We start from the raw sequence: 57,671 nt of genomic DNA, 5'->3' as shown, positions 1-57,671 counted from the left end.
GGGATCGGCAGCGACCGTTACGATGGCTTCAGACAGGCGATGACCGATGCGGGTCTGCCGGTCCGCAATGACTGGGTTGTGGAGAGCGACCTGTCCGTGGACGATGGCAGGAACGCCATGCGGACCATCGCCGGGAGCGGTGAGCTGCCAAGCGCCATCTTCTGTTCGACGGACTGGATGGCCATCGGCGCGATGAATTACGCGATGGACCACGGCCTGCGGATACCGGAGGACCTCGCCGTATTCGGCTTTGACGGCAGCTATCTGTCGTCCGTCGTCCGGCCGAGGTTATCTACGGTCGAATACTCCGCCGCGGAAATCGGCATGACGTCAGCACGCAACCTGATCAAGCTTATCAAGGGGACGGCGGATATTCCCCAGCACTCCAATGTCACCCACTTCCTCTCGATTCGCGAGAGCACGAACTAAACAGCGGAAGCGCCCCAGCCCCCGGATTCGAGGCATAATGCCCCGAATCCGGGGGCTTTGTGTCGTTATCCCCGTCCAACAGCGTAGGCTTCCCCCGTCTAAGGTCGAGAATGCAAAACCGTCTGCAGGCCGTTTTGAGACCGCGCATAAGCCACTACAATAAAGACATAGATCAGCCGATCAAACACGGAAATCACGAAAGGAAGATAATAACCATGAGAAAATTATTCCGTTCCGAAAGAGACCGCAAGTTCACCGGACTGTGCGGCGGCCTCGCCGAATACTTCGGCATCGACTCCACCTTGATTCGTCTGATTGCCATCATTGTCGCCCTGGGAAGCGTCGGTACATTCCTCTTCGTCTACGTTATCGCGAGCCTGATTGTCCCGAGCGACCGCAGCGGCAGCTTCACGGACAGCAATCATTATAATTACTAAAATCTGACCATTTCATTTCACAATCCAAAGGAGAGATAACCATGAGTATACTGGACAGAATCGCAACCCTGACGAAAGCAGCTTTACATGAAGGCCTGAATCGGTTGGAGGACCCGGTCATGATGACCGGACAATATTTACGGGATTTGGACGATCAAATTGCGGACGCCGAGCGCCGGAGCAGAGATATGGAGACGGCGGCACGGCTGCTGGAACGCCGGCTGAAGGAATACCGGATGCTGGCCGAGCTGAGCGAAGGCGACGCCATCAAAGCGCTGGAGCATGGAGACGAAATGACCGCGAGAGCGGCCGTTGAGGCCAAGCTTCGCTATACAGCAAGCGCACAGGAATGCGAGGATGGCCTTGAGGAGACCCGGCAGGTTCTCGCCGGACTTGCGTACGAGATTGCGGCAGCCAAGGAAGAGCAAACCCGGCTGAAGGCCAAACGCGCCGAGCTGGCCGAACGTGCGCGCCGGGCAGCGGCAAGCCCCAAGCCCGCTTCATGGGCTTCGGCTTCCGCTTCGGCATACGGGCTGGACACCCGTCACGTCTCCCGCGGCTTTCAGCGGATGGAAGACAAAATCCGGGAATGGGAAGCCGGTACGGCGGTTCCGGAGCGCTACACGCCTGAAACTGCTGCCGCTCCTGAAGCGGCGGAGACCCCGACGACCGGCAGTGTTAGAGCCCGGGCGGCCGAGGAATTGCAGCGGCTGCGGGATCGCGTGAAGAATGTCGCAGCGCAGGACGCCAAAGCGAAGAACACCGACAGCAGCGCTGAGGAATAAGCCAAGCCTTCCTTATAGCAACAGCTATTTAATAAGAGCCTTCAGGGCCACTTAACGTGGTCCCGGAGGCTCTTTTGCCGTCTATTCAACCTTAACTGCTCATAGCACTGGTACGCATATTTCACACCATCCGTCTTCGAGCAGCTCTCCCTTGTATCTTTCGATAATCGGCTTATTATAGTCCAATTGAAGGCCGCTGGTGTGCAGGCTTTTAAAGATTTCAGTCCACGCCTGCCCGATCGCTTCCGCCGTATGACTGATTACACAGACTGCGTACTTACCGCCTGAAAAATGATCTTCATGAATTGAAGCATCACCGGCGGAATCGGCGATTGCATAATCTTCCGGAATTACGATGCACGCATCATATCTGCACTGTTCGGGAGGCGTAGTCTGCGGGTTATCCTGCGGAATACCAAACAGAACAGCGGAGCCATCAAGCAATTGCTGCCCTCTCGCCCATTCCTTCACCTTCTCCATAGCCACGGCGTTCGCAGAACCATACGGTCCCGTCTGTCTCACATAAGCAATGCGGCAAGGAGGCAGGGGCTCAACCTTCAGATTCATCATTCATCATTCCTTTCTTTTTCCATTATCAACACCTTTCGAATGCTATCATGATATAAAATGATTTACATCTAAATTTTTAAATAGAAATGTATGATAATTGGGACTGATGCATCATTCATCTTTATAGTAATATTGAGAATATTAGCCATTTCAATAGGACGTCTGGGGGATGTTATGAAGGAACTAAAAGACAGGCTCAGGTCACTGAAGAACCGTCAGGACATGTTGATGAAGGAATATCAGACCTTGATCTCCGAACTGTCGTCCGATGATCTGATGCTTGAGAACGAGCACATCAAACGAAGGCTAGGGGAACTTGAGCAGACGCTGGCTTCGCTCCAGGCGGAGTCCGATAAGCTGAAGTCGGAGAACCGCGACCTTCGGGAGGCGCTGACCGAGCAGATGATGAACGAGAAGCTGCGCATCGTCCGGGTATCGAGCGAGAAGCTTCATACCTATTTCGGCGCGCAGAGCAAGGCGTACCAGGACCGGCTGACCGTCTTTGAGGATATGACCAAGATCTCGGTGAACCGGATGCACCGGACGATGTCCAGGTATTTGGAAGAAGAAAAAACCGAAATTTCGGACAGGCTGGACCAACTAAAGGGCGAAATTGAGGAACGGATTGAAAGAAGCCGGAAGCTCTATGAGGAAGAAAGCAATAAGCTCTTGGGAGAGATGGACGGCAAGCTGAATGCTCTGGCCGCCGAACCTGTCAGCGAAGAGACGATCCGGCGCAGAAGAGAACAGAACCGCATCGAAATGAAGATCGGACAGGGCTGGATCAACCGTCTCGGAATTTTGCTGATTATTCTGGGCGTCGGCGCTGCCTTCAAGTATTCGTATTCGAACTGGTTCACAGGCTATATGAAGAGCGCAGCTTTCTTTCTGCTGGGGGCGCTGATGCTGGCCGGCGGAGAATGGCTGTTCCGCAAAGGCAAGGGAACTTTCGCACTCGGGCTGTTGGGCGGCGGAATTTCCGTGCTGTACGGCTCGGTCTTCTACAGCTATTTCCTGCTTGAGGTTATCGGACTCTACACAGGCCTCGTCCTGTCCGTCCTCATCACCCTTACCGGCGTGCTGCTGTCCATAAGGTATCAGTCGCGCACTATATGCTCCCTTGCCCTCGTTGGAGGATACTTGCCTGTCTACTCTTATATCGGCGCGTTCGGACTTGAGGGCAGTGCCGTATATGCGGCGATGGGATATCTTTTTCTGCTGAATCTCTCCATTCTGCTGATTTCCCTGCGCAAACGCTGGATTATTGTGAACTATATCAGCTTTGCGTTCAATACGCCTTCCATGCTACTGCTCATCTACCTGTCAGACAACTCATTCGCAAGCATGCTGTATGCGGCTGTCACGTTCGCCATGTACCTGACGATTACGCTCGCCTATCCGTTCAAGCATCGGGCCAGACTGTCCTGGTGGGATTTCTCGCTGCTCGGCGTTAATACGCTGGTGAGCTGCATCACGATGTACATGCTGTTCATCGACAGCGGACTTGGTGATTACAAGGGCGCTCTCGCCCTCCTGTTCTGCCTGATGTATTTCGGACTGGGAAGAATGCTGGAGAAGCTGATGCCCCGGGAAAAACACAGCATGGTGCTCTTCTATTCGGTCGCCCTTACCTTCGCAGTGCTGATGATTCCATTCCAGCTCGGACAGGTATGGTGGTCGATGGGCTGGCTGATTGAGGGGATCGCTCTGATCGTCTTCGCCGGCAGGCAGCAGATTAAGAATCTGGAACGGGCGGGCTGGGGGCTGCTGCTGCTCTGCCTGGGGTCCTTTTTTGGACTGAATGTGCCGCTTCAGCTCTTCCCGGGCTATGGCGACGACCTTTTTAACCTGAAATACACGTTCATTACGGCGGGCATGCTCGCTGTCGCATGGATATACGGGCTCCGCTACCGGGGCAAGGATTATTTGATTCATACCGGCTCTGCGGAGGTCCGGCTGACGTTCTGCTTCAAATATGTGGCGGTGCTAAACTTTTGGGCCTACCTGCTGTATGAGTCGGTACAATTGACTAACCTCGCGCTTCCACAGAATGATGTCCATTACCGGTTCTATCAAATGATGCTGTCCGCGGTGTTTACCTTCGGTATCGCCTATGTTCTTCCCAGACTGCCGCTGTTCTACGATTCCATTCTTCGCGTCTTCACCCTGTTCCTGCACGGAATCGGCAGTGCGATCGGACTTGGAATCATGATCGGCATTCCGGCCCTCCGTCCGGACCTCTCGGAGAATGGAGCCGCTGACTATATTGCACTTGCCTTGCTCGTTATTGTCAATGTGCTGATTATACTGAACGGACGGAACTTGCTGAAATCGGAGATTCAAAGGCGCTACGCGAGCCTGGAATTTTACCCGGTGGCGCTGGCTGTATATATGCTGGTCATCGTTACCGCGTTCCTGAGCGTACAGCTCCATCTGAACAATGGGGGATTGTCCTTCAGTATCATCTACCTGCTGCTGGCTCTGCTGTATATCATATATGGCTTCCGTTTCCGCTTCGTCTACATCCGCCGGTTTGGCCTTGGCCTGACGCTGCTCGCAACCGGCAAGCTGCTGTTGTATGACTTAAGCCTGCTGACTTCCGGCAGCAAGATCATTGCCTACTTCAGCTTTGGTGTCTGTCTGCTGGGCATTTCCTATATCTATCAAAAAGTCTCGGATAAATTGGGGGATCATCATGGAGAAAATGTCAGTGTGCAGAAGGATTAGCCTGCTTGCGGCCGCTCTGGGGCTGTGGGCCGGGATCATCCTGCCGCCGCAGGCGCAAGCTTCATCTGTTCCGCAGCCTTCAGAGGATGCCTGGACCTACAAGAGGCCGATCGAGACGAGTACATCCGGCGCTTACCTCAGCCTGTACCTCGACAACGAGATTTACGCCAAATCGGACAGCGGGCTGGCGGATCTGCGGATTGTCGATTCGGAGGGCAGATTCATTCCTTACTACATCGAGAGTGGAACCGTAGAGGCGGCGGAGCGTACGGTTACCTATACGGCGCAGCTGGTTCATACGGAACGGCAGCAGAAGTCCACGTCATTCGATTACGCAATTAATCCGCTTAAGCCGGGCACGGACATTCAGGGCAACCGCCTGCTGTTCACTTTGCCGGACGCATCCTTTTTGAAACATGTCGTATTGTATGGCAGCTATGACGGAATGGCGTGGGAGAAGGCGTTGCAGGATGATTTGTACCGTACAGGCCAAGTGGATAAAAGCTGGATTGATCTCGGGGCCGCACTCAAATACAGCTATTACCGTCTCACGGTGCTGGACAATGCCGAGAATCTTTCCTTCCCGGCTCCCCGGCTCGTCCATCAGTTAACCGAGGTGAAGAGCTTGGATTTCAGCCGGACCGGAGCGCCGCGTTACGAAATCAAGGAGGAAGACGGCGAGACCCGGATTGTCATCGACAATAGGGACCGGCTTAAGATCAAGCGGATCAAGCTTGAAAGCGAAGGAATCTTTCTCCGCCGGTATGATCTCCAAGATCGGGAAGGAAGCATCATCCCGGTTGAAGGAAGCGGCGAGCTGTACCGGATGGAATTCAAAGACACCCGAATCGCCGGAACCGACATTGTAACCATGAATCCGGTGAACAGCCCTGCCCTCACCCTGACCATCTACAACAAAGACGATGCGCCGCTTGCACTGACGGGCATAGAGACTGAGTATTTGGTGGACAAGCTGATTTTTGCCGATAACGGAAAAGGTCCCTACCACCTGCTGTACGGCAACCCGGATGCAGCTGCGCCGGAGTATGATATTGTGAACTTCAAGACGCAGATTTCGCAGGAGACGCTTGGGGACGCCAGTCTCGGAGATGAAATTCTGAAACAGACTGCACAGCCGGTTCCGGAGAACGGCCCTCCAGTGGGCAAGCTGATCTTCAACATTCTGATTGTGGTCGTATCCCTGCTGCTTGTCTTTATCCTGATCCGCAAGGCGAAGAAAGTCTGACATCAGCAAGGAGTCTTAGACTGCCTGCGGGAGAAGGTGTGCAATAGATACGCTTCGCTGAATACCTGCCTTGTCCAAACTTATTTGTCGAAAGGAATGCGACCCGAATGAGTTACGATATTCATATTACAAGAGCCTCTCACTGGATGAATTATGAGGAACTGCCCATTTCATTAGAGGAACTGAAGGAGTATTTTTCCAGCAAACCGGATTTTGAATATTCGAAGTTGCTCACCATTGCAACGGATCCGTTCACAATGACCATACAAGGCGACTTCTTTATCTGGAAATCGGAAGAAGGAGAGATTCCTTTCAGATTGACTAACGGAAACCTGGCCTTGTCGAACGGGGACGATGAATTCGTTATGGATAAAATGAAGGAAATTGCAGCCGATCTTCATGCGATCGTTCAGGGCGATGAGGGCGAAATCTACTAGAGAGTACTTAACCTTGTCTCAAAAAAACAGCGGTTGACCCGGCTGATACGCAGTCCCGGTTCACCGCTGTTTTCGTTTAGAAGCACCTTCCCTGCAACTGAAGCAGGGCAGATATGAATTAGGAATGAGTTCCTGAATCTCTTAGCCGGGTTATGACTCCAGCTTCGTCCGGTAAATCGCCTTGTTCTCCAGCCCCCGGATGAATGGGGTCCATTCCTCGCTCTCGGGCGTCGTGTCCAGCGCATCCTCCACCATCTGCAGCTTGGCGTCTAGCGTGTCGATCTGATGCAGCGCCACCGCTTCCGCCGTCTGCGGCTGCACGGGGCTGCCCCATTCGCCAAGATTATGATGGGATAGCACCAGATGCTGAAGCGCGATAATCTTGGGCGAATCGAGATCAATGTTCTCCATGATCGCCGCCTCCGTAATCCAGTTCGCCGCCATGGCGATATGCCCCAGCATCTTGCCCTTCAAGCTGTAATCCGAGACAATGCCGAGCTCGGCTGTCATTTCCTCCGGCTTCGCGATATCGTGAAGGATGATGCCCGCCCGGATGAGATCGGGATTCAGGAAAGGACGCTGCTTGCACAGAAAATCCCCGATTTCCAGCATTCGCGTCATATGATAGGCAAGCCCTGCAAAATAAGCGTGATGGTGGGTCTTGGCCGCCGGATAGTGCATCAGCTTCTCCTCCACCTTTTGCACACAGTAGGCGACAACCTTCCGGATTTCCCCGTCCTGGATAGCATTCATCGCCTGTTTGATCGCAAAGACCAGATCGACGGGCCGGATCGGCGCGGAACGGATAAAATCAGTCAGCGACACGCCGTCGCTGTCCTCGGCCAGACGCATTTTGGTAATCTTGATCTGCAGCTTCTCCCGGTACAAATGAGCCAAACCCTGCACCTTGACCAGTCCCATCGGAAAGAACTTCTCTTTATCCGAAGGCGATACGTCCCAGTACTTGGCCGACAGCTGGCCGGTGGAATCGCAGAGTACAATATCGAAATAATCCTTGGGCGGATTGCCGTTCGTCTGTTTGACCGTCAGCTCCCGCAGCAGAAAAAATCCGATGAATTCATCCTGCGGAGCCAATTGGTTGATCTGTTTCATCATGAGCCTCCCACATGGTTATCAAGCTATCCCCTACTTTACCTAACTTTGACGTTCAAAGTCCATATCTCTTTGCGTTTTTGGGTGGAGACAGCAATGGAGGTTCCTCCAATTGGACAAAAAAACCGCCAGCTACAAGGCAATCAGCGATTGCCCACAGCATGGCGGCTTTTCCAACAAGAGAGCCCGTCGTCCTATGGATGCATAACCGGCGTCTTTCACGCGGTCAGTTCTTTGTACTTCTTGGTCAGTTCTTCGAACCACTGCTTATCCTGCAGCGCCAGCGCGAAGTCGATCAGTTCGGCAATTTCATTCGGACCAAGCTCCGTCTGATCATTGAAGTTCACTTCCGCTACCGCAGCGGCTTCCACATGATCGCCTGATGAGAAATCGAAGGAGAACTTCAGGTCGATTTCACTCTCCAGATACTCATTGCGCAGGAAGTACAGCACTTCACACATCAATACCGGTCTGACCTGATTTTCGAACACACAATCCATTACCTTCGCCCAATAATGCCGATTAGTCAGATGAAGCTTGTCATCAACCAGAAGATTCTTCTCTCCCTGAAAATCATTGACAAATCTCAGCTCCAGCGGCTCCATCTTGAAAATGCTCGCAATCTGCTTCTTGGCGATGCTCACGATATCGTTCGTTTCCAATCTGATCATCTCTTATTCCCCCATCCTGCAAAAATGATGTTAGGCTGTATGGTTATAGCATATCTTTTGGATTATTAAAATCTATGATTATCCTTTAACAGTTATATCGTCCTTGGGCTGCCTGAAATTAATATTAGTTTAGCATTTTTCGAGCAGAAATGTTTCAACCCGCTCGTTTTTGGTTAATGATTTTACCCCAAAAATCTAAAATTTCATTTAAACTTCAAACTTTCGAATGACAAAGATTAGTAGTTACCCATATGTTGGAAAATTTATTGTAGTGAAGCCAAATAAACGCCATCCCGCAGGGGACGGCGTTTAAGATCGGTAATAGTTTGGTTTTACATTAGATCACCGGGTTAGACGGCGGCATTGACTCCCTCTCCACTGAATAGCGAGACAAGCTGGATGCCATCCTCCGGCGTGATCCGCACCAGTCCTTTATCGGACAGGCGCAGCGTCGGAATGACGGCCAGCGCCAGCAGCGACAGCGTCATGAACGCATAATTCAGCGTGCAGCCCGCGTCGTACAGAGCCTTGCTGACGGCGGCCGACTGGGCGGCGGCGACTTCAAACGGCTCTGCGGACATCAGTCCCGCGATCGCGAGCGGGAACAGCGTCGTGCCGGAGCCGGTGATCACGGCAACTCCGCCCTGCGCGTCGGCGACCGCGTTCGCGGCGAGAGCCATCATTTCGTCATTGCTGCCGATGACGAGGATGTTATGGCTATCGTGGGCAACGGTCATGGCGATGGCGGCAGGCTCTATGAAGCCTACACCGTCGACTACGCCGACTGACTTGTTGCCTGTGCCTTTGTGCCGTTCCAGGACGGCGATTTTGCAGAGGCCGTCACCGACCTGAAGCTTGCCGTTCTCAACAGGCAGGGTCAGAATGCGCTCCATCGTCTCGACGTGATTCTCAAGCACCTTGATGACACGGGTCTGGACGGAGCCCGATTCCACCGGAGCCTGAATAACGAAATCCTCCGCCGTCGGCCGCTTCGGCAGATGAACCGAAGCCAGCACCTCGGGAGGATAGGCATAAGGCGCAAGCTCCGCGGTCATTACGCCGTTCTCGGCGACGACCGATCCGGCGGCAATCGTCATCACGACGTTGACATCAACCAGATTGCCGTCCAGCAGGATGATGTCGGCGATGTTGCCAGGTGTAATCGAACCGATATCGCGGGCGACACCGAAGCGTTCAGCCGTATTGATTGTCGCCATCTGGAAGGCGATCACCGGTTTGACACCCTGGGCGATGGCATGACGGACGACGAAATCCATATGCCCCTCATCCCGCAGCGACTCCGAGCTGCGGTCATCGGTGACGAGCATCATCCGCCGGGTATCGATGCCGTACTCGGTATGCGCCGTAATCGTCTTGGCGACATCATGCCAGGCCGAGCCGCGGCGCATCTTCGCGTACATGCCAAGCCGTACGCGCTCGATCACATCCTCGGCGGTCACGCACTCATGATCGCCGGTAATGCCGGCTGCCGCATAGACGGGCAGCCGCCAGTCGTCGGACGGCCATGTGAAATGGCCGTCGGCGTATTTACCCGCGCGAAGTGTCGCCTGGATCTCGCCGATCATCTTCTCGTCGCCGTAGACGACGCCCGGGAAGTTCATCACTTCGCCAAGCGCTATCACATCGTCGCCCCAGGTGAACGCCTCGGCAACTTCCTTGGGACCGATGGAGGCGCCGGTCGTCTCAAATTCCGGCCCGGCCGAAGGCACGCAGGACGCAACCTGCATATACGCCGCGAGCGGCGTCTGCCGCATCTCCTCCAGCATCAGCTTGATGCCTCTGAGGCCAAAGACATTGGCGATTTCATGGGCATCGAAGAAGCCGCCCGTCGTGCCAAGCGGCAGCACAGCGCGCGCGAATTCGGTAACGGTAAGCTGTGTGCTCTCGATATGGCAGTGCCCGTCGAGCAGACCGGGAGCGATATATTTTCCCGCTGCGTCGATTATTTGGGTATGCTCGCCGATCATATGCGAGACATCCTTGCCGACATAGGCGATCCGTCCTTCCTGGATGCCAACGGACATGCCGTCCAGAATTTCCCCGGACACGACATTGACCAGCTTGCCGCCCGTGATGACGAGCGTAGCCGCCAAATCGCCGCGGGCTGTGGCCACCAGTGACGGAATACAATCAGCCAAAGGTTTTCTTGTAAACACCATTATGTTTCGCTCCCTTCTTGGATAATCTCCATTATGCTAAACCTGTTCGTAGACATCAAGCGCGGCCTGGACCGCAAGTCCCGCCGGCAGCTTGCAGCCCTGCCGCAGCAGCGCGGCTTCAAGACCTCCAAGCACCCGCAGCACATTATTCTTGCGGCAGCTGAAGCCCATCGTGCCGATTCTCCAGATCTGCCCCTTCAGCGGGCCGAACGAGCTCGCGATTTCAATGCCGAAATCGTCCAGCAGCATCGAGCGTACAGCTTCGCCGTCTACGCCTTCCGGAATGGTCACACAGGTGACCATCGGCATTTTGCAATCCGGATTGCCGTACAGCTTCATCTCCATGGCCTCAAGCCCCGCCACCAGCGCCTGCTCATGCAGCAGATGCCGGGCGAAGCGAGCCTCCAGCCCTTCCTCCAGCACAAGCCGCAGCCCCTCGCGAAGCGCATAGAGCATGGAAGTCATTTCCGTATGATGATTGAGGCGCAGCGGGCTCCAATAATCCTGAAGCATGCCGAGGTCAAAATAATTGCTCCGCACCGGCGACATGCCGCCGAATTTCGAGTCATCCGTCCGCAGGCCGCGCTCCACCTGTTTGCGTGAGAGCACCTTCGCCTCGGCCCGCTCGTTGTAGGTAATCGGCGACATGCCGGACGGCACGGACAGGCATTTCTGCGTTCCGCCGATGACGGCGTCCAGCTTCCAGGCATCCGTCTCGACGGGCACGCCGCCGATAGTCGCCACCGCATCGACGATCAGCAGAGCGTCCAGCTCGCGGCAGGCCTCCCCGATCCCCTCAAGCGGCTGCAAACGTCCGGTCGAGGTCTCGCCATGCACCATGGCGACGACCTGCGGCTTCACCCTGCGCATCTCCGCGATGATTTCCTCCTGCGCGAACACGCTGCCCCACGGCTTCTCGATTGTATGCACCTCGGCGCCGCAGCGCTCGGCGATTTCATGCAGCAGATGGCCGAAGCGGCCGTAGATCGGAATCAGCACCCGGTCTCCAGGCGCAATCAGGCTGACCATGGTCGCCTCGATGCCCGAACGGGACGTTCCATCCACCGGATAGGCCCACTGGTTGCCCGTGGCGAACAGCTCCCGCAGCATCACCATCGTCTCATTCATAATATTCGTAAACTCGGGATCAAATTGTCCCAGCACCGGAAAAGACATCGCGCGCAGCACGCGCGGGTCCACCTCCACCGGTCCGGGCGTCATGATGCACCGCAGCGACGGCGACAAATCTTCAAACCGCTTCATGCCCATCTCTCCTTATGTTGTTCGGCGTCTTAGAGCTTCATCCGTTTCCTCGTATCCCAGTTTGTACAGCAGCGCAATCAGCACTTCCAGTCCGGCGACCAGCTCCTCCGGCGACGTATATTCATCCGGAGAATGGCTGATGCCGGCACGGCTCGGCACGAAGATCATCGCCGTGCGGCAGCGCGGGGCGAACAACTGGGCGTCATGCCCCGCCCCGCTCACCATGCTTCGCCATGTTCTCCCCTGGCTCTCGCAGATGGAGACCAGCTCCTGCTGCAGCTCCGGAGCCATCGGTGCAGGGACCGCGCTCAATCGGTGCTCTACGCTGACCGAGACTCCCCGGCGCTTCGCAACTGCGCCGAACGCCTCCAGCACGTCCTCGCAGAAGCGCTCCAGCTCGGCCTCCCGGCTGTGCCGGATGTCGAGCGTGAAGCTGACCTCGCCGGGGATGACATTCGGCGTGTTCGGAACGGCCTCCAGCCGTCCGACGGTTGCCACCAGCGGATCTCCCGCCCGGACGGCCCAAGTTTCCAGCAGCAGCGCCATTTCTGCGGCTGCTGCCAGCGCGTCGCTGCGCAGACCCATCGGCGTCGTGCCTGCATGGTTCGCCGTCCCCTTGACCGTGACGGCGAAGCGCCGCTGGCCCGCGATCGCCTCCACGACGCCGATCTGCTTGCCGGTGCGCTCCAGCATAATGCCCTGCTCTATGTGAAGCTCCACATAAGCCGCGACATCGCTGCGCAGCGAGCTGTCCCGGCGGCTCTCCAGGCCGCAGCGGTCCATCGCTTCCCGCAGCGTCATGCCTTCGCCGTCACGGCAGTCGTCAGCGCCGCTGCCTTCTTCATACAGGCCGGTCACGTTTCCCGAGCCCCAGAAGGTCAGCGGAAAGCGGCTGCCCTCCTCCTCGGCGAAGGATACGGCCTCCAGCGTGCGGAGCGGCGGCCCGTACGCTTCCTTCAAGTATCGCAGCGCCGTCAGCGATGCCGCGACGCCATAGGCGCCGTCGAAGCGGCCTCCGCTGACGACGGTATCAATATGCGAGCCGGTCAGCACGACTTCGCCGCCGCTCTGCGTTCCGGCCAAACGGCCGTAGACGTTGCCGACACGGTCGGCGGAGGCTTCAAGCCCGCTGTCTTCGATCCGCCGCAGCAGGAACTGCTGGGCTTCGCTCCACTCCGGCGTATACAGCAGCCGGGTCACTCCCTCCCCCGGAGCGCTGAACGCCGCCAGTTCTTCCAGAAGCTTCAGCATCTCGTCAGCCGCCTTGCGGATGTCCGCCGTTTTCGGGCCGCTCATATAGCAGGCTGCCCTTCGCCGGTCTTGATCCATTCACCGCTGTGGGCGGAGAGAACGCCGTCCTCCAGCGTGTAGACGGGACGCCCCCGCAGAATCGTCGCGGTCACCCGGCAGGATAGCTCCATGCCGGTATACGGGCTATGCTTATGGCGGTACTGCAAATGCTCCGCCGTAAGCGTGTAAGGCAGGACCGGATTAACGATCGCGAAGTCGGCGTCCATGCCGACGGCGATTATGCCCTTGCGGCCCGACAGGCCGAAGCGCTTCGCCGGACCCTCCGACAGCAGACGCGCGATCAGTGTAACCGGCAGCTTCCGGTTGTTCACGCCTTCGTGGACCATCAGCTCCAGGCTGCTCTGGGCGCCGGAGATGCCGCCCCAGGCCTCGAAGAACGACAGGCCCGGCGCGAGCTTCAAATCGGGCGGACAGGGCGAATGGTCGGAGGCGACGAAATCGACGAGTCCGTATTCGACCGCCTTCCAGAGCCGCTCCTGTTCAGAAGCGCTCCGGAGCGGAGGCGCGCATTTGGCGACAGGTCCCATCTCTTCCATATCGTCCTCCGTCAGAATCAGGTAATGAGGACAGGTCTCGGCTGTCACATCCTGGCCGCGCAGCTTCGCCTGATGGATCAGTTCAAGCGCCGCGGCGGTGCTGATATGCACGAAATGCAGACGGCATCCCGTCCGCTCTCCATACAGCAGCGCGCGGGTCACGGCCTCAAGCTCCGCCTGCGGCGGCCGGGAGGCAGCGAAATCGCGGGCTCCGGTTCTGCCGCTGCGCACGGCTTCGGCGCCCAGCACCGCCGTCATTTCATCGCTCTCCGCGTGCAGGGCGAGGATGCCGCCGAGTTCAGCGATCTTTTTCATCCCCTGATAGAGAGTTTCATCATCGACTTCGCGGAAGCGGCCTTCGCCCTCGCCCCCAGGATTGGAGATAAAGGCTTTGAAGCCGGCCACCCCGGCGTTCCACAGCTTCTCCAGGTCGCCCACATTGCCCGGAACAAGTCCGCCCCAGAACGCATAATCGACGGCGGAATGTCCCGCGGCCAGACCGGCCTTCAGCGACAGTGCGCGCAAATTCACCGTCGGCGGATTGCCGTTAAGCGGCATATCCACATAGGTCGTGCAGCCGCCTGCCGCTAGTGACGCCGAGCCGGTATCGAAGCCCTCCCAATGGCCGAACGCCGGCTCATTGAAATGGACATGGGCATCGATCATGCCCGGAAAGACGAGCTGCCCCTCGGCATCAATCACGGCCGTATCCGGACCGGGCGCAAGATTCGGCGCGAGTGACGCGATGATGCCTGAAACTATCCCGATATCGAGTTTGACGGCTTCGTCCTGAAGCACGACCCGCCCGTTTTTGATGATCATGTCATAAGTTTCGCTCATTTGCCGTTCCCTCCCTCATGTTTCTTGTCCCCGTTATGCTCTCTTTTGTAAATCCCGGTTCCATGCCAGCAGAGCTTACTGTGGAAAAATTGCGGCATTCGACGCACTGTGTCAGGATTGAGCTTCATACGGTAAGACGTGAACGTGTGCCGGTGCATTGACCGCATCAAGTTAATGATTGTGAACGGGTAACAATGACTAAGCACTAAGCATCAGCCATGTCCCGTTCGAGAACCTTGAATTGAATTTATATTGGGTTGGGTCAACCCGTTAGCTGCCCCGGTACGTGCTGTATCCGCCTGGAGCGAGCAGCAGCGGGACATGATAATGTCGGCCGTCCGCGCCGATATGGAACCGGATCGGAATGAGATTGAGGAAGCCGATGTCAGCTGTCGTTCCGATGTTGCCTTCTTCCTGTCCCTGCCGGAAGTAATCTCCCGCATGGAACAGCAGCTCATACTCGCCGGGCTCCATGTCTTCGCCCTCCAGCAGCGGCGCGTCCAGCCTGCCGTCGGCGTTGGTCGCCGCCTGCCTTAGCAGCAAGCTGCTCTCTCCTTCCAGCCTCCGCAGCTCCAGAAATAAACCGGTCGCCGGGACGCCCTTCATCAAATCCAGCACATGGGTGGTCAATCGACCATTCATGCAGACTCCTCCTTGTAACACCTGCCGCCAGGCGTGCGGTACATCACTGCGGCTTCCCGCGGCATTGTGGATAATTGACTAATTATTATACTTGGGTGTTTTGTATGCCGAGATGGAGTATTGTGTAAAACCACCCACCGTTCCGACAGCCTCATCCGTGTTCTTGTCTCGTGTTCAATCGCCTGACCCTAACCCAGGTTCCCGGTTTATTTCCGATCCTGTATTCCTATACTGATTCCGTATTCCTATACTGAACAACCTCATGCCGAGATTGCGGTATTCACTTGTTATAAAAAGATCTGAACTGCTGTGTTTCACGCCGTCAAGCGTTCGAGCCGAGCAGATCTTCCAGACGGAACTTGGTGATCTTGCCGATCTCCAGAATCGCCCGTTCCCATTCGGTCTCCTTCGTACCGTTCACCCGCTCGGAAATTGATGCGATGATGTCATCTTTGTTCTTCCCGCGCACGGCGAGAATAAAAGGAAACTGGTATTTCTCCGTATAGCTCACGTTCAAATCCGTCAATGTCGCGAATTCCTCCGGCGTCAGCCGGTCCAGTCCGGCCCCCTTCTGCTCCGCCGCTGAGAGCGGCGTTACCTGGAGCCTTGTCGCCAGATCGGGATGCGCCCGCAGCAAGGACAGGATATGTTCCTCTCCCGCTTCCCGGGTTGCTCTCATCATAGCCTCATGCAGTTCCTTCACCGTCCCGAAAGGACGGGCATCATACGCGCCTTGGGCCACCCAGGGCGAATGCTCAAAAATACCGCCCAGCGTCTCCGTAAAGGCTTCCTTGCTCATCTCATTCAATGCTGACAGCGTCAGCCGCGCAGCTGGCGTTCCCATAGCTAGCCCACTCCTTTGCTGATCGCTTTGTTGACGGCTCTCAGAATGCCGCCGTATCCCGTACACCGGCACAGATTGCCGGATAGTGCTTCTTCCACTTCTTCAGGTCCCGGCTTTGGATTGTCCGCCAGCAGGGCGACAACCGAGATCACCATCCCCGGCGTACAATAACCGCATTGGAACCCGCCTTCTTCGAGAAAAGCCTGCTGAACGGGGTGCAGCCCTCCGGCGCTTAAGCCTTCAATCGTGGTAATCTCAGCGCCCTCGCACTGATAAGCCATCGTCAGGCAGGAATTGACCGGCCTGCCGTCCATAAGCACCATGCAGGCGCCGCAGCGTCCGAGTTCGCAGGAACGCTTCGTCCCGGTGAGTCCAAGATCCTCGCGTAGCACCGACAGAAGTCGGCGGGAGGGCGGCACATCAGCGGTGACGGGATGCCCGTTGACTCTGAAGCTTAAGGTATAGGTTGCTTCCGGCGATTCTTCTTCTGAAGATTCTTCTCCATGCATAACTGACGCCGCCGCCAGGTCCCGAAGGCCGCTTTTCCCGCCTCCCCAGCATGCTCCACCCATTTCGCTTTCCACTTCGGTACCACAGCCGCAGCTTCCGGCCTCTTCCTCAAGCGGATTTGCCTGCTCCTGATTTCCTTTATGCTCATCCAACATGCGCATTCACCGCCTTCTGTGGAATAAACGGCGTCTCCTGCAGCAGCTCGGGTTCTATCGGCAGCCGGACGGCCCGCTTCCCAACCGCCTGGAATACGGCGGACACCACGGCAGGCGCCAGATTGACCGAACCGATCTCCCCGACCCCTCGGGGACCGTACGTATCATGCTCCGGCAGATCCTCGATCGGCTCTACCTGGATGACGCCGTTCATATCCGCAATGGTAGGTATGATATAGGTGTCCAGATTTTTCGTGATGTAGGAGCCATCCTTCATGAGCGCATCCTCCGTCAGCGTGAAGCCGACCGCCATCCCGCTTCCGCCCTCGATCTGTCCGAGGTAGCCCTGCGGATTCGCGACCGGCCCCGCCGCAATGGCGTGGTATTGGTCCAGCATCTTGACGCGGCCCGTCAGGAGATTGACCTGAACCTTGACGGCGATTGCCGAATAAGTGTACAGAAAATGGGCACCGACCCGTTCAAAAGGCGTCGTCGGATAATCGAACACCGATTCGCTGACGATGGGCTCCTTCAAGCTGCTGGCCAGCTCGGCATAGGTCGCCACGCGGCGGCCTTCCTTCCACATGCCGCCTTCACCGCAGCGCAGCTCCCGCCCCAAGCCCGCGGATTCGGCAGCTGATGCCAGCTTGCCGGTGAAATCCGGATGCAGCCGGCGAAGGGCCATCCACATCATGCTCGTAGCACGGGACGCGGTGCTTGAACCGCTGTCCGGCACGACATCCGTATCGCCGATGATGATGCGCAGATCCTCTGCTGCGAAGCCGTACTGCTCCATGAGCATCTGCTCCATTGTGGCGATCAGGCCCTGGCCGAACTCCTCGTAGCCGAAGACGGCTTCGATCTTGCCGTCCGGCGCGAGCTGCAGCCGACCGCCTGCGGGGTCCGGTATGCCCTTGCCGAGTCCGGCTCCGTGCATGGCAATGGCCGTCCCGATCCCGGTAACAATCCAGGGATCGCTTCCGTCCCTGCCCGGACCGCGCCTCCGCTCGGCGTTCAGCGGGCTGCTCTCCAGCGCCTGCCACACCTGCATGGCGCCGTCCGTCTGGGCGATCGGCTGGCCGAAGGGGCCGGGGTCGCCGTATTGGCGCAAATTCAGGCGCCGCATCTCCCAGGGGTCGATCCCGGCAGCCTCGGCCAGCCGATCGATCTGGCCCTCCAGAGCGAAGATTGCCTGATTGCCGCCAAAGCCGCGGAATTCCCCCGACAGCCCGTTGTTTGTGTATACACAAAAGCCCTCAACGTCGATATGCTCGATTCGATAAGGGCCAAAGACATGCTCGGTAGCAAAGTTGAGCACTTCAGTGCCCAAAGTGGCATATGCGCCGGTATCCGATACCAGCCGCACGGTATGGGCAACAATCTTCCCGTCCCGGGTACAACCGGTCTTCATTGTAATCTTCATCGGATGCCGCTTGAGGCCCGCCCGGACCGACTCGGCGCGGGAATTATGCACCCGCACCGGTCTGCCCGTACGCAGCGCGAGCAGCGCGCCGTAAGGCTGGACATTCAGTTCGTCCTTGCCGCCGAACGATCCGCCGATCGGACTGGAGACGACGCGAATTCGCTCCTCCGACACGGCCAAAATACGTGACAGCTGCTTCCGGTCCATCAGGCCGTGCTGAGTGGCGGAATAGACGGTCAGCCGCCCGTCCGGCTCAGGAATGAAGAGGCCGCCCTCGGTTTCCATATACGTATGCATCTGCCGCGGCGTATAATACGTCTCCTCCGCCACATAGGCGCAAGCCTCGAAGGCATCCTCCGGGTCTCCCCTCCGGTACTCGGAATGGTGCAGCACATTCCCTTCGGGATGCAGAAGAATCGCATCCTCCTTCATGGCTTCCTCCGGGTCTGTAAGAAGCGGGAGCGGCTCATAATCGACTTCAATCAGAGACAGTGCATATTCGGCGATTTCATCGCTTTCGGCCGCGACCGCAGCGATGGCGTCGCCGGTGTAGCGAACCCGGTCCTCGCAGAATACCGGCTGATGCGGGAGCGCAATGCCGAAGCCATTCAGTCCCGGCACATCCTCATGCGTCAGGACGGCGTGAACGCCGGGAACCGCAGCCGCCTGGTCCGTACGCAGGCCCAGGATGCGGGCATGGCTCTCCCGGCTGCGCAGCACCCGGCCGACCAGCATATCCTCGGCGTACATGTCGGTCAGGTACTGCAGACTGCCAGTGACCTTCTCCAGTCCGTCGGGGCGCGTTCTCCAGCGGCTCCCGCTGGATTCTCTGCTCAGCGGCATGTTCCCCACTCTCCTTTCGGCAGCCCTGAATGCGTCGCAGCATTCGCAGCATTAATACGTTCGCAGCATTAATAACGAAGACACCGCTTGAACTTCAGAAATGAAGCACAGCGTTAATCCATTCACATATTCATCCATTCTTATTCATCCATTCTTGCTAATTCACACTAAATGAGCTTCCACAGCTCGGCAGCGATGAGATTGCCCGCCGTCTTGCGCTTATACTCCGCCGTCGCGAAGGGATCGGCGGAGGTCTCGAACCCGCCGGTCACCGCTTCGTAGACTTGCGGCAGCAGCTCGGCGGTCAGCACACCGCCTTCCAGCAGCGTCTCCGCCTTCGCAAGCCGGTGCGGACGCCCGCTGCCTCCACCGGCGGCGATGCGCACGCCGCTCAAGCGGCCATCCCCACCGACGAAGCCGGACAGCGCCACCGCAACGAGCGACGGTGTGAACGCCTCCCGGCGGCCAACCTTGCGGAAGGCCTCGAAGCGGCGGGAGCCCTCTGGCCCTTCCGCCGGAGAGATCCGCACACCCGCGATGATGCTCGCGGAGGAATAGGGGCCGCCCCAGCGGGAGGCCAGCCAATCCTCGGTGCGAAGACGGCTTGCGAACGCGCCGTCATAGACCTCCAGCTCCGCGTTCGCGGCCAGCAGCGCGGGGAGCGTGTCGCCGTAGCCGGAGGCGATATTGCCTCCGAGCGTCGCCAGATTGCGGACCGCCGGGGCCGCAATGACCCGGGCCGCCTCCTTCAGCGACGGCGCCGCCCGGTCCAGAAGGGAGTTTCGGCGGACGGACGATAAATCCGTCATCGCGCCGATGCGGATGGCTTCCCCATCTTCTTCAATCCCGGAAAGGCCCTCCAGCCCCCGAAGATCAATCAGCGCCTCCGGCATGGAGACCGTTCCGGCTTCCCACTGGGTCCGCAGCAAGGTGCTACCGGAGACATACACGGCCCCATCGCCGAGCGTCCGTTTCAGCTCCCAGGCTTCTTGCAGATTGCGGGGCCGGTACAGCGCCGGCGCTCTTAATCTATCGCGACGCAGTGCATCCATACGGTCCCCTCCTTCGGATGGTATTCAGTGTGCCGATACCGCCTCTGCTAGAACCTCTGCTCCCGGATATATGGAACGCCCAGCGATTCCGGCGTGCCGGAAGGCTTGTTGCGATTGCGGTAACCGAGATACATCAGGACGAGAATCGTCACGACGTAAGGGATCATTTTCAGGAAATACGGCGGAATGGCGCTGCCCAGCAGCTGCACCCGGAACCCGAGCGAGTCCAGAGCGCCGAAGAAATAGGCACACAGCAGCGCGCGAATCGGATTCCATCTGGCAAAAATAACAAGACCGACCGCGATCCAGCCTCTTCCCGCCGTCAGACCTTCGTTCCAGGTCGGAGCGACGCTCAGGACCATATCGGCTCCGGCGAGTCCAATCAGCATGGCGCCGACAATGATATAGCAATAACGGATCGTCCGCACCCGGATGCCCATGACATCGGCGGTCGCCGGGCTGTCGCCCACGGCACGCAGATGGAGACCCCAGGAAGTGCGGTGAATCAGCAGATGCAGCACAATAACCAGCACGATGCTGATCCAGGTCAGCATATCGAGATTGCTGATAATCTTAAGCACCGGCACCGAGCTCAGGAAATCCAGATGCACTCTCGGCAGACTTCCCGGCAGCGGATTCCCGCTGATCGGCTTGCCGAGGTAGGCGCTGAGACCGGTCCCGAACAATGTCATGGCAAGGCCGGACATCGTCTGGTTGGCACGCAGCGTAACGCTCAGGAATGCATGAACGAGGCCAAGCAGCGCGGTCACTCCGACCGCGGCCAGCAGACCGATCGCCAGATTCTCTGTGCGGATGAACACGATGCACATCGTGACCGCGCCCATGAGCATCAGCCCTTCAGCACCCAATTGAATGATGCCGGCGCGTTCGGTGAGGATGCCCCCCAGCGTAGCCAGCAGCAGCGGCGTGCCCGCGGAAATGGCGGCGATTAATAGTTGAGTCATAAAATCCATGTCTTCATTTCCTCCTTTGGGCTACGCTCCCCGGCGAATGCGGAAGCGGGTGACCATATCGCCGGCGATCAGGAAAAACAGGATCGAGCCCTGCAGCAGCTGCGAAATGGATGATGGCAGGCCGATGGTCTGTACGCTGTAGCCACCGACGATCAGGCCGCCGAACAACACCGAGGCAACCACCAGTCCGATCGGATTCAGCTTGGCGAGCCAGGCCACGATGATGGCCGTATAGCCGTAGCCCGGAGAAATGCCTTTGATAAGCTGATGGCTTACCCCGGATACCTCGGCCATACCGGCGAGTCCGGCAAGTCCGCCGCTGATCAGCATGACGATAATAATATGACGTTTGATATGAATGCCGGCGTAACGGGCGGCCGTCGGATTGGCTCCGATCAGTCTCAGCTCATAGCCCCAGCGGGTAAAACGCATCATTAGATAATAAATGACTACCGCGACCAGCGCGAAAATGAGGCCGATATGCAGCCGGGTTCCCCCGAGCACGGGCAGCGACTGGGCGTCGGTGAATACCGGCGAGCCCGGCATGTTGAAGCCCTTCGGATCTTTCCAGGGACCGAACACAACATAGTCAAGAGCCAGCAGTGCTACATAGTTCAGCATCAGCGACGTGATCAGCTCGTTGACCCCGAAATGCGTCCGGGGGATGGCCGTGAGCAGTCCCCAGAAGGCGCCGGCGGCAATCCCGAAGATCAGCATCAGCGAAATCGACCAGAATGCGGGCAGGTTTGGAAAATAAATCGTCACTGCAGTAGCGGCCATTGCGCCCGCGGTCAGCTGGCCTTCCGCCCCGATGTTCCACACCGAAATCCGATAAGCCACGGCGATGCCGAGACCGCATAGCAGCAGCGGAATCGCTTTGACGAGCGTTTCGGTAATGCCGTAGGAGGAGCCGAAGGCGCCCTTCCACATTTTAGCGTAGACGGTAGCCGGACTCATGCCATTCGCATAAATAAAAATCGCGCAGAGAACAAGCGCCAGCACGACCGACACGATGGGTGTCCACCATGGCGTACGAACCCGGGAAGCGTCATACTCCAGCCGCCAAGGCAGCCGCCCTCCCGAAGTCTGCTTGTTAACAGGTTCCAGCAGCGTTCCCCCGCTTGCCTTTTCCTGACTCATACCATGCTCTCCTCTCTCCCGCGAATGCCCGCCATCATCAGACCGATGCTTTCTCTGTCCGCATTGTCATGGGTCTCTTCACCAATAATTGCTCCATTGTATATGACCAAAATCCGGTCCGACAGCTGCATCAGCTCATCCAGGTCTTCCGAGATCAGCAGCACGCCGCTTCCCGAAGCCCGCAGCTCCATCAGCAGGTCGTGAACACCGGAGGTGGCTCCGACGTCGAGTCCTTGAGTGGGATGCACAGCTACCATCAGCTTCGGATTATGTGTAACTTCCCGGGCGAACAGCAGCTTCTGCTGGTTGCCTCCGGACAGCTGTTGAACGGGTGTATCAAGCTCCGGCGTCTTCACATCGAATTTACGCACCAGATGCTCCGACCATATCCGGTTCTTGGCCGCCTTAAGAAAGCCTAACTTCGAATGCTCTTCGGAACGATAGGACTTGAACAGCAGGTTGTCGACCGAACCGAGCCGTCCGGCAAGACCGCTCTTCATCCGGTTCTCCGGAACGTGGGAGATGCCGGCATCAATGGCGCTGCGTACCGATGCCGTCTTGACGGGACTTCCGTCAAAAATAATCTCGCCTTCCCGCCATGTCATTAGGCCGGTCAGCACCTCCGCCAGCTCCTTCTGTCCGTTGCCGGCGACCCCCGCCACGCCGACGATCTCGCCCTTGCGTACGGTGAGCGACAGCCGGTCCAGCGCCTTCCGCCCGTGATCGGCGACAACGCTCAGATTCTTGACCGCGAGCAATTCCTCGCCGTCCGTCTCCTCGCGCTCCCGGCGCTCGATCACGACTTCCCGGCCTACCATCAGCCGGGCCAGTTCCCGCTCATCCGTCTCCTTCGTAATGAGCGTCGTAATCATTTTGCCTTTGCGCATAACCGAAATGCGGTCGGAGGACGCCATAACCTCCTTCATTTTATGCGTCGTCATAATGACGGTCTTGCCTTCTTCCTTCATCCGGCGCAGCGTGCTGAACAGCCCCTCCACTTCACCGGGCGTCAGAACCGAGGTCGGCTCATCCAGAATAATGATATCGGCGCCGCGGTACAGCGTCTTGACAATCTCCACCCGCTGCTGCTCTCCCACGGAGAGCTGCCAGATCGGACGGTCCACCGGAAACTTCAGCCCGAAGCGTTCCGCCAGTTCCTCTATCTCCTTATGCTTGTTTTTGATCCAGTTTCTTCCGCGCCAGAAAGACGATTTTTCGCCAAGCACGATATTTTCCGCAGCCGTCAACGTTTGAACCAGTCTGAAATTTTGGAATACCATGCCCACGCCGAGCATGGCGGCGTCTTTTGGAGAGCGGATTTTTGCAGGATTGCCGTGAATCAGAATCTCGCCTTCATCTGCTCTGTATACGCCCGACAGCATACTCATAACCGTACTTTTTCCCGCCCCGTTCTCGCCAAGCAGCGCATGAATCTCTCCCGCATCTGCCGAAAAATCGACTTGGTCGCTCGCGGTTACCGAACCGAATCTTTTGACAATTCCGCGCATTTCCACCGAATGTCCCCGCATATGGAACGCCTCCTTTCTCATAGTTGTAGTATGGGTGAGGCAGGTTCTTCCCGAAGGAGCCCGCCCCACCCATAATTTTCTTCCTATTAAAGAATATCGTGAATTGGTAAAGACGCCCTTATCATTTCGGAATCGTGCCGACTACGCCCTTCGCCAGCCAGTTCATGCTGAGTACTTCGTCAAGCGTAAGCGTCTTGCCTTCCGGAACCTGAACAGTGCCGGCATTATCGGTGATCGGACCGGTGAAGACGTTCAGCTCGCCGCTGATAATCTTCGCCTGTGCATCCGTTACAAGCTTCTGCACATCTTCAGGAACCTTGTTGCCGAACGGAGCCAGCTTCACCATGCCGTCAGCCATGCTGCCGGAGTACTGCTCGTTGGTCCAGGTGCCGTCCATAACGGATTTAACCGTCTTGGTGTAGTATGGACCCCAATCCCATACCGGGTTGGTCAGGTAGTTGTCAGGCGCGTATTTCTTCATGTCGGAGTCGTTGCCGCCTGCGAATGCGCCGCGTTCCTGCGCCGCTTGAATAGTAGCCGGGGAATCCTGATAAGCCAGAAGAACGTCGGCGCCTTTATCCAGCAAGCTGATAGCCGCTTGGCGTTCGGTAGTCGGATCGTACCAGGTGTTCGTCCAGACAACGTCAACCTTGACATCCGGATTTACGCTCTGTGCGCCGAGCGTGAAAGCGTTGAGGTTATAGATAACTTCGCTGATCGGGAAGGCGCCGACATAACCGAGGTGGTTGTTCTTGGTTACTTTGCCTGCCGCGATACCGGTGAGATAACTGGCTTCGTAGTTTTTGCCAAAGTAGGTGCCCATGTTGTCTGCGGTTTTGTAGCCGGAAGCATGGTCGAATTTAACGTTGGGGAATTTCTTGGCTACATTGAGCGTCTGCTCCATATAGCCGAAGCTTGTGGTGAAGACAATATCATTGGATTGTGCGAGTTCTGTGATGGTGCGCTCGGCGTCCGGTCCTTCGGGGATGTTCTCGACGGTTGTCGCCTTGATACCGAGTTCTTTCTCCATTTCCTGACGGCCTTGGTCATGCTGATACGTATAACCGCCGTCGCCTGGAGGTCCGATATAGACGAAAGCCACTTTTGGCTTCTCTCCGGATGGCTGTGTTGATGCCGCCGCTGTGTCGGCGGATGATGTTGCCGCTGCGCTTGCAGCCGGCTCGGAAGACGCTGTCGTGTTCCCCGATGTGTTGTTGTTGCCGCCGCAGCCTGCGAGTACAATCGCAAGCACAAACAGCAGCAGGAAACTGAGTTTGAATGCCCGACCCCTTTGTTTCATATTTCTCCTCCTCCTAGATGGTGTGAGAGCTTCATAGCCTTCTCACTCTATGAACTGGCCGATTGTGGCCTGAGCTCCTTTAATGGGCTCTGGTCAATTATATATGCTTAACTATACCGGAGGCTAGAGTCTAGCGTAAATTTATATAACATACGTTTGTGCAGGTTTATAAAAAGAAGGGGGATTATTGTGCTATTTGCACGAATCCCCAGAGATGGATATTTCAAATTGTAAGCATTCGTAACACAGACTCTTACTTTCCGGTAAAATCCTCCTGCCGGGTGTTCTGAAGCAGCCAGTGACGCTGAACATTCAAGAAGTCGCCTTCCGTATCGGCATCCATCGCAAAGAGCGGCGTGTCACCCTTGATAACTGCTCCCTTGAATTCGGAAGAGTTCAGAATCCGGCCCGCCCCCCGGTCGCCGTCCAGCTGCTGAAGCGACGGAAACACCGACTTCGCGAACAGCGCCGGCGGCATCGCTGTTCCGTTGCCGGCGCTGGCCGCATAATCCAGCCCGGGGGTGCGGTGGAAGGCTTCGATCAGACGGTTCACCAGCTCCTTCGTAACAAAAGGCTGATCGGCCAGCGCCACCACTACAGCGTCCGGCTCATGCGGAAGCACTGCATTCAATCCGCAGCGCAGCGAGAAGGACAATCCCAGATGCGCCGTCAGACACGTCTCGGTGCGCCTTGCGCCGGACTCCCCGCTCTCGGGCGGCAGCCACTCCAGCTTGTCGTCGGCTCTGACGACCACAACCAGCGGATCAAGGTCGCAGCGCTCCAGTTCAACGAGCGCGACGCTCCCGAGGGCGACGCCCGGCGACAGCTTCCTTGAAACTTTGGATACCCCCATTCGACTGCTCTGCCCTGCCGCCAAATAAATCCCGGCTATCTTCAACGCGATCATCTCCTTTCTGCTTCAGACGGATATCCGCTCTTCTGACCTGTATCAGTTCGGCAACGATGCTGACTGCGATTTCCTCAGGGCCATCCGCTCCAATCGGCAGCCCTACGGGCGCATGCAGCGACTCCGCCTTCTCCAGCCCATCAAGCAGCAGCCCGATTCTTGCCTTCGATCCGATTATGCCGATGTACTTCGGATGGCGGGGGATCACCGCCTCCAGAAACCGCCGGTCCCGCTGGAGCTGATGGCTGCAGATCAGCACATAATCCCCGCTCCCGATATTCAGCTTCTCCGGCACTTCCTCCGGCAGGCACAGCGCGCGCTCTCCGGCCGGGAATCCGTTCATGAGCGGCCCCTCCCGCCAATCCGCGGCGGCGATGCGGAAGCCCGAACGCGAGGCCAGCTCTGCAACAGACCGGCTGTCCTGCCCCGCGCCGAACAGGACGAGTCTGGGCTTCGGAATCAGCGGTGTAGCAAACGCCTCTTCATCGTCATCGCTGCTGCCATACTGCCACTGGTGCTTCCTCTGCTGCTGCGTCACCGAAGGCTCCTCTTCCAGCCTGTACGCATATCCGCCGGGCGTCCGGCTTCGCCGCAGCAGCAGGCTTTTTCCCCCATCCATTTGTGCACTTGCCTCCACAAGCTGCAGGCGAAGCTCACCCCGCACCGGTTCGAGCGCCACTTTGATTTTGCCGCCGCACCCGACGGCCTCTCCCCAGGAGAAATCATCGGATGAACGCATATCATACTCCACCATCTCGGGCCGCCCGGATTCCCAGATTTCCCGTGTCCGAAGCTGAAGATCGCTCTCAAGGCATCCGGGGCTTAGACTTCCCAGCGTCCCTCCCTCATGGAACAGCATGACCGCTCCCGGTTTGCGGTAAGAGTGACCCTCCACAGCGACAAGCGTCGCCAGCACGGCGGGAAGCTCATGACTCCGGATATATGCCGCAATCTCATAGGCGCTCATGAACATCCCCCCTTATTCAATGGTCTTCCGTGTACAGCACCGATCCCCACTTAATCCATACACCTGGTATTTTGAAAAAAGACGGCCGGCGGCCGTCTGGTCTGGCGAACGGGACTTCAGCCCCGTTCCAGCATGTTGCGGAACAGAAAGGCCAGGCGCAGCCGCAGCAGATCGTCGGTCTTTCTGAAATCGACATCCAGGAGCTCGCTCAGCTTCTCCATGCGGTAGGTGGCCGTGTTCCGGTGAATGAATAATTTTTTGGCCGTTTCGTTGATGTGGCCGTCGTTCTCCAGGAAGGCTTCAAGCGTATGCAGCATCTCCCTGACATACTCGGGTTCCCGTCCGAGCAGACCGGCCAGCGTGCGGCTGGAGTATTTCTGCATCGTCTCGGAAGGAATCTGGCGCAGCACCATAGCAAGCTCAAGCTGCCGGTAATGCGCGACCTGCTGCCCCGGGTTCCAGTAGCCCCTCATCCGCAAGGCTTCCTTCGTCTCGCCGAAAGCTTCCCTGATCTCATCCGGCTTGCTCTTGCGGCTGCTGACTGCGGCGCAGGGATAACAGCTTTCCTTGATGCCAATTTTTTCGAAGCAGGCTTCGATGTACTTGCAGATCGCCTCCGGCGCCGTCCGTTCTCCCGACAAAAGCGACAGCAGACCTTCATCCGTCATGAGGTGGAATGATTTCAGCTTCGACAGCTCCGGATGCTGCAGATATTCCTCTTTCAGCCGGTTCAGCTCATGCTGTCTCAGCTCTCCCGCTTCCGGGACATCCGTCAACACCAGCTGAAACGGCGTTTGCAGCAGACCGGGATTCAGGCTCTCGGCCGCCTGGGTCAGCTCGGCGCTTGTGAGATCGCCCTTCAGGAATCGGCGGAACAGCCTGCCGAATTCCCGGTGCAGATCCTGTTCGAAATAATCCCGGCTGCTTGGCGGCATGTGATGTGCAATCAGCTCGGCACCCTGAACGAACAAACTCTCTTCCATCGTCAGCATAAGGGGATCGATGCCGAAGAAAATCAGGAACCCCCCGCATTCCTCGCCTTGCGCCAGGGGAAGCCGATAAGCCGTCTCCTGGCCGATCCGGACTTTGCGGCCCTTGGCCTGCCAGGGCCAGCCTGCCAGAATATCCTTCTCCTGATGGGAGCTGTTGTGAAACAGCAGCTCACCCCGGCTGCCGATAACTGCAAGCGGATGGCCGACGCATTCCGAGACCGATTCGAGCATGGAACGGCTCCGAACCGGCTCCAGCGCGAACCGCATGAGCCGCCGCTGCTTCTCCAGTACGGTTTGCAGCGCTCCTGTACTGCGGGAGAGCTCTGCCCGGAACAGGCCGTTCATCTGGTCGGAGAAGGTGAACTGGAACGGCAGCTCGATCAGCGGAAAGCCGAGTTCATCAGCTTCGGCGATCAATGACTCGGGCACTGCATCCCAGAAGCGACCCAGCTTGATGCCGAGGCCCGAAGAGCCTCTGCGGTTCAGCTTGTGTAAGAGAGCCGACGCCTGGTCGGGACTGTCCTTGATCAGATAGGCCGTCGTGAGCAGCATTTCGCCTTCCTTGATCCAATCCGAAATGTCCGGCGCGTCCATCACATTTATCGACTTGACGATTCGCCGGGTTCCCTTGGAGCCGGCAATCAGCCTGGCTTCCGACAAAGGGTAGACCGATAACGCCTCTTCAACCGTCAGATGCATACCGTCCCCTCCACTCTATATGAAATCCAAGTCTCCATGATTTCTGTGTTATTTTATGTAACATTATAAAGAATGCAGCACACTTTGAAAAGATATTTGTTTAAAAAATAACTCCGTATATGTAATGTTAACTCACATGAATGGCAAGCTTTGTGCGAGATGCTTCCTATTTTTTGTCCCTTATAGGGGACTCCTTCCATAAGCTGCAGCTTTTATGTTACAGCCTTTCATATGCTGCCGCGCCTATGTAATTGCGTTTCTATGTTACAGCGTTTCTATTTGCAGCCTTTCTTTGTGCAGCCTTTCAATGTTGCGGCGCTTGGCAAAAAGCCCTCCGCGCTTTAATTCGCGGAAGGCATGGGTATCCAGCCGATTCGGATTTCAGAGCAAGTCCCTTCTCATAAGCGGTCTTCCCTATTTCAACCGATTGCCGTGTACGAAGCGGCGACATCGCTTAACAGAAAATCCAAGCGCAATATCGATCCGGCCATTGTTTCGGTTGAACGCGATACCGCATTATGCATCTTTCCCCCATCTTCATCCATCCTCAATCATTCGCATTTATTCTTGTTCATTCTCACTCTTCCTCAGTCATTCGAACACGATGCCGTTATACGGATGCCTGCCTCCAGCTTCGGCTTGCCCATCCCAACAGCCGAAGATCCTGTCCGGGTCCGCCGATGATGGACAGGCCAAGCGGCAGCCCGCCGGGGCCGTCAACCGGAAGCGTAATCTGTGGAAGCCCCGCCAGACCGGCAATGCAGCAGAGCAACATGGCCCCGCTCCGGTTGCGCTCCAGTTGCCCGGCATCACCGCCCGCGAGAGGGGCCGGACCCGGCACAGTCGGTATAACGAGCGCTCCGTCTTCGCCGAGAAGCTCCGTCAAGCGCCGGACAATATCGCCTCGCAGCGCTTCCGCTCCGGAATGATCCTGCCGGGCCAACTCCTCCGCCAGGGCGAAGCGGGCGGCGATATCGGGAGCGAACACCGGGTTCTCACTGCGAATCCAGTCTCCATGCGTGTCCCAAATCTGGCTGCCCTGAAGCTCGCGGAAGATATCCATCCAGGCCTTCAGCCCTTCCGGCGAAATTTCCGCTTCTGCGCTCGACATCACCGATGCCTGAATATGGCGCAGCGCCCCGTCCCACGCACCTGCGCACCCGGGATCGATGAGCGCCCAAGCCTCTTTGACCATGTACAGCTTCGTGATCCCGGGTTCGCTCAAGGCGCCGTTGCCGTTCTCTTCCGGCGGCAGCGTGGCGTCCGAGACGGCGGAACCGCTGGCATACGGGAAGACGGGATTCCTAGGCGAATCGCCGGTTTCTTCTGCCTGCGCCTTCTCCCGGGGAAGCAGAGCCTTCCCCACCCGCAGCAGCAGCTCCGGGCTTCCGGCCATCCAGCCCACCGTATCGAATCCCGGCGCCAGCGGAATGACGCCGCTCATATCGACTGCGCCGTGGCTCGGCCGGAATCCGTAAATGCCGCAGTACGAAGACGGCACGCGTACCGAGCCGCCCGTGTCCGTGCCGATCGCGAAGTCGACGTCTCCCGCCGATACCGCCACCGCCGAACCGCTGGACGATCCTCCGGGTATTCTTCCAATCCCCTTGGGATTAATGGGGGTTCCGTAGTGGATGTTCTCGCCGCCCAGGCTGTACATCAGCTCATCCGTATGGGCTGCTCCTGTAAGCGACGCCCCCGCTTCCAGCAGGCGGAGCACCGCAGCGGCATGGCCCGATGCCGCCGGATGGCTCCGGAGCCAATCGGGATTGCCGGCCGAAGAGGCATGGCCCCGTACGGCGAATACATCCTTGACCGCGAAGGAGGTCCCGCTCAGCGGTCCGCTCCCCAACGGGCTTACCTCAAGTCCGGGATTAATAAACGCTCCAAACCGGTTGTCGAGGCCCATCGTTTATTCCTCCCTTGTTGTTGATCTCTATTTCCAACCGGGCCGCAATGCGATCCCGTCTGACTTCATCTTCACCAGCCGATGGCCGCGCCGTCGCAGCGCGGATCGGTGCCGCCGCTGCGGTAGCCATTCTCATCAATCGCAATCATGTGAGCGTGGCCGGCAAGGCCGTCATAAGGAGAGACCTTTCGGACCTTATGTCCGGCGGCCGCCAGCTCCTCCAGCACAGCCTCCTCCACCCGGCTTTCCACCGTCAGCTCCACCGTCGGCTCTCCCCAGGTTCTGCCCCAGACGAACCGCGGCTGGTCCACCGCCTCCTGGGGATTCATCCCGTAATGCAGGAGCCGGGTTAGCAACAGCGTCTGCGTCTGCGGCTGACCTTCGCCGCCCTGCGTGCCGTACAGAACGGCGGGCTTGCCATCCCGGCAGGCCATAGCCGGCATCAGCGTATGGAAGGTGCGCTTGCGCGGCTCCAGCGTGTTGACCGCCGACGGATCAAGCGAGAAGAACGAGCCCCGGTTCTGCAGCAGAATGCCGGTGCCGCCGGGAGCGGTTCCCGAGCCGAATTCGAAATAAAGGCTCTGGATGAATGAGACGGCGTTGCCGTCCCCGTCCACCACAGCCGCATAGGCAGTGTCGCGTCCGGTCGGCTCGCTGACGGCCTCCGCCGCACGGCTTGGCGAAATGGAAGCCGCAAGCCCCGCCGCATAGCCTTTGTCCAGGAGACGCTCCAGCGGAATGGCGTTGAAATCGGGATCGGTCAATACGGCGTCCCGGTCGCGGAAGCTCGCTTTGATGGCTTCGGCGAGCAGATGATAGTAGGCGAACGAGCCGTGCGGGATGTTACTAAAATCGAAATTTTCCAGTATATTCAGCGTCTGCAGCGCCGCGAAGCCCTGTGAATTGGGCGGCGCCTGGTAGACGGTATAGCCGTGATAGGTGGTCGAGACCGGATCGCACCAGACGCCGCGATGCTCCGCGAAATCCCGGGGGGTCAAATAGCCCCCCGAGGCCGCAAGCCCGCTGCAGATCGCCTCCGCGATCTCCCCTTCGTAGAAGGCGTCCCGGCCGCCTTCCGCCAGCAGGGAGAGCGACCGGGCCAGCTCCTGCTGCACGAACCTTTCTCCGGGCTTCAGCACCTTGCCGCCCGGCATATAAATCGCCGCCGCTTCGGGAGAGAGCGCGGCTCCGGCCAGCACTGTGTTTGCATGCTGGTCCGGCGACATGGGAAACCCCTCGGCCGCATAGCCGATGGCGGCCTCCAGCACTTCCGCCAGACTCAGGCGTCCGTACCGGGACAACACGGCGTCCCAGCTGTCCGCCATGCCGGGGACGGTAATCGCGGCGCGCGGGCCACGCCGCGGAATGTTCGCTTCGCCCCGGTAGCGTTCGCGCGTCACGGCAGCGCCCGACCGGCCGCTGCCGTTGTAAGCGCGGACGCGTCCCTCCTTCGCGCTGTAGGTGAGCCAAAAGGCGTCCCCGCCGAGGCCGGTCATATGCGGGTAGACGACGGCCAGCGCCGCGCTGACCGCTACAGCAGCGTCGAAGGCGTTTCCGCCCTTTTCCAGAACACGCGCTCCGGCGGCGGAGGCCAGATAATGCGGGCTGACTACCATCGTTTTGGTGCCGATTACCGGTCGTTTTATCATAAGCTGTTCCCTCCCGTGAATTAATGTCATTTAACCTTACGCCTCCTTGCGGAGTCAACACCGCAGGCGCAATCCCCAGCCTGTGCACTCGATCTTTGTGTGCCGTGCACAAAGTTGTGACCACCGGGGTTCAAGACAAAATATAATGAACGAAATATATAAAGATATGCTCCATACAAAAGACGCAAATGGGGCATTTCTATAAGAAGGACAGTAAGATGACCGATTCCGCAGCTCTTTTACGGATGGCGGCTCTGATTTATTTTTTGAATAGATATTTTTGAATACATACAAAGGGGGAAACCGCTTGAAACCAAGCCGGCAAGATTACATAGAACTTGGAACATCCATGGTCCGAACGGGCATTCTCGGCTATGGCGGGGGCCCTTCAGTCATTCCGCTGATCCGCCATGATGCCGTCATCCGCTACAAATGGCTGAGCGATGAGGAATTCGCAGAAATTCTGGCCATCGCCAACGCCCTGCCGGGTCCAATCGCCACCAAAATGGCCGCCTATCTCGGCTACAAGCGCAGAGGCGGGACCGGTGCCTTTTTTGCCGTCATCATGCATATCCTCCCCAGCGTCCTTGCCATGATCCTGCTGCTGTCCGCGGTCAATGTGCTGGCTGGCTCGAAGGCCGTCAAAGGAATGATCGCCGCCGTATCGCCCGTTATCGCCGTCATGCTCGGTGTAATGGCCTACGAATTTGCCAAAAAAGGAATCAAAGGTCTCGGCATCGCCGCCGGTGCTGCCTTTATGATCCTGGCCCTGCTGCTGCTCGAGGTGCTGCACATCCATCCCGCCATTGCTATCGTGCTGTTTCTCGCTTACGGAACCGTGCATTACCGCGCTGTCTCCGCTCTTCGGCGCGGGCGCGAAGGGAAAGGAGGCACGCCTTAATGGAATGGCTGGATCTGATTATCGGATTCTTTGTCGCCAATCTGCTTGGTTATGGAGGCGGTCCCTCTTCGATCCCGCTCATGTACGAGGAAATCGTACCGCATTATCACTGGCTGTCCGACGCAGAATTCTCCAATATGCTTGCGCTGGGCAACGCGCTTCCCGGGCCGATCGCCACGAAGGTGGCGGCTTATGTAGGATATGAAATCTACGGCTGGATTGGCGTCATTCTGGCGCTGGCGGCTACGGTGCTCCCTTCGGCGGCGGGTCTGATCCTCCTGCTCCGTCTCCTGTCAAAGTACCGGCAGTCCAACATTGTTAAAGGCATGACTCTGATGGTTCAGCCTGTAATTGCGATTATGATGGTGACGCTAACCTGGCAGATGGCCAAGGGGCCAATCGGCTCCATCGGCATCTGGCAGACGCTCATTATCGCCGCCATTGCTTTCTGGGCCATGGAGCGGCGCAAAATCCACCCCGCGCTCGTTATCGTGGTTGCCTTTGTCTACGGCGGGTTGGTGCTTCGCTATTTCGTGTAACTTCCCCTTCCGGGCATAACACCTCGCAATAAGAGTGAAGCCCGGGAGTCTTTCAGAGGGTACAGCTCAGGCTCGGGGGTTGATTTATAGAACGAACTATTTTACAATGATAGCAACTTTGTTTACAGGGAGGTGAGAAAGATGAATCACGCAGGTTTGGGTAACATGGTCAGCCGTTTGCCTATCGCAATGGCAGGCATCGTTCATGCATTTGGCGACAACGGGAGAGGTCTGTCCCTTTATGCCAATTTCATAACGCCTGCCTACTGTGAAATGTCTTTCCTGCCTTCCTGCCGCCGGTTCTAGCAACCGGCATCCGGACAAGGCCGCGGGGAACGTTTCCCTGCGGTCTTTTTGCGTATATATAAGGACTTGTATGCTTTGCGCTTGACCTTGTTCTTATATATCGGGGTTGATACTTGACGATTATGCACATCGCCAGGTCCTTGATCCTTGTATGTGTCTGCTTAGCATGAGTCGTGCAGGGGGCGTTCTCCGGTAGAATATACCCGCTTGCGGAGCTGATCATCAGTCTGCCGCTGAAGCGAGCAAGGAGAATCCCTGTGATTATACAATGTCAAAATGTTAAAAAGTATCACGGCGCCCATGAGGTGCTGAAGGACGTCACGCTCGGCGTCCGCGAAGGTGAGCGCGTCGGCCTGATCGGCCGCAACGGCTGCGGCAAGACGACGCTGTTCACGCTGCTGAGCGGCGCTGAGACGCCGGACGGCGGCCAGATTTCCATCCGGAGAGGCATCACTGTCGGCCTCCTGGCCCAGATTCAGGACGGAGCCGGGCTAAGTGTCCGCTCCGTCCTTGAACGCAGCTTCGAGGAGCCACTGGCCTGGCAGGCCAGACTCCGTGAGCTGGAGCTGCGCATGTCATCCATGGGCGCGGAGGACACGCAGTGGAATGAATGCCTGCGCGAATACGGCGGACTGCAGGAGAAGTTCGAGCGCGCGGGCGGCTATGAGATCGAAGCCGAAATTCAGCGCGTAGCCTCCGGCCTCGGCATTCCCGCCGGGCAGTTCGACCGTCCCTTCGACTCCCTCTCGGGCGGCGAGAAGACCAAGGTCGGCCTGGCTGCCCTCCTGCTGCTGCGGCCGGATATTCTGCTCCTTGACGAGCCGACCAACCATCTCGACATGGACGCCATCGAATGGCTGGAGCAGTTTCTCTCCGGCTACGCCGGCACAGTGATCGCCATCTCCCATGACCGCTATTTTCTGGATGCGGTTGTTACCAAGATTATCGAAATCGAAGACGGCGAAGCCTTCATTTACCACACGAATTACTCCGGCTTTCAGAGGGAGAAGGAAGCGCTGCTGCTTCAGCAGTTCGCGGATTACCAGGAGCAGCAGAAGAAGATTAAGAAAATGCAGGAGAGCATCAAGCGGCTGATCGAATGGGGCAACAATGCGAATCCGCCCAACCCTTCCTTTCACCGCCGAGCGGCCTCCATGCAGAAGGCGCTCGACCGGATGGTCAAGATCAAGCGGCCTGTCCTGGAGCGCAAATCAATGGACCTGCAGCTTGAGCAGCAGGACCGATCCGCCAGTCGGGCGCTGGTGCTGGAGGAGGTAAGAAAATCGTACGGCGACCGCCTGCTCTTCTCCGGTGCGAACGCAGTGCTCCGTTACGGAGAGACAGCCGCCCTGATCGGCGGGAATGGCGCGGGCAAGAGCACCCTGCTCCGCATCGTGCTGGGATTGGAGGAGGCTGATACGGGAAGCTGTACGATCGGCTCACGCGTATCGGTTGGATACCTGGCCCAGGAAGCCGTTCCCGAGAACTCCCGGCAGTCCGTTCTGAGCTATTTCCGTGAGGAGGCCGGCATGGAGGAAGGCGAAGCGCGGGGACAGCTCGCCCGGTTTCTGTTCTACGGCAGCGATGTCTTCAAGAGCGTCGGAGGCCTGTCCGGCGGCGAATGGACCCGCCTTCGATTCGCCGTTCTGATGCACCGGAAGCCCAATCTGCTGCTTCTCGACGAGCCGACCAATCATCTCGACATCGATTCGCGGGAAGCGCTGGAGGAGGCGCTGGAGGAATACCCCGGCACCGTCCTCGCCGTCTCTCATGACCGCTATTTCATCAACCGCTGCTTCCGCTCCATCTGGTCGATCGGCGGCGGCGCGTTCACTTCTTTCCCGGGCAGCTACGACTACTTCAAGGAGAAGCAGGCCGAGCGGCGCATTGCTGCCGAAACGGCTCCATCAACTGGAGCAGGTGTCCGGGAAGCCGCCGGCAGACGTCAGGCGCCGTCGGCGGCCGAGACCCCGGCCCCGGCGATGCGGCGGAAAGATCGCCCGGCCCGGGACGCCGCCTATTGGGAGCAAGCCATCGGCGACGCCGAGAGTCGGCTCCAGGAACTCGATGCGGCCATGCTCCAACCGGAATTCGCCAGCGATGCCGAACGTCTGGCAGCACTGCATGCCGATCGGGAGGCTCTCGTACAGGCTATCGATATCCTCTATGCGGAATGGGCCGAAAGCCAGACCTAGAGCCATGATCTGTAATCTCCCGACCGATCAGCCGGGAACGCCGCCATATCGCCGCTTCCCGGGGATAAATGCCTATTGGTGTCCTCTTGGACCCAAGCTGCTTGCCAGGCCCGAACAATAACAAGAGCCGCCTCCTCCTTAATCGGAAGAAGCGGCTCTTGTTATCAGCAGGCTGCAGTCACTGATCATTCACTGAAATCTATAGTTATGCTTGCTAAAGACACAGCAGTCGATAATTGTCGTCAAAAGTTAGTTCATCAGGGTCATGATCCATCCGATGGATGAAATCCACAAGGGGATGCTCAGCAGTACCCCCCACATAAGTCCTACAGAGAAGCGTCCTTCGGTCGGTGTACTTACACCTTCCTGCTGCAATGGCCACCCCAGATTTTCCCGTTTTTCCATGCGATCCCCTCCTATATTACTCTTATCGTCACCCAAGAGGAAAAAATGTAGACCGCCGGACCTAAAAATATTACGAATTTTGTACATTACTTTTTAGCTATAAAGACTCAGCGGGTGATCGGTAAATGTAAGCACTTTCATAACTCTATTTTACCCGATCCCCCGCAAATTTAAAACCATTAATTAATAATAAATTGGATATTTGGGCACAATGCATAAATCCATTAAAGCGATTACAAACCAAACCATATATAGAGCAGACGGATTGTATCTGTCTATATATGGCACCAATAAGTGTCTCGAATCGGATGATGAAAATGCTGAGTGGATTGACAGGCGTTTAATCCAGAAGCACCGGCTTGTCCGGATCGCGCAGATACTCGAACATCGTCCGGATTTGCGCCTCCGTATTGCGGCTTACCGACAACTCCGGCAGTTCTTCCTCTCCGAAGAAGCCGACTTCGCTTGTCTCCACTCCTCCAGCCGCCTCTCCACCGGTAATCTCACAGAGGATAAATAGCTTGTAGATATGATACGGATCAGGCGGATGACCATGGAATTTCTTGTCCAGCACCGCAAGCAGGCGAACCGGCCTGGCCTCAAATCCGGACTCCTCCCAAATTTCCTTCGATGCGATTTCGCTTGGAGAGTAGCCGATATCGGCCCAGCCGCCGGGCAGCGCCCATTTGCCGTCGTTTTTTTCACGGACCATCAGAATCTTGCCTTCCTGGAAGACAACTCCCCGGATATCGACCTTGGGGGTGGCGTACCCTTTATCATCGGCAAAGGCAAGCTTGATCTTCTCTCTGCTCTCAAATGTGTAATTCTCCATAATGTCGATGCTCAGCTCCCGCAGCGCCTCATAGCGCTCCAGGTCATACACGTCCTTGCCATACTCCAGTCCCGTCTGTGCGATTGCCTGAATCTCCTTGGCCCAGCTCAGCCATTTGGCTTCCATATGCTTTCGCTCCTCCCGATCCCGCGGATCTTATATCTGTATTGAAATAACGATGTCCACACTCCTGCATGGTTATGAAAAACCCCGAATTGGGTGAAGCTCTATTGAGGATCTTCATCGGCATTTCAACATCGTATGGCGCCGTAAAGGCGCATGGATGTCTGCTGAGTGATTTGTCCCAGTCTATCACGCGAGAGACAGGCCGGACAACCTCCTTCGGAACCGCATGACCGCCGCAGGGGCCGGACTTTGATTGTAGCGGGCCGACTCCGGTATAATGTTCCTGTAGAGCTCCCCGGCCCCGGGGAGCCATCCGAACGAAGCCGCCGTTAATCGGCTCCGCAAATCCAGGAGGTACATACTATGTCTTACACAGCCTATTTCGAATCCCGCCGGGAAGAACATCTGAATGAGCTGAACGAATGGCTGCGCATCCCGAGCATCTCCGCCCTGTCCGCCCACAAGCCGGATATTCAGGCAGCGGCGAAGTGGCTCTCGGATACGCTCAACCGGGCAGGCCTTGAGCATGTTACGATTCATCCTACAGGAGGCCATCCCGTTGTCTATGCCGACTACCTGCACGCCCCGGGGAAGCCAACCCTGCTCGTATACGGACATTATGACGTTCAGCCGGTGGACCCGCTGAATCTGTGGACCACCCCGCCGTTCGAGCCGAACATCCGGGACGGTAAGCTGTACGCCCGCGGCGCAACGGACGATAAAGGCCAGGTCTTCCTGCATATCAAAGCGCTGGAAGCGGTTCTGAAGACCGAAGGCACCCTGCCGGTCAATGTTAAGCTGTGCATCGAGGGCGAGGAAGAAATCGGCAGCGTCCATCTGACCGACTTCCTTGAAGCCAACAAAGATCTGCTTGCCGCTGACGCCGTGCTAGTCTCGGACACGTCGCTCCTGGAGCGCGGAAGACCGGCAATCTGCACCGGTCTTCGGGGCCTTTGCTCTTTGGAAGTTGGTGTGACCACCGCCGCTACAGATCTCCACTCCGGTTCCTACGGCGGAGCTGTTCCCAACGCGCTGCATGCGCTTGTCTCGCTGCTGGCCTCGCTGCATGACGACAAAGGCCGCGTCGCCGTCGAAGGGTTCTACGAAGGCGTTCCCGAATTGTCCCCGATGATGCGCGAGGAATTCGCCAAGCAAGGGCTTGATGAAGAGAAGATCCGGGAGGGCCTTGGCCTGAGCTCCCTTTACGGCGAGGAAGGCTACACCTTCGTTGAACGCGTCGGCGCCCGGCCGACCCTTGAGCTGAACGGCGTATACGGCGGCTTCCAGGGCGAAGGCAGCAAGACCGTCATTCCGAAGGAAGCCCATGCCAAGATTACATGCCGTCTGGTCGGGAACCAGAACCCCCAGGCCGTACTTGATGCCATCGAGGCGCATTTGAAGGCCCATATCCAGACAGGCGCCCAGGTTCATGTCCGGCAGATGGAGAAGGCCTTCGCCTTCAATATCGACCCGTCTAACCAGTTCCTGCAGCTGGCCGCCGATGCCTACGGCAAGGTGTACGGAACGCGGGCGCTGTTCACGAAGGACGGCGGTTCCATTCCGATCATGGAGAGCTTCTCCCGCATTCTGAAGGCTCCGGTCGTGCTGATGGGCTTCGGTCTCGACGACGAGAACCTGCATGCACCCGACGAGCACTTCAACCTTGAGAACTTCGACAAAGGCCTGCTGACGATCGTCGAGTACCTGAAATCGCTATAAGTCACCAGTCACGCAAGTTAAAAGGGCTCTCGCTGAAGAAGCGGGAGCCCTTTAATAAATGAGGCATACAATAATCGGGTATACAAAAATATGCTGTACAAAAATAAAACCCCTGTCTCTCAGGGGATGATTTGACGTAAATATGGAGCGGGTGATGGGAATCGAACCCACGCTATCAGCTTGGAAGGCTGAAGTTCTACCATTGAACTACACCCGCAATTTATTGAACATTTAACATTTTAACACTTCTGCACCGGGATGGCAATTCCAAATCCTTGCCCGGCCAATCAGGAAGGCATGCCGTACAGCGAAGACCGCAGAAACGCATTCTCGAATTCCTGCGCTTCAATCGGTTTGCTGAAGAAATAACCCTGCGCCTCATGGCAGCGCTGCTGCCGAAGAAACTGCAGCTGATCTTCGTTCTCCACACCCTCCGCCGTCACCTTCAGCTTCAGGTGATGGGCCATGGAGGTGATCGTGGAGACGATGGCGGCATTGTTGCTGTCCTCCATAACCTCCGATACGAATGAGCGGTCAATCTTCAAACGGTCGATCGGCATATTCTTCAAATAATGCAGCGAGCTGTACCCGGTCCCGAAGTCGTCGATGCTGATGTACACGCCGATGTCCTTGAGCCGCTGCAGCTGCTCGAATGCTTTTTCCTTGTCGAGGGTCATGCTCTCGGTGATTTCAAGATCCACAAAGCGGGGATCGAGTCCGATTTCCTCCAGAAACTCCTCGATCTTTCCGGCCAGATTGGGCTGCAGAAATTGGCGCAGACTCAGGTTGACCGAGACGCAAATGGGACGGTAACCGGCATCCTGCCACATCTTGTTCTGACGGCATGCCGTCTTGAGCACCCACTCTCCAAGCGGCACGATCATCCCGCTTTCTTCGGCGATCGGGATGAACTCGGCCGGTGATACAAGTCCTCTCTTTGGATGCTGCCACCGGAGCAAAGCCTCCATCCCGACAAGCTTCTGTGTCGAGAGCTGAATCTGCGGCTGATAGACGAGGTAAAATTCGTTCCGTTCCAACGCGCGCCGCAGGTCATTCTCCAGCTTCAGCCGCTCTTTTGCCTTCATCTGCATCAAAGGCGTGTACCGGCGGATGTCCATTCCTTGTTCCTTGGCGTTGTGGACGGCGGTGTCGGCATTCTGCACCAGCTGCTCGGCGGTTTCGCCGTCTCCGGGGTAGATGCTGATCCCAAGGCTTAGAGAGATATGGTACTCGCCTGAATCCAGTTCGATGGGCTTGTCGAATATCTGAAGAAGCTCTCTGGACCGTAACAAGCAGCTCTCCTCTCCAACCCGGTCCGTCATTAGAAAGGCGAACTCGTCGCCTCCCATGCTGAACAGCTCTTCTCCGTGAACGAGCTTCTCTCCGATCCACCCGGCGACTGTCTGAAGTAGACTGTCACCGGCAACGTGGCCTAGCGAGTCATTAATGTTCTTAAAATGATTAATATTGAGAACGGCAAGCGCTGAATATCCGCGCAGACTGGAGGCCGAGTACCGTGCGATCATCTCATCGACCTGCTGAAGCAGTCTACGTCTGTTCGGAAGCCCTGTCAGGTCGTCATGGTAGGCGAGGTGGTTGATCTGTTCCTTAACCGCCCGTTCCTCGAAGAACGGCTCTTCAATCGTCAGCCGGTAGACTCCTTTCAGCATCAGGTAGTAAGCTATGACGCAAGAGAAGGCTCCAAGCAGGAGATCAATAGCTCCCTGCTTCTCACCCAGGATGTAGAAGGCCTGGCTGAGCGCCAGGAATACAAGCGAACGGATGACGATGAGCAGCGAAGAAGACTTCTCCACATTTCGTGGATATACAATAAACCCTATCGCGAGCAGATACAGCAGCAGGGCCGCAACATTGAACAGCGTCCGGATTTCTCCTCCGGCTTCGGAACTCAGGGCTCCGGAGAATAAGTAAAATGCCGATAAAGCCGCTGCCAGTGCTGCGGCAGTCAGCAGAATCGCTCTGCGAAGCACGCTGTTCTTGGCCGAGACGAGCGTCGAGGATACTTCTCCGCCGAAGATGAGCAGAATGCCGAGGCCGCTGGACAGCCGGGATAGCGTAAGCAGCCAGAGCGACTGGTCGTGGCTGATCAAATGATTTATAAAAGGCGCGCCTACAAATCCAAAGGTATGTAAAAGATCAAATACGCAGACTCCCAGAAACAGAGCTGATGTGTACAGTCTGCCTTTGGACAACTGGCTGGAGAACAACAACCAACCCTGCGCGAAGATGGAGAATCCAAGGGCGCTGGTGAGCCAGCCGGCGATTAAATACAGGGCGGACATAGCCCCAACATCGCCCGCTCGGTTCAGACCTGGATGCAGGGTGAGAATAAGCAGGAACAGCACCGCACCGCCGGCAACCGTCCATACCGTTTTGTTTCGTTCACTTTTCATAAGCCCTCGCGTCTGATTTCCGTATTTTTTCGATCATTCTTTTTTATCTCTACTAATAAATATCGGTATGGCTTCATGATAAAGTTACAGCTATATTCGCCAAACTTGTGATACGCGGACTACCACTTCCGGAAGAAAAAGTTCCAAAGACCCAACAGCGCCGAACCGAAGCTTTTTCCATAGCAAGAGACCGTCAAAATCCGTGTGATGAAAATCACTGTAAATTCTAATGAAAACGTGCTAAATTACAAAAAACGAAATGAGATTGATTATCAGTCTCCACCGGAGGGATTAAGGATGATTGCTTCAATTTGTCAATTAATGCAACTGCAGATCGGTTCGAGCGGCTCCATTCAGGGAATTGAAGGAATGAATCCTGTCCTTCAGCGGCGTCTGGCGGACCTCGGCGTTTCAGAAGGCTGCAAGGTCTGTCTCAAAGGCAAAGGCCCATTCTTCGGACCTGTCATGCTGGAATGCAACGGCCAGCTTCTGGCCATCCGGCGAAACGAAGCTTCCAAGATTACGGTGAATGTGTCATGAGTTCGATCGCACTTCTTGGAAATCCCAATACCGGTAAGACTTCACTTTTTAATACACTGACTTCATCCTATGAATATGTAGGGAACTGGGCAGGCGTCACGGTTGAGAAGAAGGTCGGCGATCTGAAGAACGGAGCAGGCACGCTGATCGATTTGCCCGGCATTTATTCTCTTCACCCCCTCTCCCGCGACGAAGGGGTAGCCACCCAGTATCTGCTGGAGGAAGCTCCTGAAGCACTTGTCAATATAGTGGATGCGTCCCAGCTTGAACGCAATCTGATGCTGACCGTTCAGCTTCTGGAGTATGGGAGGCCAACCGTAATCGGTCTTAATATGGTCGATGTCGCCAAATCCAGAGGCATTATCGTCGATCCTGAAGCCCTTCAGAGGCGGCTTGGCGTCACCGTACTGCCGCTGGTTGCCAGAACAGGGAAAGGCAGCGCTCAAGTGCTCAGCATGCTTGAAAGCTCCGCCGATATCCCGCCCGTTACATTCAGGCTGGATTACGGTCCTGTGGTCGAACAAGCCGTATCCGCCATCGAACGCGAACTGAGTTCAATTTCCGGCCTTCCCAACCCCCGCTGGGTCGCTCTGCAATTTCTGGAGCAGAATCCGGTCATCGCGCAAACCCTGAACGGTAAGGTTGATATCCAGAAGCTGACATCCATCCGCAGCTCTTGTCAGAGCGAACTGCAGATCAAGAAGTTCGCCCTTACCCTTCCACAGTGGATCCGCTCCATACGCACTGAATATATCCGGACTTTATGCTTCGAAGCACTGGATGCGTCAGGCATCAAACCGCATAATCTGACTGAGCGTCTGGATGCCGTGCTCACCAACCGTTATCTGGGACTGCCTATTTTTATAGCGTTTATGTACGTGCTGTTCAAGACCACCTTCGAATGGGTAGGAGCGCCGCTCTCCGATCTGCTCGACAGCCTCATTTCAGGCCCGATTAGCAGCGGAGCGACCTCACTTCTGGATTCTATAGGAGCCTCCGATTTCCTGCATGCCCTGATTATCGACGGCATCATCGGCGGGGTCGGCGGAGTTATCGTCTTTGTCCCGCAAATCTTCATCCTCTTCCTAATCATTTCCTTCGTCGAGGATTCCGGTTACATGGCCCGTGTCAGTCTCGTCATGGACAGTATCATGGAACGGATGGGGCTGAACGGCAAGGCGTTTATCCCTTTCATCATCGGCTTCGGCTGCAATGTGCCAGCCATCATGGCCGCACGCAGCATTGAGCAGCCCAAAGACCGGATGCTGACCACACTTCTACTGCCGCTTATGTCTTGTTCCGCACGGCTTCCGGTATATCTGCTGTTCGCAGCCGTCTTCTTCCCTGCCAACCAGGCCGCGGTAATCATGACCATGTACGCATTGGGAATCGTGTTCGCGCTTCTGCTGTGCAAGCTGTTCTCCAAGTACTTGTTCAAGAACGAGTCATCCATATTCGTGATCGAGCTTCCGCCTTACCGGATGCCGCAGCTTAAATCGCTGTCCCGCAGCACCTGGGAGAAGGGTAAAGGCTTCCTTCGCAAAGCGGGAACCATTATTTTGGCAGGCTCGGTCATCATCTGGATCATGTCCTATGTCGGTCCGAGCGGAGTTAACGTCGATATGGACCACAGCTTCCTCGCCAAGTTCGGCGGTATGATCGCTCCTCTGCTCCAACCGCTCGGCTTCGGATTCTGGCAGGCAGGCTCCACGCTGGTTCCCGGATTCCTGGCCAAAGAGGTTGTCGTATCAACGATGAGCATCATTTACAACACCCAGGAAGGCGCCGGTCTGAATGCGCTCATCTCCCAGATGTTCACGCCTCTAAGTTCGGTAAGCTTCATGGTCTTCATTCTGCTGTACACCCCCTGCCTGGCTACGGTCGGTGTTATCAAGAAAGAGACAGCTTCATGGAAATGGACCCTGTTCTCCATCGGCTATGCCGTCGTGTTGGCCTATATCGTCAGCCTGGTCATTTATCAGGGAGGACGTCTGCTGGGATTCGCCTGATTCCATCATGTCTTTATACGCGAAAGTGAGGAAACCAAGATGAACGTATTGGTTAATATATTGATCGCTGCCGCTATCTTCGGCTATTCGGGCTGGGTTATTTACCGGCATGTCCAAAAAGGCAAGAAGGGCGCCTGCGCGGGCTGCGACAAAGGAAAAACCTGCTCGGCAGCTTCCATGAATTCACCGCTGTCCTGCTGCGGAACCCAGGAAAATCCGCCTTCCAGCATCCTGAAGCACAGCGGGCAGACCGGTATGTAATGTTTGACTCCCTGGCAAGACGGGTATGTCCCTAGTAAGCAACCGCATCTTGACGGACCGCTCGCTCTGATCTCCGGACCTGCTGTTCTTATCCCTTATATTCTATTTTAAAAAGGCTGTGCGCCCTCTGTGGGCGTCACAGCCTTTCTATGTGCTCTTATTCCTTCGGGATGTATCAAGCCTTGTAGCCCGTTGTCAGCGGGAGAGAAACGATAAAGCATGTTCCCTCGTTAAGCCGGCTGGTAACGGAGATGTGTCCGCCATGGTTCTTGATAATCCGGTCGCTGACAGACAGCCCGAGGCCCGTTCCATTCTCCTTGGTCGTGAAGAATTGGTGGAACAGCCGGTTCAGGGTGCAGGTGTCCATGCCCTTCCCGTTATCGGCAACGGATATCCGCACTTCATTGCCGTCTCTGTCCGCGCTTAGCTCAATCCGGCCCATTACGCCGTCTACCCGGTCGGTGGTAGCCTCCAGCGCATTCCGGATCATGTTGATAAGCACTTGCTTGATCTGCTTCACATCGGCGTAGAGGCACAGATCGCCGGCAGTGCCCGTAAATTCAATCTGGCAGCCTTTCATCAGCACCTCGCTCTCGGTAAGCAGAATCACTTCCTTCAGCAAATCGGAAACCGTAATCAATGAAGCTTTAGGTGAGGATGGCTTGGACGATGACAGGAATTCGTGAAGGATGTCATTGGCACGATCAATTTCCGCCAGGATAATCTTGGCATACTCTTCTTTGCCAAGTCCTTGAAGGTGAGGACGCAGCAGTTGAATAAATCCGCGGATCGCGGTCAGTGGATTACGGATCTCATGAGCAATCGATGCGGATAATTTGCCGAGCATAGCCAGGTTATCATTCTGATAGGCGGTGCGCTCAATTTGCTTATATTCGGAAATCTCTTTAATAAAAAACAAATAGCTGCCGTTCATCTCCGGTCCATAGAAAGCGGCTACCTGCCAGTAACGGCCATATTCATCGGAGAATTCATGAGCGCTTCTGCCTTTGTACACAGTCTCCCGGTACAGGTGGAGCAGCTGCTTTCTCTTCTGACGGCTCAAGACTGGATGGGTCAGTAAAAAAACCAATGAACGTCCTGCCAACGAATAGTGCTGAAGTTCGAGCATCCCATATGCGCGAGCGTTAGCGAAAGTAAGAATCCCGTCCTCATCAAACAACATCACGCCACTGTCAATATGCTCCAGAACACTCTCGTATGTACGGTCCAGAAGCCCGGCCTGGAACGTTCGCGCTGTTAAAAGCCGGCTTTCCTGAATTTCATGTAACACGATGTGAAGTTCCCCCTTCAACTGAAATGGACGAAGCAGGACAACCAAACGTACATGTAATCTACGACCTCAATCTTGATGAACCGGTCCTTATCCTATGTAGGAAGCCGCAAATGACTTCGGCAAACGCTTTTATTCAGTTAGTGGATGCATCTATTCATATTCCAATCATATCCAATTAAAGCCATATACGCAACCGGATATACTGTCGAATGGCTTAAAAAAAGGAAAATGATTCTAAAGTTACGCACACTTAGGCGAAAAAAGCAGTTTTTGTCGAAACAAACAGCAAGAAACACTTCTGGATCAACAACCAAATAACAAAAAAGACCCCTGCATCCCGCCGAGGCCCCGTTACCGATAAATAAGTTCGAGCATGCTCTTCTATGCTTTCTGCTGAAGACGGTGACGCCGCTGGCTCATAACTGCAAGCCGTTTCTTCAGCTCTCTCTCCCATTTGGTATCGCCGATCTGTTTCGCTACTGCCAGCAGGTCAAGCGACATATCGATCTGGCTGCGAAGCACGGACAACGTATCTTCGCTCTCCATATTGACGACATTCTCGAAGATCGACTCTTCGTCTTCCATCACGTAGTCCTGAAAGTCTACATCCGTTACGCCATCTCCATGAGCATACTCGGCCAGAATTTCATATTCGTTCTCAACCTTGTAATGAACCTCAACCCGATGGCATACCGGGCAATAAAGCAGGGGAACATTATGGACTTGGGTGCGATAATGCTTCAGTGTTCCCTTCGTACCTACCATACTCGCTCCGCAACAAAAACTCATGATTGTTCACCCTCCTTAGGACGCTTCGGCGTATAATTCACTTTCCGCCTTTAGTTATTATATTTGACAGAGACAGCCGAAATCCCTGCCGATTCAAGATTTATCTTAACCCTTTCGCCCATTTTCAAACATCGGCAGGCATTAATACCCGTCCGGGTACAAAAAGCCTCCTTAACCGGATGCAAATCCGGAAGGAGGCTTTCATTACCTTCTCAAAGAACTGTGGCCGGTCAAACCTTCAATTACAGGTTCTTGTCGCCAGGTTTCCAGTTCATCGGGCACAGACCGCCCGATTGCAGAGCTTGCAGCACGCGCAGAGTCTCTTCCACGCTGCGGCCTACGTCGTTATGGTTAACAACCTGATATTTCAGTTCGCCTTCCGGATCGATGATGAAGAGACCGCGGAGAGCGACGCCTTCTTCTTCGATCAGCACGCCGTAATCGGCTGCAACCTTCTTCGTGATATCGGAAGCGAGCGGGAAGTTGATTTGGCCAAGACCGCCGGCTTCTTTGGATGCGTTGATCCAGGCTTTATGGCTGTGAATCGAATCCACGCTGACGCCGAGAATTTCAGTGTCAAGCTCTGTGAATTGATCGGCCGCTTCACTCAGAGCCGTGATTTCAGTCGGGCACACGAAAGTGAAATCCAGAGGATAGAAGAAGAATACCAGCCATTTGCCGCGATAGTCGGACAAGCTGACCTTGCCGAATTCCTTACCGTCCCCTGTTGCGGTCTCCATGGTGAAATCTGGAGCCGGTTTGCCTACCAAACGTTCTGCCATTGCTAAAATCCTCCTTTGATTATGTAAGAAAAACGTTCGCCGGACCCTGCCGGATGCAGAATTCAGTCGATGTCTTCCTTGATTATTATGGATGTGCTTACCTCTCGGTTGCTACAAACCAAATGGTATCATCGTACAAAATCAAAGTCAATATTACAGTCATTATTTTTTTATAATTATTATAAATAAGCAGAATTTTGTGACAACCGTTTCATTTCACCTGTTATGGGTTACTTCACGCGCAAATATTCCCGCTAATTCGTTCCGGGCTGAGCCACGCTAATTATCGGCGAATTTATTTGCGGATAGCGGCTACAATGAGATCGCCCATTTCGCTCGTGCTGAGCGCCTTGCTCTTGTCCACGGCGATATCGCTCGTACGGTGCCCGGCATCCAGAACCTGGGCTACAGCCGCTTCAATGGCATCGGCCGCATCGTCGTATCCGAACGTCAGGCGGAACATGAGCGCTACGGACAGGATCGTTGCGATCGGGTTCGCTAATCCCTGGCCAGCAATGTCAGGCGCAGAGCCGTGTACCGGCTCATAGAGGCCGTAGCTGCCTTCTCCGAGGGAGGCGGATGCCAGCATGCCGATGGAGCCCGTCAGCATGGCTGCCTCGTCGCTCAGAATGTCGCCGAACATGTTCTCGGTAACGATAACGTCAAAGCTCGACGGACGGCGCAGCAACTGCATGGCGCAGTTGTCGACCAGCACATGCTCCAGCTCCACTTCCGGATATTCGGGAGCGATGCGGATGACCACTTCGCGCCAGAGACGGGAAGTCTCCAGTACGTTCGCCTTGTCTACGGAAGCCAGCTTCTTGCGGCGTTTGCCTGCGATCTCAAAGGCCTGGCGGACAATGCGCTCTACCTCTGTCACATTGTATACGCAGGTGTCTACGGCTTCTTCGCCCTGCTTGCCCTGACGGCGAAGCTTGTCCCCGAAGTAGATGCCCCCCGTGAGCTCGCGCACGACCATCAGATCGGTGCCTTCCAGCACTTCAGGCTTCAGCGTGGAGGCTTCCTTCAGGCAATCGAACACGACCGCCGGACGGAGGTTCGAGAACAGGCCGAGAGCTTTGCGGATTCCGAGAAGTCCAGTCTCCGGACGCAGCTCCTTCGGATTGTTGTCCCATTGAGGACCGCCTACTGCACCGAGCAGAACGGCATCCGCGCTCTTACAGATCGCGAGTGTATCCTCTGGCAGCGGTGTTCCCTTCTTATCGATTGCAATACCGCCGAACAGCGCATGCTCGGTTTCGAATTTGTAGCCGAATACCTCCTCGGTAACTTTCAGCACCTTCTCGGCTTCCGCCACAACTTCCGGACCGATTCCGTCGCCTGCGATTACGGCGATCTTCTTCACTTCACTCATCTTCGTCACTCCTCAGGTTGTTTCCGCATGACGTGCGGACATAGTTCTTCTGTATACTGTTGTAACATACCCCGTACAAAAGGACAAAGATATGGAATCTATCATATTAATAGGATACGCCTATAAGCATGATCCGGGGAAAAAGGTACATCTAGACGCGAGTTTCCTCCTGCCGCCGGCATGCTTCAGAAAATGCCTAAATCCTAACTCCCGATATAGACAAATGAACAGTCCAGGCTTCTGCACCCTGCGTATACTATCCTATATTCGATAAAGGAGGAGCTTAAGAATGACATTTTGCCCTGATTGTCCGACTCAGACCGTTGTCGATCCGCCGCAAACAATAATTGAGAAAGAGTTCCATCCACAGATTGTCCAGGTCATTCACCCGATTGAAGTCATCAGACAACATTATTGCGTTCCTGTCCCTCAGCACTTCTATACTTGCAGTGTAAAAGATGTCATGTGCTATGTGTCCGGAATCAAGAAGAGCAAAAAAAGAAAACACCGTTGACTCGTATCCTTAACTAAAAAAGGGGAGGGGCTTACCGCTTCATTTCTCAGCCCTTCCCCCGTATTTCCCGCAGGCCGCTCCGTTCATCGCGGTCATTCTGCCTGATCCTCCCCTCGAAGCTGCTACATACTGCCGGCTCCGGACAAATTGCTTTCACTGCTGAACTCATTTAGAATAAGTACGCAAGCGTTTTCCATATCCGCAATAATCTTCATTCCGGGGAGTGATCGAGGTGCAGTACAGAAATCTTGGCAAGTCGGGCTTGAAGGTCAGCCGAATCTGTCTTGGCACAATGAATTTCGGACCGCTGACGGATGAACAAGAGGCTTACCGCATTATGGATGCCGCGCTGGATGCGGGAATCAACTTTTTTGACACGGCGAATATTTACGGTTGGGGGGACAATTCCGGCCTGACGGAGAGCATTATCGGACGCTGGTTCCAGCAAGGCGGAGGACGGCGGGAAAAAGTCGTGCTTGCCACCAAAGTATACGGCCCTATGAGCGACAAGCTAGACGGGCCCAACGACGTGCACGGTCTCTCCTCCTACAAAATCCGCCGGCATCTGGACGCCTCTCTCAAGCGCCTGCAGACGGATCATATCGAGCTGTACCAAATGCATCACGTAGACCGCAGCGTCTCCTGGGAAGAACTGTGGGGCGCCTTTGAACTGGCCGTCAGCCAGGGTAAAATCGGCTATGTCGGCTCCAGCAACTTCGCAGGCTGGGATATTGCGGTCGCCCAGGGCGAAGCGAAGGCGCGCGGATTCCTCGGCCTTGTCTCGGAGCAGCACAAGTACAGCCTGACCTGCCGCCTGCCCGAGCTTGAGGTGCTGCCGGCCTCGCAGAGCCTGGGACTCGGCGTTATTCCGTGGAGTCCGCTGGATGGCGGCTTGCTGGGACGCAACGCGCTGAAGAAGATTGAGGGCAGCCGCAGCGGCGGCAGCGCGGAGCGCGTCGAACGGCACAAGGACCAGTTGGAGCAGTTCGCCAAGCTGTGTCTGGAGCTTGGGGAACCGCAGGACAATGTGGCGCTCGCCTGGCTGCTCGCCAATCCGGCCGTCACCGCGCCGATCATCGGACCGCGGACACTGGAGCAGTTCGAAGGCTCCCTGCGCTGCCTTGAAGTGAAGCTGGACGAGTCGGTCCTGGCGAAGCTCGACGAGATCTTCCCAGGGCCTGGCGGCGAAGCGCCGAAAGCCTACGCCTGGTAATCCGGCCTCACAAGTCCGGAACAAGCAAAGCCGTACCATCCGGCGATCAACCGGAGGTACGGCTTTATGATTTTCGCATTTTCCGAAAGGATGAATCTCAGGTCAAGTCTGCTTGTTACTCCTCCACATCCGCTGTAACACTGCCGTTACTCGTGTTGAGGTTCACGGTATGCGTACCTCCGCCGATCGTCGCGGTTCCGTGATCGTCCCCTTCCTTCTGCCAGTCCACGCTGCCTTTCATAGAGCCGTTGCTGGTATCCGCGATAATTCGGGCGTCCGAATTCTTGGGCACCGTTACCGTAACGGCGCCGTTGCTGGATTTGCAATCCCAGTCTCCTGAAATCCCGGAATGGATGACGATCTTGCCATTGCTGCTCTTCGCGTGCACCTTGCCTCCCACATCCTCCAACGTGATCGCACCGTTCGAGCTTGTCACCGAAGCTCCTCCGTCCACCTGCTGAAGCAGTATGGCGCCGTTGCTGGAGCCCGCTTCCACGCCGCCCTGAATATCCTTCATCTCGATTCTGCCGTTCGAAGTATCAGCCTTCACCCCGGCCTGCAGATCGGACACGTTCAGCGCTCCATCGGATGTATGAATGGTTACTTCAAGATTCGAAGGCAGGCTTACATTCAGATAGGGCGAACTGAAATTCAGCCCGATCGTGATGCTGGAGAGCCAATTGCTCTCGGATGCCAGCTCAAGGGTCAGCGTATCCCCTACTTCCACCGCCCGCCAGTTCTTGTTCAGCGTCTGCTGGCTTTCCTCCTTGGTGCTGCCAGGCGACATGAGACTACCCTCATATTTCAGCGTGCCGTCTCCGGTTCCGTTGACGGTCACTTTGCCGCCGGGGATGGAGATGATAACCTTTTTGACGGTATCCTTGATCGACACCTCTCCCTGAATGGCTGCCAGATGGCTCCGTCCCAGCAGCGAGCCAAATGTTCCGCCTGCCAGAACGGACTGTCCCGCGCTGACGCATCCCAATATCACAATGAGCACCACGGCCCAGCCGCTGGTTCGGCTCTTCGTCTCGCTTCGCCCAAGCAGTCTGAGCAGCATTTCGAGACCGAGCATAATGAGCAGAGCCGGCCATAAATAACCGAGCGTCTCATAGGTAAGAACGCCTAACTGGACCAGCACCAATATGACACCAAGCGCAACGCAGCCGAGCGCTGCCGTTAAGCTTCCGATTTTCCATCTGCCCATAATCGATCGTTTCCCCGTTTCTATACCCTTTTATTCTTCTTAAGCATGTGATAACCATAGGCGATCAGCCCCAGCGACAGCAGAATCGTGCCGATGTTGATATCCGTAAGCAGCCGCCACAGGTCGGGGAACGCCGTAATCAACAGGAGCAGGAAACCTGCGAGGATACAGGCGCCTCCCACCCAGGCCGAATCCAGGTCATCCTTCGGATAATCGGGCATATGCGGCATGGACAGGGGCGGCCACGGCAGATCACCGCCATACATATCCTGGCTATACATCATCCGGTCGTATTCCGCAGCGGCCATCTTGTTCCAGGTCGCCCTCTGCAAGGCGTCGAACAGTTGGTAGAACCACAGCGCCGCCAAGGCGAAGGGAAAGACCGACGGCATCGAAGGTATGAAGATGATGCAGATAAAGGCGCCGATCATAAACTGCAGGCCCTGCTTTTTGAATCCCAGGTACAGATGCCCGACCCCGGGCGCCATAGCCAGCATAAAGGTTAGCCAGCGTTTCTTCTTAATCATGTAAGTTCCTCCCGAATCACTGAATAGGTTTCACCCGGCTATTGTGCCGGAGCTTTCACTCGTTATTTGCCATGAACTTGCGTGTTTGAAGCCCCGAAGAACTCCGTAACCGAAGTTGACATATGGCCGTTCATTTCTGATAAACCGTAGCCCAAATGCTCGAACACGCCAAATTGAACCAGAACGAAGGTAAGACAGGCAGCGAGCCCATAATGCAGCCATGAGGTTCTGACCTGAAAGCGTCTGCCCGTCACCTGCGGCTTCGCTCCGGCATCCCTGCGGCTTGCTTCCAACTTCTCGATTTCGGCCATGACCGGTATGACAAGATCAGGAACCTCTCCACTCTGCGCCGAGTGCATGCCGAAATCCGGCTCCATCTCTTTCCAGAGTGCTTCCATCTCCCGGACTTCCTCCAGCCACCGCGCACAGGCGGGACATGATCCGAGATGGCGCGTAACTTCACGCGTCTCCAGGGGAGACAAGCTTCCTTGTAAATACCGGGGAAACCATTCCATTATCTGTTCGCATCTCATTCCCACATCTCCCCTTTCCTTCGCATCATCTGTCTGGCGCGGTACAGCTGGGATTCTACGGTTTTGACCGACACGCCCCTGGCTTCCGCAATTTGTTGATAGGACTGCTGATTGAAGTAGTACAGCTGCACGACCGACCGGTACGGTTCGGCAAGGCTGTTCACACTTTGGCCCAGTTCTTCGGAGGCCTCTTTGCGCAACACATCCTGCTCCGGTGTCCTGGAGGTGACATAATCATTCTCCGTAACATCCGCAGAAGTGCGATAGCGCCATTCCCTGTCATTCGACCGTTTGTAATCGAGACAGGCATGATAGGCAATCCGATACAGCCATGTAGAGAACGAGGATTGTCCCCGGAAGGAGGGAAGGGCCTTGTAAGCCTTAATGAATACTTCCTGGGCCATATCTTTGGCCGACTCGGATTCTCCTGTAATTTTGACGCAAACCCGGTATACCATGGCCTGATAGCGCGTCACCAAATGCGCAAAGGCTTGGCGGTCGCCGTTCAGCACGGCTGATATCCATTCCGCTTCTTCCAGCTTTCTCCCCTCCCCCTCTATATATCATTTGACGAATGGATTTGCTTTTACCCTGCAACAAAAAATACATTGTCTTCGTCCCATATCTTACACGAAAAAAGTCCATTCAGGTTAACGAATATGATCCATCATTCAAGAAACTTGCGATGCCTTATTTGCAAAATGGACAGGTATGGCGATATAAAGGTTATGGAATATTATCCGGAGGTGAATGGATGTGATTCAAGCAGTGCTTGTGGATGATGAGCGGCTTGCTTTGATCAAACTGGAGCTTATGCTGAAGGAATCCCCTGATGTTCAGATTGCCGGGACATTTATCGATCCCCTGGAAGCCATCAGGGCGCTGCCGGCGCTCAAGCCCGATGTAATCTTTCTGGATATCGACATGCCCGAGATCGACGGCCTGGAGGCGGCGGTACGGATGCTGGAGCTATGTCCCCAGACAGAAATCGTCTTTGTTACCGCGTACAATAAGTATGCGCTGGAGGCCTTTGAAGTGAATGCGCTCGATTATGTGCTGAAGCCGGTCCGGCAGGAACGGTTCCATAAAACGCTGCTGCGGCTCAAAGATCGAATATCCCGCTCCGCACCAGCCCCGTCTGGCCCGGAGAATGCCATTATGATTGGCTGTCTGCAATCGCTGCGCTTTCTGCGTGGAGGCCGTCCGATCGAAGGGATGAAGTGGCGCACGGCAAAAGCGCAGGAATTATTCGCCTATCTGCTGCATAACCGGAACCGCTTCGTCAGCAAGGACCGGTTAATCGAGCTGCTGTGGCCGGACTTTCAGTCCAAACAGGCTTACGCCCATCTGTACACGACCATCTATCAGGTCCGGCAATGCCTGAAGCAGGCTGGTGTCGATCTCCAGCTCGTCAATGCCGATGGCGGTGGGTATTCGCTGATGACCGAAGGCGTCCGGATTGATGCTATGGAGTGGGAGCAGGGCATCTTCCAATTGGGGCCTGTCAATGCCCTCAACTGCGGCAGTCATCAGCAACTGTTCGAGCTGTACATAGGGGATTATCTCGGAGCTTATGATTATATGTGGGCGGAAAGCGAACGGCAGCGGCTGCGGACCATCCTGCTGCACCATGGAGCGGAATTGGCAGAGTTCTACGCGGAATGCGGAAGGGCTCTCGAAGCGATTATCGTCTACCGGAAAATAGTGGAGCTTCAACCCCTTTTCGAGCAGGGGCATTGGGGCTTGATGAAATTGTATGAAAGCATGGGAGAGCATGCGGCTGTGGAAGAGCAATACCAAGCGCTGGAGAAGCTGCTGAGTGAAGAGCTTGGCATCGAGGTTCCCTCAGCGATCAAGATGTGGTACATGCAGTGGCGGGCCCATAATCTGAAAAAGCTGTAGCCGCAAAACACCCTGACCGGAAGCCCGGCCAGGGTGTTATTGTTATTTAGTCAGTGTTATTCATCATTGTCCCGAACGGCCGCTGCGTCTGGTCAGCCTCGTCAAGATCAGTCCGATCAGAACAAGCCCGGCTCCGCCTGCATAGAGAGGGAAATGGCTGGCTTCTCCCGTCTTCGGAAGAACGCCGGAGTTGCCTTTCTTGCCTCCTGTTCCCTCCGGAGAAGGTGAAGCCACCACCACCCCGGTTGGTATTTCGTCAACCAGAATGTCGATTTCCGTCTCCTGTTCATTGCCGTTCTCATCTGTTGTAATAATGGTAAATTTATCAGGTCCGGTGTAGCCAGGATCTGGTGTATAGACCCATTTGCCATCCGGTCTCAGCTCAATCTTGCCGTGATCGGGCTGTTCGCCTACCTTTGGATTGCCACCCAGCGGAATCTCGCCCTCAATCGGCGTATCCTGGATCGTCTTCTCCTGCAGCGCATCCGGTGTGGGGATAGCCGATGGAGAAGGCTGCGGTACAGCCGGAGTGGCCGATACCGCCGGAGCGGTCGAAGGTGTGGCCGAAGGAGCTGCCGTGGCCGGCGTGCCCGATGGCGTCGGCGTTGCGGACGGAGTTGTTGTCGGCGTCGCTGAAGGCGTTGGTGTCACCGATCCGCCCGCTACCGGCGCAGGTGTTGGCTGCTCAGGCGTCGCTGAAGGCACTTCCGATGCTGGCGCTGCCGAAACCGCTGGTGCTTCTGACACCGTTGGAGCTTCCGACACCGTCGGCGCTTCTGACACCGTTGGCGCTACAGATGGCGCTACGGATGGCGCTACAGATGGCGCCACAGATGGCGCTACGGATGGCGCGACCGAGGCCGTAACAGGCGGCAGTGCTGATGGCGTTGGCGTCGGCGATGGTATTGGTGTTGGCGACGGCGGCGCAGCTGATGGCGTTACTGGTGACGGTGATGGCGACGGCGATGGCACCAGTTTATTCGTCCGCGTGATGGTGGTCGCCGAATTGAGCGTCACAGGATACTCCTGGTTATCAAGCACATAACCTGTCGGCGCCTGGGTCTCGATCAGCACATAGCTGCCGGCCCACAGATTCTTGAATTGTGCCGTTCCATCTGTTCCCGTGGTCGCTGTACCTGCCAGCGCCCGGTCAGTGCCGGACACGCGATACAGCTCGTAAGTCGCCCCGCTAAGCAGCTTGGACGAATCATTCTCGTCCACCTTTTTCACAGTCAGAACACTTCTGACGCCGCTGCCCGTACCCGAGCCGCTGGTGACGCCTACGATGATTTCCTTGGTCGTATCTTTCGTAACGCTAACCCGGTTCTTGCCTTCGAAAGATACTTTATTCCCGACGGTATCCCCGTTATTCGCTACGATCAACGATTGGTATTCCAGAATATACGCATTGTCAATAGCCGAAGTGAAGCCCAGCGTAAAGCTCTGCTTGCCGGTATTATCATCAGTAACAATCTCAAGCGTATAATCCGTGCCTTTGACAAGCTCCGGCTTCGTCGTATCCTTGGTCACTGTTCCGCCCGTTGTTACCTTGGTCGGATAGAGGTGGAAGGAATCAGGCAGCAGAAGCTGATTATCACTTGGATCGTCCTTGATTACTGCATCTTCCACATGAGATTGGTTGCGGTTGATGTTGACGGTCCAATTGATTTTGGCGCCGCTCTGCGCGCCCGTCTTGTCGACGTACTCGCCCCCTTGCGGGATGTTCACCGATGCGGTTAGAACCTTGGAAGCATTGTCGCCATCTGCGGTCAATTGAGCCGAGTTGTTCGCGGTCGCTCCCACCAATTCTCCGGTCAGGCTCGTCTTGAACACGACGTAATATCCCGAATTAATGGGATCTTTGAACGTAACCTGAAGCGGATTGGCATAGTTCACCGTATAATCGTCCTCATCGACGCTTACACCCGGGGATGGGTTGCCGTTTGACGCAATATCCATGTGATACACTTTCACCGAATCTGGAATAATCGCCTGTTCTTCGGCTGCCGGGAGGGTATCCGTCAATATGGCGTTGTTCAAGCTTTTGCCATTGTAATTGAGGCCTACAGTCCAGGTGATTTCCTTGGTAACTGCGTTATAGGACCCGCTCTTGAAGCCGTTGTTCTTCACTTCGGCGCGCGGATCGAAGGTTGCCGTATCGTCCTTGTCCAGCACTGCGGTAGCTGACGCCGACTCCTTCCATTCGATATGCGCGTTATTCTTGTAAGACGCCGACTTCGCAGGGTCAAGCCAGTCGTACGTCAGCCAGTCATTATTAAATTCGGTCTGATAGCTGATCGTATATGGCCCATGCAGCGGCTGGGTGAATTCAATCGTAAAGCCCTCGTTCACCGTCACCGGAGTGACGTAAGTCACATTAAACACGGTGGAAGGTACAGTAGTCCCGCTCTCGTCCTTAATCACCAGGGTGGAAGGAATAAACGTCAGGCCGCCCTGAGGGAAGCTGTCCGTCAGTTTGACATTGTACATATCGTACTTGTCGCCGTTGATTTTGATGTTCCAGCCTATCGTCTTGTTCACATAATCAGCGGTTCCCGTACCTTTATCGATGACGACCTGTGATATATCCTTCTGGGCGGTTGCCGGAACGGCAACGGTTCCCGAGATCACGCTGTTATGAATCGTGGCCGAATCATAGACGCGGTCATCCGATTTGGTCTGATACTCGATCCGGTACGCGGACGTGACATTGTTGTTGAACTGCAGCTTGAACCCTTCCAGATGCTTGGTTGCGTCAGTCTGCGGCGTCACCAAGTAATCCGAAGCCGGCAGCGCAGCGCCTTTCGTCTCATTACCTGAGGAATCGAGCGTGACCGGATAGACTGTCAGTGTGCCGGGAACAAGGCTGTGGACATCATCGAAGTAGTCGCTGATCCAAGCAACGCTCTGGTCAATAGCTCTCTCATTGTAATTGTATTTGACAGACCAGGAAATGGTCTGCGTGCTGGCATTGTATTGATCTACGGACTTGGCGAGAGGCTTGCCGTAGTTCACAGTTGCCGTCGCCGTCGCCGATGTTGCAGGCTGATTGGTCCCCGAGATGATCGCCTTGTTCGTAAAGCTGGCGGCGTCCACATCATCAATTTTCGTGGAATACTGAATCCGGTATGCCTTGGTTATCGGAGAATTCACAAAATTCAGCTTCAGGTTTCCGCCGGTTGTATCCAGCGTATACAGGCTTCCGTTA

The 57,671-nt window shown here is 56.2% G+C and carries 49 protein-coding genes and 1 tRNA gene (2 of these 50 cut by a window edge); 16 read left to right on the top strand and 34 right to left on the bottom strand.

Annotated features, from left to right (window positions below):
- The 3 genes from KIH86_RS13380 to KIH86_RS13370 form a co-directional block, all read left to right on the top strand.
- Positions 1-429, top strand: partial view of a LacI family DNA-binding transcriptional regulator gene (locus tag KIH86_RS13380; protein ID WP_223085558.1) — the end only. 567 nt of this gene lie to the left of the window's left edge; only the last 429 of its 996 coding nucleotides appear in the window; the start codon falls outside the window, past its left edge; its stop codon occupies positions 427-429.
- Positions 430-644: 215 nt separating this feature from the next.
- Entirely contained in the window at positions 645-866 is a 222-nt protein-coding gene (locus tag KIH86_RS13375; RefSeq protein ID WP_223085559.1) for a PspC domain-containing protein, read from the top strand.
- 41 nt (positions 867-907) lie between these two features.
- Positions 908-1,651: a PspA/IM30 family protein gene (locus tag KIH86_RS13370; RefSeq protein ID WP_223085560.1), complete on the top strand. Its 744-nt coding sequence runs from the start codon at positions 908-910 to the stop codon at positions 1,649-1,651.
- A gap of 99 nt (positions 1,652-1,750) precedes the next feature.
- Here the strand turns inward: KIH86_RS13370 and KIH86_RS13365 are convergent, their stop codons facing one another.
- Positions 1,751-2,218 carry an AraC family transcriptional regulator gene (locus KIH86_RS13365; protein ID WP_223085561.1) on the bottom strand — a complete coding sequence of 156 codons (468 nt, stop codon included), beginning with the start codon at positions 2,216-2,218 and terminating at the stop codon, positions 1,751-1,753.
- A gap of 177 nt (positions 2,219-2,395) precedes the next feature.
- Here KIH86_RS13365 and KIH86_RS13360 point away from each other — a divergent pair, with 177 nt between their 5' ends.
- From KIH86_RS13360 to KIH86_RS13350, 3 genes are all read left to right on the top strand, one after another.
- The gene (locus tag KIH86_RS13360; protein ID WP_223085562.1) at positions 2,396-4,948 is read left to right on the top strand and encodes a DUF2339 domain-containing protein; all 2,553 of its coding nucleotides are present in this window, start codon (positions 2,396-2,398) and stop codon (positions 4,946-4,948) included.
- On the top strand, positions 4,917-6,194 hold the full coding sequence (locus KIH86_RS13355; protein ID WP_223085563.1) for a DUF3999 domain-containing protein: 1,278 nt from the start codon (positions 4,917-4,919) through the stop codon (positions 6,192-6,194). The genes KIH86_RS13360 and KIH86_RS13355 overlap by 32 nt, the downstream gene beginning before the upstream one ends.
- 107 nt (positions 6,195-6,301) lie before the next feature.
- Complete coding sequence (locus KIH86_RS13350) at positions 6,302-6,631, top strand: hypothetical protein (RefSeq protein ID WP_223085564.1); 330 nt, start codon at positions 6,302-6,304, stop codon at positions 6,629-6,631.
- Between the two features lie 150 nt (positions 6,632-6,781).
- Here the strand turns inward: KIH86_RS13350 and KIH86_RS13345 are convergent, their stop codons facing one another.
- From KIH86_RS13345 to ggt, 20 genes are all read right to left on the bottom strand, one after another.
- Entirely contained in the window at positions 6,782-7,744 is a 963-nt protein-coding gene (locus KIH86_RS13345) for a 3'-5' exoribonuclease YhaM family protein (RefSeq protein ID WP_223085565.1), read from the bottom strand.
- 218 nt (positions 7,745-7,962) lie between these two features.
- Positions 7,963-8,415, bottom strand: a complete 453-nt coding sequence (locus KIH86_RS13340; RefSeq protein ID WP_223085566.1) for an IDEAL domain-containing protein — start codon at positions 8,413-8,415, stop codon at positions 7,963-7,965.
- A gap of 350 nt (positions 8,416-8,765) precedes the next feature.
- Positions 8,766-10,595, bottom strand: coding sequence for an adenine deaminase (locus KIH86_RS13335; protein ID WP_223085567.1), 1,830 nt, complete (start codon positions 10,593-10,595; stop codon positions 8,766-8,768).
- A 36-nt stretch (positions 10,596-10,631) separates the two neighbouring features.
- Positions 10,632-11,858: a pyridoxal-phosphate-dependent aminotransferase family protein gene (locus tag KIH86_RS13330; protein ID WP_223085568.1), complete on the bottom strand. Its 1,227-nt coding sequence runs from the start codon at positions 11,856-11,858 to the stop codon at positions 10,632-10,634.
- Between the two features lie 12 nt (positions 11,859-11,870).
- On the bottom strand, positions 11,871-13,154 hold the full coding sequence (locus KIH86_RS13325) for a M20 family metallo-hydrolase (protein WP_223085569.1): 1,284 nt from the start codon (positions 13,152-13,154) through the stop codon (positions 11,871-11,873).
- Positions 13,151-14,545: an allantoinase gene (locus KIH86_RS13320; protein ID WP_223085570.1), complete on the bottom strand. Its 1,395-nt coding sequence runs from the start codon at positions 14,543-14,545 to the stop codon at positions 13,151-13,153. Before KIH86_RS13320 ends, KIH86_RS13325 begins: the two co-directional genes overlap by 4 nt.
- A 270-nt stretch (positions 14,546-14,815) precedes the next feature.
- Positions 14,816-15,187 (bottom strand): hydroxyisourate hydrolase, encoded by a 372-nt coding sequence (gene uraH / locus KIH86_RS13315; protein WP_223085571.1) that lies wholly within the window; start codon positions 15,185-15,187, stop codon positions 14,816-14,818.
- A 322-nt stretch (positions 15,188-15,509) separates the two neighbouring features.
- Positions 15,510-16,031: a 2-oxo-4-hydroxy-4-carboxy-5-ureidoimidazoline decarboxylase gene (uraD, locus tag KIH86_RS13310; protein ID WP_223085572.1), complete on the bottom strand. Its 522-nt coding sequence runs from the start codon at positions 16,029-16,031 to the stop codon at positions 15,510-15,512.
- A gap of 2 nt (positions 16,032-16,033) precedes the next feature.
- Complete coding sequence (locus KIH86_RS13305) at positions 16,034-16,540, bottom strand: (2Fe-2S)-binding protein (RefSeq protein ID WP_223086067.1); 507 nt, start codon at positions 16,538-16,540, stop codon at positions 16,034-16,036.
- A gap of 145 nt (positions 16,541-16,685) precedes the next feature.
- Complete coding sequence (gene pucD, locus KIH86_RS13300) at positions 16,686-18,962, bottom strand: xanthine dehydrogenase subunit D (RefSeq protein ID WP_223085573.1); 2,277 nt, start codon at positions 18,960-18,962, stop codon at positions 16,686-16,688.
- Between the two features lie 167 nt (positions 18,963-19,129).
- Positions 19,130-20,014: an FAD binding domain-containing protein gene (locus tag KIH86_RS13295; RefSeq protein WP_223085574.1), complete on the bottom strand. Its 885-nt coding sequence runs from the start codon at positions 20,012-20,014 to the stop codon at positions 19,130-19,132.
- Between the two features lie 47 nt (positions 20,015-20,061).
- Positions 20,062-20,988 carry an ABC transporter permease gene (locus tag KIH86_RS13290; RefSeq protein ID WP_223085575.1) on the bottom strand — a complete coding sequence of 309 codons (927 nt, stop codon included), beginning with the start codon at positions 20,986-20,988 and terminating at the stop codon, positions 20,062-20,064.
- A 21-nt stretch (positions 20,989-21,009) separates the two neighbouring features.
- Positions 21,010-22,128, bottom strand: coding sequence for an ABC transporter permease (locus KIH86_RS13285; RefSeq protein WP_223085576.1), 1,119 nt, complete (start codon positions 22,126-22,128; stop codon positions 21,010-21,012).
- Complete coding sequence (locus KIH86_RS13280) at positions 22,125-23,657, bottom strand: ABC transporter ATP-binding protein (protein ID WP_223085577.1); 1,533 nt, start codon at positions 23,655-23,657, stop codon at positions 22,125-22,127. The genes KIH86_RS13285 and KIH86_RS13280 overlap by 4 nt, the downstream gene beginning before the upstream one ends.
- 121 nt (positions 23,658-23,778) lie before the next feature.
- Entirely contained in the window at positions 23,779-24,957 is a 1,179-nt protein-coding gene (locus tag KIH86_RS13275) for a BMP family ABC transporter substrate-binding protein (protein WP_223085578.1), read from the bottom strand.
- 253 nt (positions 24,958-25,210) lie between these two features.
- Positions 25,211-25,810, bottom strand: a complete 600-nt coding sequence (locus tag KIH86_RS13270) for an NTP transferase domain-containing protein (RefSeq protein ID WP_223085579.1) — start codon at positions 25,808-25,810, stop codon at positions 25,211-25,213.
- Positions 25,743-26,831 (bottom strand): XdhC family protein, encoded by a 1,089-nt coding sequence (locus KIH86_RS13265; protein ID WP_223085580.1) that lies wholly within the window; start codon positions 26,829-26,831, stop codon positions 25,743-25,745. Before KIH86_RS13265 ends, KIH86_RS13270 begins: the two co-directional genes overlap by 68 nt.
- Before the next feature lie 116 nt (positions 26,832-26,947).
- Complete coding sequence (locus KIH86_RS13260; protein ID WP_223085581.1) at positions 26,948-28,522, bottom strand: PucR family transcriptional regulator; 1,575 nt, start codon at positions 28,520-28,522, stop codon at positions 26,948-26,950.
- Positions 28,523-29,132: 610 nt separating this feature from the next.
- Positions 29,133-30,431, bottom strand: coding sequence for an amidase family protein (locus tag KIH86_RS13255; RefSeq protein ID WP_223085582.1), 1,299 nt, complete (start codon positions 30,429-30,431; stop codon positions 29,133-29,135).
- 71 nt (positions 30,432-30,502) lie between these two features.
- The gene (gene ggt, locus KIH86_RS13250; protein WP_223085583.1) at positions 30,503-32,080 is read right to left on the bottom strand and encodes a gamma-glutamyltransferase; all 1,578 of its coding nucleotides are present in this window, start codon (positions 32,078-32,080) and stop codon (positions 30,503-30,505) included.
- Between the two features lie 307 nt (positions 32,081-32,387).
- On the opposite strand from ggt, the gene KIH86_RS13245 reads away from it, so the two are divergent.
- The 4 genes from KIH86_RS13245 to abc-f all read left to right on the top strand — a co-directional run bounded on the left by KIH86_RS13245 (position 32,388) and on the right by abc-f (position 36,021).
- Positions 32,388-32,981, top strand: coding sequence for a chromate transporter (locus KIH86_RS13245; RefSeq protein WP_262416524.1), 594 nt, complete (start codon positions 32,388-32,390; stop codon positions 32,979-32,981).
- On the top strand, positions 32,981-33,520 hold the full coding sequence (locus KIH86_RS13240) for a chromate transporter (RefSeq protein ID WP_223085584.1): 540 nt from the start codon (positions 32,981-32,983) through the stop codon (positions 33,518-33,520). The genes KIH86_RS13245 and KIH86_RS13240 overlap by 1 nt, the downstream gene beginning before the upstream one ends.
- A gap of 141 nt (positions 33,521-33,661) precedes the next feature.
- Complete coding sequence (locus KIH86_RS13235) at positions 33,662-33,826, top strand: hypothetical protein (RefSeq protein WP_223085585.1); 165 nt, start codon at positions 33,662-33,664, stop codon at positions 33,824-33,826.
- Positions 33,827-34,083: 257 nt separating this feature from the next.
- Entirely contained in the window at positions 34,084-36,021 is a 1,938-nt protein-coding gene (gene abc-f, locus KIH86_RS13230) for a ribosomal protection-like ABC-F family protein (protein ID WP_223085586.1), read from the top strand.
- Positions 36,022-36,270: 249 nt separating this feature from the next.
- Here the strand turns inward: abc-f and KIH86_RS13225 are convergent, their stop codons facing one another.
- A complete protein-coding gene (locus KIH86_RS13225) occupies positions 36,271-36,426 on the bottom strand; it encodes a hypothetical protein (protein WP_223085587.1) in 156 nt (51 codons plus the stop codon).
- A 340-nt stretch (positions 36,427-36,766) separates the two neighbouring features.
- Positions 36,767-37,384: an NUDIX hydrolase gene (locus tag KIH86_RS13220; RefSeq protein WP_223085588.1), complete on the bottom strand. Its 618-nt coding sequence runs from the start codon at positions 37,382-37,384 to the stop codon at positions 36,767-36,769.
- Between the two features lie 363 nt (positions 37,385-37,747).
- Between KIH86_RS13220 and KIH86_RS13215 the strand changes: the two genes are divergently transcribed.
- A complete protein-coding gene (locus KIH86_RS13215) occupies positions 37,748-39,103 on the top strand; it encodes a dipeptidase (RefSeq protein ID WP_223085589.1) in 1,356 nt (451 codons plus the stop codon).
- A 143-nt stretch (positions 39,104-39,246) separates the two neighbouring features.
- On the opposite strand, the gene KIH86_RS13210 is transcribed toward KIH86_RS13215, so the two are convergent.
- Both KIH86_RS13210 and KIH86_RS13205 read right to left on the bottom strand, forming a co-directional pair.
- Positions 39,247-39,320 (bottom strand) — tRNA-Gly (locus KIH86_RS13210).
- Between the two features lie 70 nt (positions 39,321-39,390).
- A complete protein-coding gene (locus KIH86_RS13205) occupies positions 39,391-41,517 on the bottom strand; it encodes a putative bifunctional diguanylate cyclase/phosphodiesterase (protein WP_223085590.1) in 2,127 nt (708 codons plus the stop codon).
- 321 nt (positions 41,518-41,838) lie between these two features.
- Between KIH86_RS13205 and KIH86_RS13200 the strand changes: the two genes are divergently transcribed.
- The 3 genes from KIH86_RS13200 to KIH86_RS13190 are packed head-to-tail and all read left to right on the top strand — an operon-like array spanning position 41,839 to position 44,327.
- Positions 41,839-42,057 carry a FeoA family protein gene (locus KIH86_RS13200; RefSeq protein WP_223086069.1) on the top strand — a complete coding sequence of 73 codons (219 nt, stop codon included), beginning with the start codon at positions 41,839-41,841 and terminating at the stop codon, positions 42,055-42,057.
- Positions 42,054-44,066, top strand: coding sequence for a ferrous iron transport protein B (feoB, locus tag KIH86_RS13195; RefSeq protein ID WP_223085591.1), 2,013 nt, complete (start codon positions 42,054-42,056; stop codon positions 44,064-44,066). Before KIH86_RS13200 ends, feoB begins: the two co-directional genes overlap by 4 nt.
- A gap of 39 nt (positions 44,067-44,105) precedes the next feature.
- Positions 44,106-44,327, top strand: a complete 222-nt coding sequence (locus KIH86_RS13190) for a FeoB-associated Cys-rich membrane protein (RefSeq protein ID WP_235775402.1) — start codon at positions 44,106-44,108, stop codon at positions 44,325-44,327.
- A 175-nt stretch (positions 44,328-44,502) separates the two neighbouring features.
- Here the strand turns inward: KIH86_RS13190 and KIH86_RS13185 are convergent, their stop codons facing one another.
- The 4 genes from KIH86_RS13185 to leuB all read right to left on the bottom strand — a co-directional run bounded on the left by KIH86_RS13185 (position 44,503) and on the right by leuB (position 48,567).
- Positions 44,503-45,618 (bottom strand): ATP-binding protein, encoded by a 1,116-nt coding sequence (locus KIH86_RS13185; RefSeq protein ID WP_223085592.1) that lies wholly within the window; start codon positions 45,616-45,618, stop codon positions 44,503-44,505.
- Positions 45,619-46,002: 384 nt separating this feature from the next.
- Positions 46,003-46,410: a hypothetical protein gene (locus KIH86_RS13180; RefSeq protein WP_223085593.1), complete on the bottom strand. Its 408-nt coding sequence runs from the start codon at positions 46,408-46,410 to the stop codon at positions 46,003-46,005.
- A gap of 242 nt (positions 46,411-46,652) precedes the next feature.
- A complete protein-coding gene (locus tag KIH86_RS13175; protein WP_223085594.1) occupies positions 46,653-47,192 on the bottom strand; it encodes a peroxiredoxin in 540 nt (179 codons plus the stop codon).
- A 295-nt stretch (positions 47,193-47,487) separates the two neighbouring features.
- Positions 47,488-48,567, bottom strand: coding sequence for a 3-isopropylmalate dehydrogenase (gene leuB / locus KIH86_RS13170; protein ID WP_223085595.1), 1,080 nt, complete (start codon positions 48,565-48,567; stop codon positions 47,488-47,490).
- Positions 48,568-49,313: 746 nt separating this feature from the next.
- On the opposite strand from leuB, the gene KIH86_RS13165 reads away from it, so the two are divergent.
- Positions 49,314-50,294, top strand: coding sequence for an aldo/keto reductase (locus KIH86_RS13165; RefSeq protein WP_223085596.1), 981 nt, complete (start codon positions 49,314-49,316; stop codon positions 50,292-50,294).
- Positions 50,295-50,409: 115 nt separating this feature from the next.
- On the opposite strand, the gene KIH86_RS13160 is transcribed toward KIH86_RS13165, so the two are convergent.
- From KIH86_RS13160 to KIH86_RS13145, 4 genes are all read right to left on the bottom strand, one after another.
- Entirely contained in the window at positions 50,410-51,501 is a 1,092-nt protein-coding gene (locus tag KIH86_RS13160; protein WP_223085597.1) for a LiaF transmembrane domain-containing protein, read from the bottom strand.
- Positions 51,502-51,521: 20 nt separating this feature from the next.
- The gene (locus tag KIH86_RS13155) at positions 51,522-52,028 is read right to left on the bottom strand and encodes a hypothetical protein (RefSeq protein ID WP_223085598.1); all 507 of its coding nucleotides are present in this window, start codon (positions 52,026-52,028) and stop codon (positions 51,522-51,524) included.
- Positions 52,029-52,090: 62 nt separating this feature from the next.
- Positions 52,091-52,561 carry a zf-HC2 domain-containing protein gene (locus KIH86_RS13150; protein ID WP_223085599.1) on the bottom strand — a complete coding sequence of 157 codons (471 nt, stop codon included), beginning with the start codon at positions 52,559-52,561 and terminating at the stop codon, positions 52,091-52,093.
- Positions 52,558-53,082: an RNA polymerase sigma factor gene (locus KIH86_RS13145; RefSeq protein ID WP_268964160.1), complete on the bottom strand. Its 525-nt coding sequence runs from the start codon at positions 53,080-53,082 to the stop codon at positions 52,558-52,560. The genes KIH86_RS13150 and KIH86_RS13145 overlap by 4 nt, the downstream gene beginning before the upstream one ends.
- A 235-nt stretch (positions 53,083-53,317) precedes the next feature.
- Between KIH86_RS13145 and KIH86_RS13140 the strand changes: the two genes are divergently transcribed.
- Positions 53,318-54,463, top strand: a complete 1,146-nt coding sequence (locus tag KIH86_RS13140) for a response regulator (protein ID WP_223085601.1) — start codon at positions 53,318-53,320, stop codon at positions 54,461-54,463.
- A 63-nt stretch (positions 54,464-54,526) separates the two neighbouring features.
- Here KIH86_RS13140 and KIH86_RS13135 read toward each other — a convergent pair whose 3' ends face one another.
- Positions 54,527-57,671 carry the 3' portion of an LPXTG cell wall anchor domain-containing protein gene (locus tag KIH86_RS13135; protein ID WP_223085602.1) on the bottom strand. The gene runs 752 nt beyond the window's last position, so the window shows 3,145 of its 3,897 coding nt (coding positions 753-3,897); its start codon lies off the right edge, out of view; the stop codon is at positions 54,527-54,529.

The sequence above is a fragment of the Paenibacillus sinensis genome, from assembly GCF_019904155.1.
In the GTDB taxonomy this organism is placed as follows: Bacteria; Bacillota; Bacilli; order Paenibacillales; family Paenibacillaceae; genus Paenibacillus_AQ; species Paenibacillus_AQ sinensis.
The sequence above is the reverse complement of the archived record's forward strand: the minus strand, read 5'-3'. Positions and strand labels throughout refer to the sequence as shown.

Excerpts from the sequence above, each read along its gene's own strand:
- uraH (WP_223085571.1), bottom strand. The coding sequence starts at position 15,187 with ATGAATGGTCGATTGACCACCCATGTGCTGGATTTGATGAAGGGCGTC.
- KIH86_RS13370 (WP_223085560.1), top strand. The coding sequence starts at position 908 with ATGAGTATACTGGACAGAATCGCAACCCTGACGAAAGCAGCTTTACAT.
- ggt (WP_223085583.1), bottom strand. The coding sequence starts at position 32,080 with ATGATAAAACGACCGGTAATCGGCACCAAAACGATGGTAGTCAGCCCG.
- KIH86_RS13155 (WP_223085598.1), bottom strand. The coding sequence starts at position 52,028 with ATGATTAAGAAGAAACGCTGGCTAACCTTTATGCTGGCTATGGCGCCC.
- KIH86_RS13260 (WP_223085581.1), bottom strand. The coding sequence starts at position 28,522 with ATGCATCTGACGGTTGAAGAGGCGTTATCGGTCTACCCTTTGTCGGAA.
- KIH86_RS13280 (WP_223085577.1), bottom strand. The coding sequence starts at position 23,657 with ATGCGGGGACATTCGGTGGAAATGCGCGGAATTGTCAAAAGATTCGGT.
- KIH86_RS13275 (WP_223085578.1), bottom strand. The coding sequence starts at position 24,957 with ATGAAACAAAGGGGTCGGGCATTCAAACTCAGTTTCCTGCTGCTGTTT.
- KIH86_RS13200 (WP_223086069.1), top strand. The coding sequence starts at position 41,839 with ATGCAACTGCAGATCGGTTCGAGCGGCTCCATTCAGGGAATTGAAGGA.
- KIH86_RS13240 (WP_223085584.1), top strand. The coding sequence starts at position 32,981 with ATGGAATGGCTGGATCTGATTATCGGATTCTTTGTCGCCAATCTGCTT.
- KIH86_RS13180 (WP_223085593.1), bottom strand. The coding sequence starts at position 46,410 with ATGAGTTTTTGTTGCGGAGCGAGTATGGTAGGTACGAAGGGAACACTG.
- KIH86_RS13290 (WP_223085575.1), bottom strand. The coding sequence starts at position 20,988 with ATGGATTTTATGACTCAACTATTAATCGCCGCCATTTCCGCGGGCACG.
- KIH86_RS13270 (WP_223085579.1), bottom strand. The coding sequence starts at position 25,810 with ATGGGGGTATCCAAAGTTTCAAGGAAGCTGTCGCCGGGCGTCGCCCTC.
- leuB (WP_223085595.1), bottom strand. The coding sequence starts at position 48,567 with ATGAGTGAAGTGAAGAAGATCGCCGTAATCGCAGGCGACGGAATCGGT.
- KIH86_RS13365 (WP_223085561.1), bottom strand. The coding sequence starts at position 2,218 with ATGAATCTGAAGGTTGAGCCCCTGCCTCCTTGCCGCATTGCTTATGTG.
- KIH86_RS13215 (WP_223085589.1), top strand. The coding sequence starts at position 37,748 with ATGTCTTACACAGCCTATTTCGAATCCCGCCGGGAAGAACATCTGAAT.
- KIH86_RS13360 (WP_223085562.1), top strand. The coding sequence starts at position 2,396 with ATGAAGGAACTAAAAGACAGGCTCAGGTCACTGAAGAACCGTCAGGAC.
- feoB (WP_223085591.1), top strand. The coding sequence starts at position 42,054 with ATGAGTTCGATCGCACTTCTTGGAAATCCCAATACCGGTAAGACTTCA.
- KIH86_RS13220 (WP_223085588.1), bottom strand. The coding sequence starts at position 37,384 with ATGGAAGCCAAATGGCTGAGCTGGGCCAAGGAGATTCAGGCAATCGCA.
- KIH86_RS13190 (WP_235775402.1), top strand. The coding sequence starts at position 44,106 with ATGAACGTATTGGTTAATATATTGATCGCTGCCGCTATCTTCGGCTAT.
- KIH86_RS13265 (WP_223085580.1), bottom strand. The coding sequence starts at position 26,831 with ATGAGCGCCTATGAGATTGCGGCATATATCCGGAGTCATGAGCTTCCC.
- KIH86_RS13205 (WP_223085590.1), bottom strand. The coding sequence starts at position 41,517 with ATGAAAAGTGAACGAAACAAAACGGTATGGACGGTTGCCGGCGGTGCG.
- KIH86_RS13255 (WP_223085582.1), bottom strand. The coding sequence starts at position 30,431 with ATGGGCCTCGACAACCGGTTTGGAGCGTTTATTAATCCCGGACTTGAG.
- KIH86_RS13340 (WP_223085566.1), bottom strand. The coding sequence starts at position 8,415 with ATGATCAGATTGGAAACGAACGATATCGTGAGCATCGCCAAGAAGCAG.
- KIH86_RS13305 (WP_223086067.1), bottom strand. The coding sequence starts at position 16,540 with ATGCATGGAGAAGAATCTTCAGAAGAAGAATCGCCGGAAGCAACCTAT.
- KIH86_RS13330 (WP_223085568.1), bottom strand. The coding sequence starts at position 11,858 with ATGAAGCGGTTTGAAGATTTGTCGCCGTCGCTGCGGTGCATCATGACG.
- pucD (WP_223085573.1), bottom strand. The coding sequence starts at position 18,962 with ATGCCGCTGAGCAGAGAATCCAGCGGGAGCCGCTGGAGAACGCGCCCC.
- KIH86_RS13150 (WP_223085599.1), bottom strand. The coding sequence starts at position 52,561 with ATGAGATGCGAACAGATAATGGAATGGTTTCCCCGGTATTTACAAGGA.
- KIH86_RS13160 (WP_223085597.1), bottom strand. The coding sequence starts at position 51,501 with ATGGGCAGATGGAAAATCGGAAGCTTAACGGCAGCGCTCGGCTGCGTT.
- KIH86_RS13350 (WP_223085564.1), top strand. The coding sequence starts at position 6,302 with ATGAGTTACGATATTCATATTACAAGAGCCTCTCACTGGATGAATTAT.
- KIH86_RS13285 (WP_223085576.1), bottom strand. The coding sequence starts at position 22,128 with ATGAGTCAGGAAAAGGCAAGCGGGGGAACGCTGCTGGAACCTGTTAAC.
- KIH86_RS13345 (WP_223085565.1), bottom strand. The coding sequence starts at position 7,744 with ATGAAACAGATCAACCAATTGGCTCCGCAGGATGAATTCATCGGATTT.
- KIH86_RS13320 (WP_223085570.1), bottom strand. The coding sequence starts at position 14,545 with ATGAGCGAAACTTATGACATGATCATCAAAAACGGGCGGGTCGTGCTT.
- KIH86_RS13335 (WP_223085567.1), bottom strand. The coding sequence starts at position 10,595 with ATGGTGTTTACAAGAAAACCTTTGGCTGATTGTATTCCGTCACTGGTG.
- uraD (WP_223085572.1), bottom strand. The coding sequence starts at position 16,031 with ATGGGAACGCCAGCTGCGCGGCTGACGCTGTCAGCATTGAATGAGATG.
- KIH86_RS13355 (WP_223085563.1), top strand. The coding sequence starts at position 4,917 with ATGGAGAAAATGTCAGTGTGCAGAAGGATTAGCCTGCTTGCGGCCGCT.
- KIH86_RS13175 (WP_223085594.1), bottom strand. The coding sequence starts at position 47,192 with ATGGCAGAACGTTTGGTAGGCAAACCGGCTCCAGATTTCACCATGGAG.
- KIH86_RS13235 (WP_223085585.1), top strand. The coding sequence starts at position 33,662 with ATGAATCACGCAGGTTTGGGTAACATGGTCAGCCGTTTGCCTATCGCA.
- KIH86_RS13325 (WP_223085569.1), bottom strand. The coding sequence starts at position 13,154 with ATGAGCGGCCCGAAAACGGCGGACATCCGCAAGGCGGCTGACGAGATG.
- KIH86_RS13225 (WP_223085587.1), bottom strand. The coding sequence starts at position 36,426 with ATGGAAAAACGGGAAAATCTGGGGTGGCCATTGCAGCAGGAAGGTGTA.
- KIH86_RS13375 (WP_223085559.1), top strand. The coding sequence starts at position 645 with ATGAGAAAATTATTCCGTTCCGAAAGAGACCGCAAGTTCACCGGACTG.
- KIH86_RS13295 (WP_223085574.1), bottom strand. The coding sequence starts at position 20,014 with ATGGATGCACTGCGTCGCGATAGATTAAGAGCGCCGGCGCTGTACCGG.